Source organism: Nocardiopsis yanglingensis, from assembly GCF_045809185.1.
Taxonomy (GTDB): Bacteria; Pseudomonadota; Gammaproteobacteria; order Xanthomonadales; family Xanthomonadaceae; genus Stenotrophomonas; species Stenotrophomonas yanglingensis.
In genome coordinates this window covers 1-57,671 of record NZ_JBJNRH010000020.1, presented here as the reverse complement: position 1 = coordinate 57,671, position 57,671 = coordinate 1, and the positions used below count along the sequence as shown (strand labels likewise).

At 67.2% G+C, this 57,671-nt stretch carries 43 protein-coding genes (1 of these 43 running past the window's edge); 29 read left to right on the top strand and 14 right to left on the bottom strand.

The genetic code is table 11. From position 1 onward, the window contains the following. From gspD to ACJ7C5_RS19415, 5 genes are all read left to right on the top strand, one after another. A protein-coding gene (gspD, locus tag ACJ7C5_RS19435) for a type II secretion system secretin GspD (protein ID WP_412704826.1) crosses the window boundary here: on the top strand, nucleotides 1-1,567 show its 3' portion. Its footprint begins 806 nt before the window's first position; 1,567 of the gene's 2,373 nt are visible here — the last part of the coding sequence; its start codon lies off the left edge, out of view; the stop codon is at nucleotides 1,565-1,567. Next, entirely contained in the window at nucleotides 1,564-2,991 is a 1,428-nt protein-coding gene (gene gspE, locus ACJ7C5_RS19430; protein ID WP_412704825.1) for a type II secretion system ATPase GspE, read from the top strand. The genes gspD and gspE overlap by 4 nt, the downstream gene beginning before the upstream one ends. A gap of 7 nt (nucleotides 2,992-2,998) precedes the next feature. Beyond that, nucleotides 2,999-4,198 carry a type II secretion system inner membrane protein GspF gene (gene gspF / locus ACJ7C5_RS19425; protein WP_412704824.1) on the top strand — a complete coding sequence of 400 codons (1,200 nt, stop codon included), beginning with the start codon at nucleotides 2,999-3,001 and terminating at the stop codon, nucleotides 4,196-4,198. A 254-nt stretch (nucleotides 4,199-4,452) separates the two neighbouring features. Then, the gene (locus ACJ7C5_RS19420) at nucleotides 4,453-5,622 is read left to right on the top strand and encodes a substrate-binding domain-containing protein (RefSeq protein WP_180847664.1); all 1,170 of its coding nucleotides are present in this window, start codon (nucleotides 4,453-4,455) and stop codon (nucleotides 5,620-5,622) included. 186 nt (nucleotides 5,623-5,808) lie between these two features. Next, nucleotides 5,809-18,183, top strand: coding sequence for a filamentous haemagglutinin family protein (locus ACJ7C5_RS19415; RefSeq protein ID WP_412704823.1), 12,375 nt, complete (start codon nucleotides 5,809-5,811; stop codon nucleotides 18,181-18,183). 503 nt (nucleotides 18,184-18,686) lie between these two features. Here the strand turns inward: ACJ7C5_RS19415 and ACJ7C5_RS19410 are convergent. Genes ACJ7C5_RS19410 through gspH form a run of 3 tightly spaced genes read right to left on the bottom strand, consistent with a single transcriptional unit; the run spans nucleotide 18,687 to nucleotide 20,103 of the window. After that, nucleotides 18,687-19,301 carry a prepilin-type N-terminal cleavage/methylation domain-containing protein gene (locus tag ACJ7C5_RS19410; RefSeq protein WP_412704822.1) on the bottom strand — a complete coding sequence of 205 codons (615 nt, stop codon included), beginning with the start codon at nucleotides 19,299-19,301 and terminating at the stop codon, nucleotides 18,687-18,689. Then, complete coding sequence (gspI, locus tag ACJ7C5_RS19405; RefSeq protein ID WP_097047718.1) at nucleotides 19,298-19,660, bottom strand: type II secretion system minor pseudopilin GspI; 363 nt, start codon at nucleotides 19,658-19,660, stop codon at nucleotides 19,298-19,300. The genes ACJ7C5_RS19410 and gspI overlap by 4 nt, the downstream gene beginning before the upstream one ends. Then, nucleotides 19,657-20,103 carry a type II secretion system minor pseudopilin GspH gene (gspH, locus tag ACJ7C5_RS19400; RefSeq protein ID WP_412704821.1) on the bottom strand — a complete coding sequence of 149 codons (447 nt, stop codon included), beginning with the start codon at nucleotides 20,101-20,103 and terminating at the stop codon, nucleotides 19,657-19,659. The genes gspI and gspH overlap by 4 nt, the downstream gene beginning before the upstream one ends. A 115-nt stretch (nucleotides 20,104-20,218) precedes the next feature. On the opposite strand from gspH, the gene ACJ7C5_RS19395 reads away from it, so the two are divergent. After that, nucleotides 20,219-20,668 carry a general secretion pathway protein gene (locus ACJ7C5_RS19395; RefSeq protein ID WP_094000720.1) on the top strand — a complete coding sequence of 150 codons (450 nt, stop codon included), beginning with the start codon at nucleotides 20,219-20,221 and terminating at the stop codon, nucleotides 20,666-20,668. Nucleotides 20,669-20,768: 100 nt separating this feature from the next. Here ACJ7C5_RS19395 and ACJ7C5_RS19390 read toward each other — a convergent pair whose 3' ends face one another. Continuing rightward, complete coding sequence (locus ACJ7C5_RS19390; protein ID WP_412704820.1) at nucleotides 20,769-21,101, bottom strand: hypothetical protein; 333 nt, start codon at nucleotides 21,099-21,101, stop codon at nucleotides 20,769-20,771. A 201-nt stretch (nucleotides 21,102-21,302) separates the two neighbouring features. Between ACJ7C5_RS19390 and ACJ7C5_RS19385 the strand changes: the two genes are divergently transcribed. The 6 genes from ACJ7C5_RS19385 to ACJ7C5_RS19360 all read left to right on the top strand — a co-directional run bounded on the left by ACJ7C5_RS19385 (nucleotide 21,303) and on the right by ACJ7C5_RS19360 (nucleotide 28,089). Then, nucleotides 21,303-22,919 (top strand): ShlB/FhaC/HecB family hemolysin secretion/activation protein, encoded by a 1,617-nt coding sequence (locus tag ACJ7C5_RS19385; RefSeq protein ID WP_412704819.1) that lies wholly within the window; start codon nucleotides 21,303-21,305, stop codon nucleotides 22,917-22,919. A gap of 38 nt (nucleotides 22,920-22,957) precedes the next feature. Then, nucleotides 22,958-24,742, top strand: a complete 1,785-nt coding sequence (locus ACJ7C5_RS19380; protein ID WP_412704818.1) for a DUF2341 domain-containing protein — start codon at nucleotides 22,958-22,960, stop codon at nucleotides 24,740-24,742. Between the two features lie 10 nt (nucleotides 24,743-24,752). Further along, nucleotides 24,753-25,166 carry an ExbD/TolR family protein gene (locus ACJ7C5_RS19375; RefSeq protein WP_012511243.1) on the top strand — a complete coding sequence of 138 codons (414 nt, stop codon included), beginning with the start codon at nucleotides 24,753-24,755 and terminating at the stop codon, nucleotides 25,164-25,166. Nucleotides 25,167-25,205: 39 nt separating this feature from the next. Further along, a complete protein-coding gene (gene tolA, locus ACJ7C5_RS19370; protein ID WP_094000716.1) occupies nucleotides 25,206-25,871 on the top strand; it encodes a cell envelope integrity protein TolA in 666 nt (221 codons plus the stop codon). A gap of 42 nt (nucleotides 25,872-25,913) precedes the next feature. Further along, entirely contained in the window at nucleotides 25,914-27,662 is a 1,749-nt protein-coding gene (locus ACJ7C5_RS19365) for a putative porin (protein ID WP_412704817.1), read from the top strand. A 97-nt stretch (nucleotides 27,663-27,759) separates the two neighbouring features. Continuing rightward, nucleotides 27,760-28,089 (top strand): hypothetical protein, encoded by a 330-nt coding sequence (locus ACJ7C5_RS19360; RefSeq protein WP_094000714.1) that lies wholly within the window; start codon nucleotides 27,760-27,762, stop codon nucleotides 28,087-28,089. Between the two features lie 28 nt (nucleotides 28,090-28,117). On the opposite strand, the gene ACJ7C5_RS19355 is transcribed toward ACJ7C5_RS19360, so the two are convergent. From ACJ7C5_RS19355 to ACJ7C5_RS19340, 4 genes are all read right to left on the bottom strand, one after another. Beyond that, complete coding sequence (locus tag ACJ7C5_RS19355) at nucleotides 28,118-28,549, bottom strand: OsmC family protein (RefSeq protein ID WP_412704816.1); 432 nt, start codon at nucleotides 28,547-28,549, stop codon at nucleotides 28,118-28,120. 51 nt (nucleotides 28,550-28,600) lie between these two features. Next, a complete protein-coding gene (locus tag ACJ7C5_RS19350; protein WP_097047714.1) occupies nucleotides 28,601-29,242 on the bottom strand; it encodes a hydrolase in 642 nt (213 codons plus the stop codon). Between the two features lie 55 nt (nucleotides 29,243-29,297). After that, the gene (locus ACJ7C5_RS19345; RefSeq protein WP_412704815.1) at nucleotides 29,298-29,978 is read right to left on the bottom strand and encodes a hydrolase; all 681 of its coding nucleotides are present in this window, start codon (nucleotides 29,976-29,978) and stop codon (nucleotides 29,298-29,300) included. A 71-nt stretch (nucleotides 29,979-30,049) separates the two neighbouring features. After that, nucleotides 30,050-30,916, bottom strand: a complete 867-nt coding sequence (locus ACJ7C5_RS19340) for a pirin family protein (protein WP_412704814.1) — start codon at nucleotides 30,914-30,916, stop codon at nucleotides 30,050-30,052. 151 nt (nucleotides 30,917-31,067) lie between these two features. Here ACJ7C5_RS19340 and ACJ7C5_RS19335 point away from each other — a divergent pair, with 151 nt between their 5' ends. The 11 genes from ACJ7C5_RS19335 to ACJ7C5_RS19285 all read left to right on the top strand — a co-directional run bounded on the left by ACJ7C5_RS19335 (nucleotide 31,068) and on the right by ACJ7C5_RS19285 (nucleotide 43,360). Continuing rightward, nucleotides 31,068-31,994 (top strand): LysR family transcriptional regulator, encoded by a 927-nt coding sequence (locus ACJ7C5_RS19335; RefSeq protein WP_088026165.1) that lies wholly within the window; start codon nucleotides 31,068-31,070, stop codon nucleotides 31,992-31,994. A 182-nt stretch (nucleotides 31,995-32,176) separates the two neighbouring features. Beyond that, nucleotides 32,177-32,680 (top strand): RNA polymerase sigma factor, encoded by a 504-nt coding sequence (locus tag ACJ7C5_RS19330; RefSeq protein WP_197612610.1) that lies wholly within the window; start codon nucleotides 32,177-32,179, stop codon nucleotides 32,678-32,680. Between the two features lie 82 nt (nucleotides 32,681-32,762). Beyond that, a complete protein-coding gene (locus tag ACJ7C5_RS19325; protein ID WP_412704813.1) occupies nucleotides 32,763-33,716 on the top strand; it encodes a FecR family protein in 954 nt (317 codons plus the stop codon). 182 nt (nucleotides 33,717-33,898) lie between these two features. After that, nucleotides 33,899-37,018 (top strand): TonB-dependent receptor, encoded by a 3,120-nt coding sequence (locus tag ACJ7C5_RS19320; RefSeq protein WP_412704812.1) that lies wholly within the window; start codon nucleotides 33,899-33,901, stop codon nucleotides 37,016-37,018. Nucleotides 37,019-37,045: 27 nt separating this feature from the next. Beyond that, nucleotides 37,046-37,801, top strand: a complete 756-nt coding sequence (locus tag ACJ7C5_RS19315; protein ID WP_412704811.1) for a Slam-dependent surface lipoprotein — start codon at nucleotides 37,046-37,048, stop codon at nucleotides 37,799-37,801. A 59-nt stretch (nucleotides 37,802-37,860) separates the two neighbouring features. Beyond that, nucleotides 37,861-38,625, top strand: a complete 765-nt coding sequence (locus ACJ7C5_RS19310; protein ID WP_368850593.1) for a Slam-dependent surface lipoprotein — start codon at nucleotides 37,861-37,863, stop codon at nucleotides 38,623-38,625. Between the two features lie 90 nt (nucleotides 38,626-38,715). Beyond that, nucleotides 38,716-40,170 (top strand): porin family protein, encoded by a 1,455-nt coding sequence (locus ACJ7C5_RS19305; RefSeq protein WP_412704810.1) that lies wholly within the window; start codon nucleotides 38,716-38,718, stop codon nucleotides 40,168-40,170. A 115-nt stretch (nucleotides 40,171-40,285) separates the two neighbouring features. Continuing rightward, entirely contained in the window at nucleotides 40,286-40,711 is a 426-nt protein-coding gene (locus tag ACJ7C5_RS19300) for a response regulator (protein ID WP_412704809.1), read from the top strand. Nucleotides 40,712-40,720: 9 nt separating this feature from the next. Beyond that, complete coding sequence (locus ACJ7C5_RS19295) at nucleotides 40,721-42,316, top strand: sensor histidine kinase (RefSeq protein WP_412704808.1); 1,596 nt, start codon at nucleotides 40,721-40,723, stop codon at nucleotides 42,314-42,316. A gap of 69 nt (nucleotides 42,317-42,385) precedes the next feature. Continuing rightward, the gene (locus ACJ7C5_RS19290; protein ID WP_010485378.1) at nucleotides 42,386-42,727 is read left to right on the top strand and encodes a type II toxin-antitoxin system prevent-host-death family antitoxin; all 342 of its coding nucleotides are present in this window, start codon (nucleotides 42,386-42,388) and stop codon (nucleotides 42,725-42,727) included. A gap of 3 nt (nucleotides 42,728-42,730) precedes the next feature. Beyond that, the gene (locus ACJ7C5_RS19285) at nucleotides 42,731-43,360 is read left to right on the top strand and encodes an ATPase (RefSeq protein ID WP_412704807.1); all 630 of its coding nucleotides are present in this window, start codon (nucleotides 42,731-42,733) and stop codon (nucleotides 43,358-43,360) included. Between the two features lie 96 nt (nucleotides 43,361-43,456). Here ACJ7C5_RS19285 and proP read toward each other — a convergent pair whose 3' ends face one another. From proP to ACJ7C5_RS19270, 3 genes are all read right to left on the bottom strand, one after another. After that, nucleotides 43,457-44,944: a glycine betaine/L-proline transporter ProP gene (gene proP, locus ACJ7C5_RS19280; RefSeq protein ID WP_094000696.1), complete on the bottom strand. Its 1,488-nt coding sequence runs from the start codon at nucleotides 44,942-44,944 to the stop codon at nucleotides 43,457-43,459. A gap of 260 nt (nucleotides 44,945-45,204) precedes the next feature. Next, entirely contained in the window at nucleotides 45,205-45,333 is a 129-nt protein-coding gene (locus tag ACJ7C5_RS19275) for a hypothetical protein (RefSeq protein WP_254919678.1), read from the bottom strand. Nucleotides 45,334-45,418: 85 nt separating this feature from the next. Further along, nucleotides 45,419-45,646, bottom strand: coding sequence for a hypothetical protein (locus tag ACJ7C5_RS19270; protein ID WP_097047700.1), 228 nt, complete (start codon nucleotides 45,644-45,646; stop codon nucleotides 45,419-45,421). 162 nt (nucleotides 45,647-45,808) lie between these two features. Between ACJ7C5_RS19270 and ACJ7C5_RS19265 the strand changes: the two genes are divergently transcribed. The 3 genes from ACJ7C5_RS19265 to ACJ7C5_RS19255 all read left to right on the top strand — a co-directional run bounded on the left by ACJ7C5_RS19265 (nucleotide 45,809) and on the right by ACJ7C5_RS19255 (nucleotide 49,002). Next, on the top strand, nucleotides 45,809-46,225 hold the full coding sequence (locus tag ACJ7C5_RS19265; RefSeq protein ID WP_057501570.1) for a baeRF12 domain-containing protein: 417 nt from the start codon (nucleotides 45,809-45,811) through the stop codon (nucleotides 46,223-46,225). A gap of 14 nt (nucleotides 46,226-46,239) precedes the next feature. Beyond that, nucleotides 46,240-46,554 carry a thioredoxin family protein gene (locus ACJ7C5_RS19260; RefSeq protein ID WP_412704806.1) on the top strand — a complete coding sequence of 105 codons (315 nt, stop codon included), beginning with the start codon at nucleotides 46,240-46,242 and terminating at the stop codon, nucleotides 46,552-46,554. Between the two features lie 96 nt (nucleotides 46,555-46,650). After that, on the top strand, nucleotides 46,651-49,002 hold the full coding sequence (locus ACJ7C5_RS19255; RefSeq protein ID WP_412704805.1) for a GH92 family glycosyl hydrolase: 2,352 nt from the start codon (nucleotides 46,651-46,653) through the stop codon (nucleotides 49,000-49,002). A 165-nt stretch (nucleotides 49,003-49,167) separates the two neighbouring features. On the opposite strand, the gene ACJ7C5_RS19250 is transcribed toward ACJ7C5_RS19255, so the two are convergent. Both ACJ7C5_RS19250 and ACJ7C5_RS19245 read right to left on the bottom strand, forming a co-directional pair. Next, nucleotides 49,168-50,547 carry a sensor histidine kinase gene (locus tag ACJ7C5_RS19250; RefSeq protein ID WP_412704804.1) on the bottom strand — a complete coding sequence of 460 codons (1,380 nt, stop codon included), beginning with the start codon at nucleotides 50,545-50,547 and terminating at the stop codon, nucleotides 49,168-49,170. Next, a complete protein-coding gene (locus ACJ7C5_RS19245; protein WP_110712493.1) occupies nucleotides 50,540-51,214 on the bottom strand; it encodes a response regulator in 675 nt (224 codons plus the stop codon). The genes ACJ7C5_RS19250 and ACJ7C5_RS19245 overlap by 8 nt, the downstream gene beginning before the upstream one ends. 62 nt (nucleotides 51,215-51,276) lie before the next feature. On the opposite strand from ACJ7C5_RS19245, the gene ACJ7C5_RS19240 reads away from it, so the two are divergent. The 3 genes from ACJ7C5_RS19240 to ACJ7C5_RS19230 are packed head-to-tail and all read left to right on the top strand — an operon-like array spanning nucleotide 51,277 to nucleotide 56,767. Next, a complete protein-coding gene (locus tag ACJ7C5_RS19240; RefSeq protein WP_412704803.1) occupies nucleotides 51,277-52,524 on the top strand; it encodes a TolC family protein in 1,248 nt (415 codons plus the stop codon). Continuing rightward, the gene (locus ACJ7C5_RS19235; RefSeq protein ID WP_412704802.1) at nucleotides 52,521-53,693 is read left to right on the top strand and encodes an efflux RND transporter periplasmic adaptor subunit; all 1,173 of its coding nucleotides are present in this window, start codon (nucleotides 52,521-52,523) and stop codon (nucleotides 53,691-53,693) included. Before ACJ7C5_RS19240 ends, ACJ7C5_RS19235 begins: the two co-directional genes overlap by 4 nt. Next, the gene (locus ACJ7C5_RS19230; RefSeq protein ID WP_412704801.1) at nucleotides 53,690-56,767 is read left to right on the top strand and encodes an efflux RND transporter permease subunit; all 3,078 of its coding nucleotides are present in this window, start codon (nucleotides 53,690-53,692) and stop codon (nucleotides 56,765-56,767) included. The genes ACJ7C5_RS19235 and ACJ7C5_RS19230 overlap by 4 nt, the downstream gene beginning before the upstream one ends. A gap of 22 nt (nucleotides 56,768-56,789) precedes the next feature. Here ACJ7C5_RS19230 and ACJ7C5_RS19225 read toward each other — a convergent pair. Continuing rightward, nucleotides 56,790-57,671 (bottom strand): IS110 family transposase (locus ACJ7C5_RS19225; RefSeq protein WP_412704800.1); only part of this gene is annotated, 882 nt, incomplete at its 5' end.

The following is a 57,671-nucleotide window of genomic DNA, read 5'->3' as shown; positions in this document are numbered from 1 at the left end:
GCGCAATGCCCAGGCCAATCAGCTCGCGGGTGTGCTGCGCGGCGTGGTGGCCGGGCAGAGCGATGCACCGGCAATGGGCAGCAACGAAGGCATCACACCACTGCCCGGCGACGCCAACCGTTCCACGCCCACGCAGCCGTCGCAACCGCAGCAGGCCAAGACCGGAGGCAATGCGCTGGAATCGCAGCGGCTTGATCCGAGCCGCCGCGATCCGATCGATGCGGGAAGCACCGGTTTCAGCCAGAACGGCATCTCGGTGCAGGCGGACGTGGCCACCAACACGCTGTTGATCTCAGCGCCGGAGCCGGTGTACCGCAACCTGCGACGGGTGATCGACCAGCTCGACCAGCGCCGTGCACAGGTGCTGGTGGAAAGCCTGATCGTGGAGGTCAACCAGACCGACGCGGCCGAACTGGGCGTGCAGTGGATGCTGGGCAATGGCCGCACCTTCGGCGGCACCCACTTCGGCGGCACCACCGGTGGCAGCGGGCTGAACACCGCCGCACGCACCACCCTGGACGTGCTGCCCAAGGACGGTCTGAAGATCGGCGTCATCGACGGCACCATCAACCTGCCCGGCGTCGGTCAGATCCTCAACATGAAGGCGCTGGCCAACGCGCTGCAGAGCAAGGGCGGTGCCAACATCCTGTCCACGCCGAACCTGATGACGCTGGACAACGAAGCGGCCAGCATCATGGTCGGCCAGACCGTACCGTTTGTCAGCGGCCGCTACGTGACCGACGGCGGTGGCGGCAGCAACAACCCGTTCCAGACCATCGTGCGCGAGGACGTGGGCCTGAAGCTGAGGGTGCGCCCGCAGATCTCCGAGGGTGGCACGGTGAAGCTGGACATCTACCAGGAAGTCAGCAGCATCGACGCGCAGAGCGCGAACAGCACGGCCGGCATCATCACCAACAAGCGCGCCCTGGATACCAGCGTGCTGCTGGACGACGGGCAGATCATGGTGCTGGGTGGCCTGCTGGAAGACAGTGTCAGCCATGGCCGTGATGCAGTGCCGGGATTGGGAAAGATCCCGGTGCTGGGCGCCTTGTTCCGCAGCGACACGCGCAAGCGCGCCAAGACCAACCTGATGGTGTTCCTGCGCCCGCACGTGGTGCGTGACCCGGCCGCCGGCCAGCGCCTGACCCGCGACCGCTACGACTACATGCGCAACGCGCAAGCCGGCGCGCAGCCGGTACAGAGCTGGGCCTTGCCGGCGCTGTCGGCACCGCAGCTGCCGCCGCAGGACCTGTCTGTACTCGGCCAGGGCAATGCACGCGATGGCCAGGGTCAGCCGCTGCAGAGCAGCAGCCTGGCGGCGCTGTATCCGTCCGGCGACGGCGATGCGCAGCTGGTGCAGTTCGCGCAGGGGCTGGACCCGGCGCGTGCCAGCCAGGGCGTTGCGCAGGTGCGTGCACTGGGCCTGCAGGCCTATGCCGAAGCGACGCCCGGCGAGAGCGGGCAACGCCTGCGCGTGCGATTGCCGCGCGATCCGGCGAGGCTGGACCCGGCACTGCAGCAGCTGCGCGGGCTGGGCTACACGCCGGAACTGGTGATCGGGCCGTGAGCGCCGCCGCGCCACTGCCGTACGCCTGGGTGCGCAGCCATGGCGTGATGCTGTCCGAGGCGGGCGGCGAGCCTGTGCTGCTGGGCACCGCCGACACCGCGGCGTGGGCCGTGGCCGAACTGCGCCGACGGCATGGCCCGCTGCCGTTCCAGGCGCTGGATGAGGCGACCTGGCAGCAGCGCTTGGGTGAGCAGTACCGTGACGGCGGCGATGCCGCCGCCGTGGTCGGAGCCGCCGAAAGCGAAGTGGATCTGGACCGGCTGATGCAGGACATGCCGGAGGTCACCGACCTGCTGGATGCGCAGGACGATGCGCCGGTGATCCGCATGATCAACGCGCTGCTGGCACAGGCCGCACGCGATGGCGCCAGCGATCTGCACATCGAGCCGTTCGAGACCCATTCGGTGGTGCGCTACCGGGTGGACGGCACGCTGCGCGACATGGTGCAGCCACGGCGCGCACTGCACGCGGCGCTGGTGTCGCGCATCAAGATCATGGCCCACCTGGACATCGCCGAGAAGCGCCTGCCGCAGGACGGGCGCATCGCGATCCGCGTGGGTGGGCGGCCACTGGACATCCGTGTTTCCACGGTGCCGACGGGGCATGGTGAGCGTGCTGTGCTGCGCCTGCTGGAGAAGGATGCCGGCCGGCTGCAGCTGCAGCGCCTCGGCATGGCCGATGACACCCTGGCCACGTTCACCGGATTGATCCGGCAGCCGCATGGCATCGTGCTGGTCACCGGCCCGACCGGCAGTGGCAAGACCACCTCGCTGTACGCCGCGCTGGGCCAGCTCGACAGCAGCACCAGCAACATCCTCACCGTGGAGGACCCGGTGGAGTATGACTTCGCCGGCATCGGCCAGATCCAGGTCAACGCGCGCATCGGCATGAGCTTCGGCACGGCGCTGCGTGCGATTCTGCGCCAGGATCCGGACACCATCATGATCGGTGAGATCCGCGACCTGGAGACCGCGCAGATTGCGGTGCAGTCGTCGCTGACTGGCCATGGCGTGCTGGCGTCCCTGCACACCAACGATGCGATCTCGGCGGTGACCCGCCTGGCCGATATGGGCGTGGAGCCGTTCCTGTTGGCCTCGTCGCTGCGCGGCGTGCTGGCGCAGCGGCTGGTGCGGCGGCTGTGCACGCAATGCCGGCGTGCCGAGGTGGATGGCGGTACCGTGTGGCGCGCGGTGGGCTGCGCGGCCTGCGCCAACAGCGGCTACCGGGGGCGTACCGGCATCCACGAGCTGTTCGTGGTGGACGATCGCGTGCGTGCGCTGATCCATGAAGGGCAGGGTGAACCTGCGCTGCGCGAGGCGGCACGGCGCGCCGGGATGCGGACCTTGCGCCAGGACGGCCAGCGTTGGGTCGACAGCGGGGTGACCACGCTGGAAGAGATCCTGCGCGTCACCGGCGACGACTGAGGCAGCGATGGCATTGTTCGACTACCAGGCCGCCAACGCGCAGGGCCGCATCGAGAAGGGCCAGCTGGACGCCGACAGCCCGCGCGGCGCGCGCCAGGTACTGCGCGGTCGTGGGCTGACGCCCGTGCAGGTCAGCGCGGCGCGCAGTGCGGGCAGTGGCTGGGGCACGCGCCGGCTGTCCGCCAGCGAGCTGGCCTGGGCTACGCGCCAGCTGGCCAGCCTGCTGGCCGCGAGCCTGCCGCTGGAAGGTGCATTGAGTGCGGTGATCGAACAGGCCGAGCGCCCGCATGTGGCCCAGGCACTCACCGCCGTACGCGCCGACGTGCGTGCCGGCCAGCGCCTGACCGTGGCATTGGCTGCACGGCCACGTGATTTTCCGCCGATCTACCGGGCGCTGGTGGGCGCCGGTGAGGACTCCGGCGATCTGGCACGGGTGATGGAGCGCCTTGCCGACTACATCGAAGAACGCAATGCGCTGCAGGCCAAGGTGCTGACCGCCTTCATCTACCCGGCGGCGATCAGCCTGGTGTCAGTGGCGATCGTGATCTTCCTGCTCAGCTACGTGGTGCCGCAGGTGGTGACCGCGTTCGTGCAGGCGCGGCAGACGCTGCCGATGCTGACCCAGGTGATGCTGGCCGCCAGCGCGTTCGTGCGCAGCTGGGGCGCGTGGGTGGGGCTGGGCATCGCTGCGCTGGTGGTGGCATGGCGGATGGCCCTGCGCAAGCCCGAGCTGCGCCTGCGATGGGATGCGATGCTGCTGCGGCTGCCGATGGTCGGGCGTTTCGTGCTGGGTGTGAACAGTGCGCGCTTCGCCTCGACGCTGGCGATCCTGCTGGATGCCGGTGTGCCACTGCTGCGTGCGTTGGAGGCGGCGCGGCAGACGCTTGGCAATGCGCTGCTCGCGCGCTGTGCCGATGACGTGTCTGCGCGCGTGCGCGAAGGTGCGGCGCTGGGTGCTGCGCTGAAGGTGCAGAAGGTGTATCCGCCGATCCTGGTGCACCTGGTGGCCAGCGGCGAGAAGACCGGCTCGCTGGCGCCACTGCTGGACCGCGCCGCACAGACGATCTCGCGCGAGATCGAACGTCGCGCGATGGCACTGACTGCGCTGCTGGAGCCGACCATGATCCTGGTGATGGGCGGCGTGGTGCTGACGATCGTGCTGGCCGTGCTGATGCCGATCATGGAAATGAACCAGCTGGTGCAGTGATGCGCAACGGACATCACGGGTAGCGCCGGGCCAAGCCCGGCGAGCGCGCAGCGCGGCACGCTTTCGATTCTCCACACAATCCTCCACACCTTTTTTCGATCTTCCACAGGTTTCTTAAGCGGCCTGTCATCGGCGCGGACCAGCATAGCCACGTCGCCGCAGAGTGGGCTGGGAGGCCCTCGGCGGCAGCAGGCGTGTAGTGACCGTTCCTCCCTTGGTGTTTCCCTTCGCAGTAAACCCTTCAGGAGAAGATCATGAACAAGTACAAGACCCTGGCCGCGCTGGTTGCTACCGCGCTGCTCGCCACCGCCGGTGCCGCTTCGGCCCAGCAGTCGCTCATCAACGGTGGCGGCGCCTCGCTGCCGGCCGACCTGTACAAGGGCCAGGCCGACAGCATCCTGCCGGCCAACTTCAGCTACGCCGTGACCGGCTCGGGCACCGGCAAGAAGGCGTTCCTCGAGAACACCATCGGCCTGTTCATCACCAACGGCACCGGCAACGTCCATTTCGCTGGCAGCGACTCGGTCCTGAGCAGCACCGAGATCACCAACTACAACAACTCGGCGCTGGCCTCCACGCTCGGCCCGGTGCTGCAGCTGCCGTCGGTCGCAACCTCGGTCACCGTGCCGTACAACAAGGCCGGTGGTGATCTGAACCTGGACGTGGCCAAGATCTGCGGCGTGTTCTCGGGCAAGATCAACGACTGGTCGCAGCTGGACAGCGCCCGCAGCGGCGCCATCAAGGTCATCTACCGCGGCGAAAGCAGCGGCACCAGCGAGCTGCTGACCCGCTTCCTGACCGCCGCCTGCGCCACCGAAGACCTGAGCGCCACCCGTCTGGTCGGCGGCAAGTTCCAGGTCAAGTCGACCTTCGCTGATCTGTTCACCCGCGATGCGCAGAACAACCTGCCGGCCTTCCTGGAAGCGGCCCCGGCCACCGGCGGCACCTCGCTGTACAACCGTGTCTACCAGGTTGCCGGCGCCATCGGCTATGTCGGCCCGGACGTGATCCCGAACCTGCAGGACGCGACCAAGATTGCCAAGGTGAAGGGCTTCTCGCCGGATGAAGTGAGCGTTGCCGCTACCCTGAACACCGTCGCCCCGCCGACCGGTGCCGACATTGCCAACCCGGCCAAGTGGGTGCCGGTGTTCACCAACCCGACCGCCGGCTACCCGATCGCCGGTTACACCAACCTGGTGTTCGCACAGTGCTACCGCACCCTGCCGCAGCGCCAGGCTGTCCGCAACTTCCTGGAAAAGCACTACAACCTGGGCGTGGATGGCAACAACGATGCTGCCGTGCGTGCGCACGGTTTCATCCCGCTGACCCAGACCTGGCGTGAAGCCGTTGCCAACAACCTGATCTCGGCCACCCCGGCCACCGGTCTGGGCAACGCCAGCACCTGCGCCGGCATCGGCCGTTGATCCACCGTACCTGCTGAACAGGGCGCCGACCGCGAGGTCGGCGCCTTTTTTTGTGGTCGCGCCGAATGTGAAGAAGCTGTCGTTTTTCCGGCGCGGACAACGTCTATCTGATAGTGCCCGGCGATGCCTGCGGGCAGTCGAATCTCTCCTATGCCGCAGACCGTCCGTCGGTCGCTCGAGGTCCTGATGTCGCACCTGCACACGCCTGTTCCGCACACTGCGCCGCACCGCCATCCGATGGCCTGGGCCATCGCGCTTGCGCTGGGCGCCACGCCCATGCTGCCTGCGCAGGCGCAGCAGGCATTTTCGCCGGGCTGGTTCGCCGAGCGCGGTGCAGCGCAGGGCGCAGCCGCGCAGAGTGGGCGCATGCCCAACGGCGTGCCGATCCAGTTCCAGCTGCCGGCCCAGCAGCAGGATGCCGCCCGGCAGAAGCTGCAGCAGTCGATCGACAATCTGGGCACGGCTGCGCAGGCCATTGCGCTGCAGCAGCGCTTGCAGGAGCAGGCCCGTGCGCAGCAGCGTGCTGCCGGTTTCGTGATTGCTGACGGCCTCGGCAAGGACGGCCTGAAGGTGGATGAGAATCCGCTGACCCGTGGCTGGGTGAATGCACGTGAAGCGATCCAGTCGCAGGGCAGCGACGGCAAGCTTCAGGTCAGCATCGAGCAGACCGCAGACCGCGCGATCCTGAACTGGGAGACCTTCAACATCGGCGGCAACACCACGCTCGATTTCAAACAGAATGCGGACTGGGCAGTGCTGAACCGGGTCAACGATCCGAGCGCACGTCCCAGCCAGATCCTGGGCCAGCTGAAGGCCAACGGTACCGTGTTCGTGGTCAACCGCAACGGTGTTGTGTTCGGCAACAACAGCCAGGTCAACGTGGGTAATCTGGTCGCGGCAGCGACACGGATCAGCGATGGCCAGTTCCGTGACAACGGCCTGTACAGTGCCGACAACAACACCGCTGCGCTCACCGATGCCTTCGGCAAGGTCCTGGTTGAGCAGGGCGCACGCATCACCACGCAGGCGCCTGCCTCGGCCACCCGCGGCGGTGGCTATGTGCTGCTGGCCGGCCACACCGTGGAGAATGCCGGCCAGATTGAAACGCGCAAGGGCCAGACGCAGCTGGCTGCGGGCGACTCGTTCGTGATTCGCCGCGGCGTGGGTACCGCGCAGAACACCGCCTCGACCACGGCCGGCAACGAGATCGCGCCGCGCATCGCGGCCGGCAGCAGTGCCGGCAGCGTGCGTAACAGTGGCCTGATCCAGGCGCGCGAGGGCGACATCACGCTGGCCGGGCGCACGGTGGAACAGGCGGGCGTGGCCGTGGCCACCACCACGCTGGACCAGCGCGGCACGGTGCACCTGCTCAACGCCATCAGCGACCGCGCCGGCACGGTCACCCTGGCCAGCGGCGCGACCACGGCGGTGCTGATCGAAGACGATGGCAAGAACACGGCTCTGGACAGCCGCCGTGATGCGTTGGTCAAGGCTTCGGCCGAGCAGGACCTGCTGCGCGGCGCGAGCAGCACTGGCACATTCGACAATCTCTCGCGCATGCAGGACCGGCGTGACCAGTCACGCGTGGAGATCGTGTCCGGCGGCGACGTGAACTTCCAGGACGGTTCGCTGACCCTGGCCACCGGCGGTCAGGTGGTAGCGGAAGCCGCACGCCGGACCTACGCCGGCAATGCCGCGCGCATTGATGTGTCCGGTGCGGTGGGCGTGCGGGTTGCGATGGAAAGCAACAACGTCCAAGTGAAGGTGCAGGGCAACGAACTGCGTGATTCTCCCGACAACCGCGACAGCGGCAAGCTGATCAGCAGCGAGGTCTGGATCGATCGCCGCCAGCTGCAGCACGTGGCCACAGGCACCGGTGGCAACACCGCCGAGCGCTGGTATGCCGGTGGTGGCCTGCTGGAAGTCGGGGGGTATCTCGACAACCAGGGCCATTCGATCGGCGAATGGGCCGCGCAGGGCGGTACCGTGCAATTGTCCGGCAGCGAAGTGGTCACCCATGCCGGCTCCAGGATCAACCTGGCTGGCGGCAGCCTGGATGTGCAGAGCGGTGCCATCAAGCAGAGCTGGTTGCGTGGCACCGACGGTCAGCTGTACCGGCTGGATGATGCGCCGGCCGAGATGCGGTACGACGGCTTGTATCGGGGCTTTGAAGTAAAGCAGGAGCGCTGGGGAGCCACCGATGTGTTCCGCAATCCGCTGATCGGTGCCGAACAGCGGGTGGAGAACGGCTATACCGTGGGCCGCGACGCGGGCCGTCTGCTGGTGTCCGCGCCCAGTGCGGTACTGCAGGGTCAGGTGGCGACCGATGCTTTCCAGGGGGCGCAGCAATCGAAGACACCCGATGCTGCGCGCGATGGCTACGCGCAGGCGCAGACCGCCGTAGCGCGCAATGCCCAGCTGTGGCTTGGGCGCTACGACGGCAACGGCAGAAACGCGGTGTTCGATACACAGGTGCGGATCGTCGATGGCGGGCTGCCTGCCGCCAACGTGTCCCTGCAGGCGCCGCTGCAACAGGAACAGCGCAATACGCTGTGGCTGGATGCCAACCAGCTCAGCGCGCAGCAGTGGGGACGCATCGATCTGGCCAGCGGTGGCAGCATCGCGGTGGAGGGTGCGCTGCGCCTGCAGGACGGTGGCCAGCTGGTGCTCACGGCCGCCGATGTACTGCTGGGGGGTGACATCCAGATCGCGGGTGGACAGGTGCAGGCGGGCAATGAACTGACCCGCGTGGGCGCTCCCGCCGCCTGGCTGCTGCAGGGTGGCCGTTCGCACGTGGCCCTGGCGGAGGGCACGCGCATCGATCTCAGTGGCCGCTGGGTGAATGCGTTGCTGGAACCGGCGTCCAGCCCGGGCATGGCGTGGACTGACGGCGGCAAGCTGCGGCTGCAGAACAGCCATGATGTTGTGGTGCCGGGCAGCGACGTGCGCGTCGATGGCGGCGGTCGGGTTGATGCAAAGGGCAAGGTCACGATCGGCAAGGGCGGCGACGTCAGCCTGCAGGCAGCGAGCGTGGCCGACAGCAGTGGACGGGTCGGTCGCCTGCAGCTGTCGGCCGATGCACGCTTGAGCGCGCTCGGCGCCGGCAGCGGCACGCTGTCGCTGGGCGATGGTGGACGTATCGTGATCGGCGGTCAGCCGGCCGACGGCGCACTCACCCTGCAGGAGACCCTGTTCAACAAGGGTTTCGCCAGCTATGACATCAATGGCCAGCAAGGTGTGGAAGTGGCGGACGGAGCCATCGTCGCCGTGCGCATGCCGGGCCTGCGCCTGGCCGAAGCAGCGATGCAGGCACGCGACCGGCGCGACGCATTGCAGGTCTGGTCGGCACCCCTGTACAGCGCGGATCCGATCACCGGCAGGTTCAGTCAGCGCAACGGTGCGAGCCTGACGCTGCGTTCACAGCAGGGCGAGGCCGGTGGTGATCTGCGCATCGGTCGCGGCGCCCTGGTCAGCGTGGATGCCGGTCAATCGATCACCCTGCGCGGCGCGGGCAGCATCACGGTTGATGGCAGCCTGAAAGCGGCGGGTGGCCGCATCCGCCTGGATGACATTCGCGAACCGACCAGCCTGTTCGATTCGCAGCGCAACGAGCGCACCTACCGCATCGGTGCGCAGGGTGTACTCGACGTCAGCGGTGACGCCTTCACTGCGCGTGATGCCAGTGGCCGCCTGCGCGGGCAGGTGCGCAAGGGGGGCAGCATCGAGATTGGAGGCGCGCTCGACTGGGATGGCCAGGACAACGTGCCTGACCGGCCAGTGGATGCGTTCGTGGTTGTTGAGCGCGGTGCGGAACTGCTGGCCAACGGCAGTTCAGCGCAGCTGGACATCGATGGCGCCGGCCGCCAGGACGTGGCCAGCGATGGCGGCACCATCGTGGTGCGATCGGCCAACGCGCTGTACCTGCAGGGTGGCCTGCAGGCCGCAGCCGGCGGCGCCGGTGCGCAGGGTGGCACCCTGGGCATCGCCTTCGGAGGCAGCATCCATGCGGGCGGTGCCAGCGAAGATGTGTTGGCGCCGCGCGCCATCGTGCTCACCCAGGACGATCGCGAGCAGGCCGTGCCGGCGAAGCTGCAGTACGGGCACGCACGCCTGTCGGCGGCGCAGGTCGGTGCCGGTGGTTTCGACAATCTTTCGCTGTTCGGCAACGTGCGTGCCGAAGGTGATGTGGAACTGCGCCTCGGCCAGAGCCTGCGCTTCCAAGGTCTGCAACAGGATGGGCTGGGCATGCTGCAGGGCGGCAGCGCTGGCGGCCTGCTTGCGCTGAGCGCGCCCTACGTGCGCTTGGCGCAGAGCAGCTGGTTGAGGCTGCCTGGCGATACCCTGGTCGGTACCGCTGCCGTGGCGGTGGATACCGGTCGTCAGCATCGCTTCAGTGTGGATGCGGACCTGATCGACCTGCGCAATACCACCTGGCTGGCGGGGTTCGATGACGTGCAACTGCGCAGTCGCGGCGATCTGCGCTTCCTGGGCAGTGGCGCAGCGCTCGGCAGTACCGGCGCGCAGCTGATCGCGCCGCGCAGCCTGGACGTAACCGCAGCGCAGTTGTACCCGGTGGCCGATGCGGGCGGCGTGCTGGCGGCCGGTGTGTCGCAGCCGGGCAGTGCGATCAGCCGCTGGGATGATGCCGAAGGCATCGTGCGCATCCATGGTCTTGGTGGGGCGGCTCCAGCCCTGCCGTTGTCGGTGTCCGGCGGCCTGTCAGTGGTGGCAGCGACCATCGAGCAGGGCGGCATCCTCCGGGCGCCGTTGGGCGCCATAACCCTGGGTGGTACCGATGCCGACGGGCGCCTGGCCGGCTCGGTGACGCTGCTGCCCGGAAGCGTGACCTCCACCAGCGGCGTGGGGCTCAGTGTGCCGTTCGGTGGCACCGTCGATGGCGTGGACTGGCGCAGGGACGGCAGCGCCCAGGCCATACCGCCGGTAGGCGGTGCCGCGCCCGGCGCGGACCCCAAGGGCATCGCCATCATCAGCAGCCGTACCGAGGTGGCCGAAGGGGCGCTGCTGGATCTCTCCGGCGGCGGTGAGTTGACCGGTGCGGCCTTTGTCAGCGGGCGCGGTGGCTCGGTCGACATCCTGCGCCATGCATTGGCCGATGCCAATCCGCGCTATGGCTTCAGCGAATCGGCCAGTCCGGTGTATGCGATCCTGCCCGGCTACACCGGCAGTGCAGCGCCGCTGGGGTTGAGTGACGGCTCGCTGGACCCTGGCATTGGCCAGCAGATCACGATTCCCGCAGGCGTGCCTGGATTGCCGGCCGGCACCTACACCTTGTTGCCGGCCAGCTTCGCACTGCAGCAGGGCGCGTTCCGGGTGGAGCTGGGGCGCACCGGCGCGGTCGGCATCGGTGCACCGCTGGCCACCGGCACCGGCTCCTGGATGGTCGGCGGACACACGGGGTCGACGCTGGGTGGCCTGCGTTCGCCCTTGCTGACCGCGTTGCTGCTGACCCCGGCCGATACCGTTCGCCGGCATTCCAGCTACAACGAGACCAGCTACAACGCATTCGTGACCGCGTCGGCGCAACGGTTGGGCACGCCGCGCGGCTGGCAGACCGTCGATGCCGGCACGCTGCGCCTCGGGCTTGGCAATGGCGCCGGCAGGGACGGCACGCCGGCTTTCAGCTTCCAGGGCCAGACCCGGTTTGCGCCGGCAGCGGGCAGCGCGGGCATTGGCGGTTCGGTGGAAGTGAACCTGGTCAACCGGCTGGGCGAACTGGAAGTGGTGGCGGCCGGTCGCACGCCCAGCTCCACCGGCAATGGCGCTGCCATCGAGGCGGACGTGCTCAACGCGTTGCAGCCCTCACGCCTGGTGCTCAACGCACAGGTCCGCGCTACCAGCAACCAGCGCCTGCAGGTGGCCGGTGTCGGCCAGAACCTGGTGTTGCGGGACGGTGCGGTCCTGCGTGCGCCGGAGGTGATTCTGGGTGCGGTGGCCGGTGGCACGGGCGTGCGCGTGGAGGCAGGCGCAGGTATCGACACGCTCGGTCGCGGTGCCGCTTCGTTGCCCGCCGATGCCGGCTTCTACTACCAGGCCGAGGGCGGGGTGATGGTGGTGTCCAACGGGCGCACCGATCTGCTGGCCGCGCCCCTGCGCGAGGGAAGCGATCCGTCGCTGGTCAGCTTCGACATCGGCACCTGTGATCCGGGGCGTCAGTGTGCGGGCCAGGCACGACTGGTGTCGGAGGGGAGCATCAACGTCGCCACCAATGGCAGCCTGCAGCTGCGCGATGCGGCCAGCTACGGCACCCGCCAGCTCGGTGTCAGCGTGGCCGCGATCAATCTGGGCAGCGACGATGCCATAGCGCAGGCCGCTGCGGCCGCCGCGTTGCCGCCGGGCATGATGATGAACCAGCAGGTGCTGACCGCCTTGCTGCGCGGCAATACCGCCACCGGCGCACCGGCACTGGAGACGCTGAAGCTCTCGGCGGCCGAGTCGATCAATGTGTTCGGCAGTGTCGACCTCGATACGCGTGACAGCGCGACCGGCAAGTCGAGCCTTCGCAGCCTGGTGCTGGGCGCACCGGCCATCCATGGCTATGGCAACAGCGGCGATCGTGCGCGCATCTTCGCCGACAACCTCACCTGGGCCGGTGCACTTGCGGCGAGTGGGTTTGCGGATTCGAATGCCGCGCAGCCCGGCGGCGCGGCGATGGTCGACCGCCTTGGCAGTGGCCAGCTGGACATCATTGCCGATACGTTGCGGCTCGGCCCGGCGCCACAGTCGTGGCCCGCCTCGGAGGTCGTGGCCGGACGCCAGGTCCTCGGCTTCTCCGGGGTGAACCTGCGTGCCGCACAGCAGGTGGTCTTCGCCGGCAATGGTGCGTTGAATGTGCATCAATTCCAGGGCGCCTACGACGCAGCCAAGGGCTGGACCTACAGTGGTGGCAACCTCGATATCCAGGCACCGCTGGTCACTGCCGAAGCAGGCGCGAAGCTGGCGGTGACTGCTGGTGGCACGCTGCGCGTGCACGGTGCGGGCGCCTCGACGGCGGCCGATGCGCTGGGCGCCGAATTGACGCTGGACGCCAACGACATCCTCCTCGATACCCGCATCGCCCTGGCCTCGGGCCGCCTGGCGGCCACGGCGGCCCGCTCGGTGCAGCTTGGCAGCAGCGCCAACCTCGATCTGGCCGGGCGCAAGGTCAGCCTGTTCGATGTCGATACCTACAGCGTCGGCGGTGACGTCACGCTGACCGCAACGGAAGGTGACGTGCGCAGCGATGCTGCATCGCGGGTCGATCTGTCGGCGCAGAACAACCGCGCGGGTCGTCTCACCGTGACCGCGCTGGGTACTGCCGGCGGGCATGTCGACCTGGCAGGGCGGCTGCTTGGCCAGGCCAGCGGCACGCTGGACGCAGGTGGCAGCCTGGTGCCGTATGAGAACGGTGAGCTGGTGGTGCGCGCACGTGAACTGACAGACTTCAGTGGCCTCAACCAGCGCCTCACCCGCGACGGTGTCACCGGAGCGCGCAGCTTCCAGATCAAGCAGGGCGACCTGCTGATCGGCGACGAAGTGAAAGCACGCAAGGTGGATATCAGCGTTGACGGCGGCGCGCTGCGGGTGGTCGGGCGCATCGACGCCAGCGGCGACCAGGTCGGCAGCATCCGCCTGGCAGCGCGCGATGGCCTGCAGGTGGACGGAAGCCTGGACGCCCACGGCACGGCACTGCGTGTGGACAGCTATGGCAAGATCATCGACAGCCCGAACCGTGCCATCGTCGAGCTGGAAAGCCGCGATGGACGCGTGCAGCTGGGATCGGCGGCGCGGATCGATCTACGCAGCGGCACCGGCGTTGCCGTCGATACCGGAGCAGGGCAGAACGATGGACGCGCCCGCGGCACGTTCGTGCTGAACGTGCCGAGAGTGGGCAGCGACGATGCAGGCGTCGATAGCGCCAATGGCGTGCAGGTGCTCGGCGCGCGCGATATCTTCGTGACCGGCGTGCGCCGCTATGACGACGCACCCCTGGCTGACACGGCGGATGTGAACGGCCGACGCGGCCAGCTGGTTACCCAGTCGTGGCTGGATACGGTGGTGGATCCGGCCAACAGTGCATGGATGAACGCCGCGCTGGGCAATGCCGGGCTGTCGGCACGGCTGGCCACACTGGGGACCGTGCGCCTGCGTCCCGGCGTGGACGTCGTCGGCGCCATCTCGTCCAGCAACCCGCATGGTGACCTGACCGTCAGCGGCGATATCGATCTTTCCGGCTATCGCTACGGCCCGCAGGCCAATCGACAGGACCCCGCGCGACGCGGCTTCGGTGAAGCGGGTGCGTTGCGCCTGCGCGCAGCCGGCGACCTGTTCATCCATGGCAGCATCAACGACGGCTTTGCGCCGCCACCTGCCAGCCCGGATGATCGCGGTTGGCAGCTGGTGCCCGGACAGAGTTTCGGTGCCGGCATTACACCGTTCGGCAGTGACATCCTGGTGCCCAATGACAACGTCGTACTGGAGGCCGGCACGCGCTTCCCGGCGGGTGCCGTGCTGAACTACGCGATTGCGGTTCGCGATGCGGTCCTGCCTGCCGGCACCACGTTGCCGGTGGAGATGACGCTGGGGCAGGCACTTACGTTGCCGGCAGGCTACGTGCTGCCGGCCGCGGTTACGCTGGCCGATGGTCAGGTGCGTGCCGCAGGCAGCGTGCTGGCGCAGGCGCTGCAACTGCCCGCCGGCTCGCGCCTGGGCGCGGGCTTCCAGCTGCGCAGCGAGGCCAGCGTAAGGGCCACGACCTGGCCGGCCGGCGCGCGATTGCCGACGGAGCTGCGACTGGCGGCGCGCACACCGCTGGCACGAGGTTCGCTGATTCCGGCAATGACCACGCTGGAGCTGGCCGGCGGTCAACCGATCGACCTGCGCCCGGTGGGCAGCGATGGTCGACAGGGACGCAACTGGGCGTTGGCGCAGATGTTGCCCGAGGGCACCACCTCGTGGGATCTCACCGCCGTTGCGGGCGCCGATACCGAGGCAGCCGACCCGCGTGCGCGGCGCAATGGAAGCGGCGATCTGGTGCTGGCCGACACCCACTACGGCGTTGTGCGTGCGGCGACCATGGTCTCCACGTTCGTGCGCGAACAGCGGGTGACCGCCCTGGGTGCGCAGCGCGAAGGTGTGGATGCAAGCTGGGTCGGCAAACCGGTGAAGGCGCTGGCCGAGCATCTGGGCAAGCCTGAGTCTGCGATCTGCGCGGCTGGCAGCAGCTGCGAGGCGGCACCTTACTTGTTCACGGCGCAAGGTGCCGATGAAATGGGCGATCCGTCGCTGGTCGGCATGCCCGTGAAGGAAATTGCCGAGATGTTCGGGATGACCGAAGAGGAGCTGTGCGGTTCGGTCAGTTCGGGCATCTGCGTGATGCCCGGCGAGATGCGTGATGTGGCGACCGTGGGTCAACCGAAACATGGCACGCCGCTGTGGAGCGTGCTGCGCACCGGCAGTGGCGACCTGCAGTTGATGGCCGGCCGCGATCTGTCGATGCGCTCGGTGTACGGCGTCTATACTGCGGGAACGCCGACCGCGCTGGGTAATGGCCTCGATGCCCGTTTCCAGTCCGAGCGCGCGTCGCCGTCCGGACGCGAGGCACTGCTCGGGTTGCAGCAGTCCAGCGGTGACTATGACGCGGCACTTGCCGCCTATCGCGCGTGGTATCCGGATCACGGCGGCAACCTGAGCATTGCGGCTGGCCGCGACGTGACCGGGGCAACATGGGGTGCGCTGTCGTCGTCCGGCTCGGCGGCGGGTGACCTGGCCAACCACGCCAGCAGCGCGGTTGCCAACTGGCTGTGGCGCCAGGGTACAGGTGCGGTTGCGGGCGTCGAGCAGCAGCCTGTCGCCTGGTGGATCAACTTCGGCACTTACGCCAATGTGTCCACGTTCTCCAACCCCAGTCCACGCATGGTCGGCTTCACCGGCTTTGGTACGTTGGGTGGCGGCAATCTGGAGATTGATGCGGGCAGGCATGCCGGTGTGACCGAGGCCAAGGGTGACGCGCTGAAGAACACAAGCAGCACCCGTTTCTCCACCGCGATCAACGCAGCCGTGGGCTCGACCGGACGTGTTGATGATGGGCGGCTGGTGCTGACAGGTGGTGGCGATCTGAGCCTGCGCGCCAGCGGTGCACTCAACCCGAACCTGATGGCCACTACGATCAATCACGTCAGCAACGAGCAGGACCTGGAACTCAATGGCACATTCACGAACCTGCGCGGCAGCCTGAGTCTTGAGGCCTCCCGCATTGGTGGCAGTGCCGTCGGCATCTCCCAGTACACTGATCCCAGCGCTGGCCTGCGCCCCAGCGATCCGTTCCGCGCTTTCGGTGGCAAGGCGATGGGTGGTCCGGTGCTGGTGCTGGGCGACGCCGTGGCAAACCTGCACGCCCGCGGCGACGTCATCCTGGGCGGCGTAGCCGACGCCGGCCGTGTGGTGCAATTCAATGCGCCGCAGGTGGCGCTGGCGGGAGGTGGTCTTGCGGCGGGTACTACCGGCTTCTCGCTGTGGACCGCGGCCACGGCGGTAAATCTGGTTTCGTTCGGCGGCGACGCCACCCCGCTGACAGCGCATGCCAGCAGCCCGGGGCAGAATCTGCGATCGGAATCCACCGGCGACAATTTCGCCTACTGGATCTATCCCTCCAGGCTGCAGGTGCAGGCCACCAGCGGCGACATCAAGTTGGGCGAAGGCGGTGAGAACAACGTACTGCTTACTGCTCCTTCCCCTACGGGCAGCATGCAGTTGCTGGCGGGCGATTCGATCATCGCCGGCGATCGGTCTCCGTACATCAGCAGCTCCGGTGCGGACACGCGCCTGCCATCCCCGTTCGATCCGGTGTTCACCGCACGGGACGCGAAGGGCACCGAATTGCTCAGCAATATCTCGCCCGATGGCATCAATGCTCGGGTACCCACATGGGGCGATACCACACCGCTGTTCGCCTTTGGGCCGAACCGTCCCATGCTGGCGGTGGCACGCACTGCCGGGGGCACGCCGAACCGCTTCTACGCAGGCTCGGGCGACATCATCGGTCTACGCACGGGCGAACGATGGATGCTGAACGCCGCCAGTGGCAGCAGCCGCACCGTTCGCGAGTGGATTGACGTGGCTGCGCCGGTGCAGCTGCGTGCAGGCCAGGACATCCTGTCCAGCACCGTCCTTGCGTTGAACAACAGTGCCAGCGATGTCACGGTGCTGCAGGCCGGGCGTGACATCGTGCATGCCAACGTCACCGTATACGGCAGCGGCAACGTCGATATCAGCGCCGGCCGCCAGCTGCGCCAGGAAGACAAGGGAAGCATCGTCAGCCGCGGCGGCCTGGTGCAGGGCGACACGCGCCCGGGTGCCAGCATCGCGATGACCGCCGGCAACCAGCAGGTCGACTTCGGCGCCGTGCGTGCGCGCTACCTGGATGCGACCCGGCTGGCCGATCCCGCGCAGACACTGGCGTCGCAGCCGGGCAAGGTGGTCAAGGTCTATGACAAGGAACTGAAGCAGTGGCTGCTGGAGCGTTTCAACATCAGCGCTGACGGCGCGCAGGCACTGGCCCTGTTCGACACACTGCCGCAGGAGCAGCAGCGCATCTTCCTGCGCCAGGTCTACTACGCCGAACTGCGCGAGGGCGGCCGCGAGTACACCGATGCAGATGGCCCGCGCGTAGGCTCCTACCTGCGCGGCCGCGAGGCCATCGCCACCTTGATGCCGGACAAGGATGCAGCGGGCACGACGATCCAGCGCACCGGCGATATCGTGATGTATGGCGGCGCCGGCGTGCGTACCGAGGCCGGTGGCAATATCGAGTTGATGGCGCCGGGTGGGCAGATCGTGGTGGGCGTGGTTGGCGAGGCGCCACCGGCAAGCGCGGGCCTGGTGACCCAGGGCCAGGGCGACATCCGGCTGTTCAGCCAGGACAGCGTGCTGTTGGGCCTGTCGCGGGTGATGACCACCTTTGGCGGTGACATCCTGGCCTGGTCCGAACAGGGCGACATCAATGCGGGCCGTGGCTCGCGCACCACGCTGGTGTATACCCCGCCACGCCGCCTGTACGACCGCTGGGGCAACGTCAGCCTGTCGCCGCTCGCACCGGTCAGCGGTGCCGGTTTCGCCACGCTGGACCCGATTCCCGAAGTACCGCCGGGCGACGTCGACCTGATCGCGCCGCTGGGCACCATCGATGCAGGCGAAGCAGGTATCCGTGTCTCGGGCAACATCAACCTGGCCGCATTGCAGGTGCTCAACGCGGCCAACATCCAGGTGCAGGGTGAGAGCAAGGGCCTGCCGGTGCTGGCCACAGTGAACGTCAATGCGCTGGCTTCGGCCAGTGCGGCAGCGAACAGCGCCAGCCAGGCGGCACAGGACGTGATGCGCAAGAGCCAGGACGACGCGCGGCGCAACCAGCCCTCGGTGATCAGCGTGCAGATCCTCGGTTTCGGCAGCGGCACCAGCAGCATTGCGCCGCCGGCACGCGGCACTACTGCCGACAGTGGCTACGACGCCAACAGCGCGTTCCAGTTCCCGCAGGCAAGCCGTGACGAGGGAACGCAGCGCCGCTAGGCATCGCGCGATCCCGACAGGTGCCGATCTTGGTCGGCACTTGTCGGTGCCGATTGCGCTCGGCAGTAGATCCATGCCATGCGTGGATGCGACGGATCCGAAAGAACGAACAGCATCGGGCCAGCCGCCACGGAATGGTGACGGCCCCAGCCAGGACGGCACGGAGGGCAGGGAGAGGCCATCAGCGGTGAGGACCACCGACATAGCGCCGCCGGGTGCAGGAAGGCACCCGGCGGCAGGAGGGCGGTAGATCCATCCCATGCGTGGATGCCGTGGGCCAGCCGCCGTGCCGACCAACGGTCGGCACCCACCAGAGCAGGGTCAATGCGAATGAATCCCGGTAGATGCCGACCTTGGTCGGCGGTAGATCCACACCATGCGCGGATGGTTGGGTCAGCTCTATTGCCGACCAACGGTCGGCACCCACCAGAGCAGGCTCGCTAGCAGAGGCAGGCCCCGCAGTAGATCCACGCCATGCGTGGATACGGTGCCGTCAATGAATCCTAAAGCTCCAGCACCCGCCGGTAACTCAACGGCCCACGCCCATCGCGCAGGCCCAACCGCAGTTCAAGTCCGGTGGCCGGCAATACCTCGCCCTCGCTCGGCAACGCGACCCACCCCGTTCCAGGCTGCCACGCCCGCACCTCGAACCGCTGCACCTCGCGCGCCACCGCAATGCCCTTCGCCGGATCCGGTGCGGGCAGGGGATACCGGTCCGTAGCCGCGCCACTGGCCCGCCACAGCGTGCTGCCCTGCCGCCACCAGCGCACCCGCTGCCAGTGCAGCCCATCACTGCCGACACTGCGGGTGATCTCCAGCGCGAAGGTGCCATCCGGGTGCCGCTCGCTCACCAGCGACGGGGGCAGCAATCGCTGCGGACGATCTGCCGGGCGCACCGCGCCATTCATCAGCGCATCGTCTGCGCGCATTTCGATATCCCGCTGGAACTGCTGCAGCACGCGCAGCGCCGTCGTGGTCTCGGCATCGGCCTGGCGCAGGCGTTGGTCGCTGCTGGCCACGCTGTCCAGCGCACGCCAGCAGATCAGCGCCAGTACGCCCATGATGGTGATCGCGATCATCACCTCGATCAGGGTGAAGCCGCGCGCGACCCGCTTCATTGAGTGGCAGTCCACGGCAGCTGCATCCGGGTCAGCGACTGCCGCGGTGCATCTTCGGCCACCACGGTCAGTTCCAGTTGCGGCTGCCCGTCGCTGCCCGTGCCCAGATGCTGAAGCACCAGGAAGCTGCCGCGTCCCTGCACACAGCGCTGCCGGGCATCCTGCGGTGCCTGTCCGCTCAGGCGCAGTTCCTGCCAGCGATCCTGCGCACACAACAGTGCCAGGCGACGGTCGCGCAGCCGTGACTGATCGTCGGTTGCCACTGCCACCGAGCGCATCACCGCCGCCAGTGCAATCGATACGATCGCAAGCGCGATCAGCACCTCGATCAGGGTGAATCCGCGCGCCACCTGCTTCATTGCACGACCTGCAACTGTCCGCTGCCATCATCACGAAGACGCAGTTTGCGACCATCCAGCGACAACCCAACCTCCCAGGCGATACCGATCCACTCCGGGCTCAGCTCAATGGGGTTGGCGGGCTGCACCGCGATGCCCGTTGCCTGCCACTTCTGCGGACGCAGCAGATCATCGCGTTCAACGGTGACCCAGCGGCTGCCTTCGCGGCGACTGAAGCGATAGCCGTCGGCGTCGGCCTGCCAACGCAGGGTGCGGCCATCGATGCGGGCCTCATCGCGCGCCACCTGCAGGCGCTGCGCCAACCGTTCGGCTTCCTGCCGCAGCTGGCGCGCGGGGTCGAGCAGGCTGCCCAGGCCCAGGCCGATGCCTGCCGTGCAGATGCCGATGATCACCAGCACCACCATCAGCTCCAGCAGGGTGAAACCACGCGGCACGTGCTGCATCGACGTTGCCTCCTGTCCGGGTCGATACCTGCCAGCGTAGGCCGGCATGATGAAACAAAAGCGTCAGCCACAGCTGCTAGCGTAGGCGGACACGAACGTGGCGGTGGTGCGGAACATGGATGGCAGGCGCTGGGATCGCAATCGCATACTGACCCTGCTGGCGGCGACGCTGCTGCTGGCCGTGGTGACCTATTGGGGTGTCACCCTGTCTGCGGTGGCGCCAGCGGCCGCGGCCAGCGAGGCGAAAGCCGAGGCACCGGTACGGCCGATGTTCGATGCAGTGGCCAGCCTGCCGCTGGTGCGCCTGCTGTCGCCCGGTGCGGTGCAGACCGAGGTGGTGGTGCTGGGCGTGATGGCCGGTGACCATGCGCCATTGGCCCTGCTCTCGGTGGATGGACGCCCGGCGGAAGCGTATTCGCCCGGCCAACGACTCGGACCCTGCACGGTGCTGGCCAGCATCAGTGCCAGCGCGGTGGAACTGAACCAGGCTGGGCAATCGCGCAGCTTGCCGGTGCCTGAGCTGCCGCCGGTGCCGACCGATGGCATCGTGCCGGCCGCACTGTAGAGCCTGGCCGACGCTCGGCTGCGTCTGGAAGAACAGTCGAGCATGGTTTGACTCTACAAAATCCTGTCGAGCGCGGGCCTGGCTCTACAGCTGCGCAGGCTCAGCGCGCCGGACGCTGCGGTACCACCGAACGACCAAAGGCATCGCCCATGCGCTGTCGTGTGCCTTCCAGGTTGTACTGCATCAGCTGGTTGCCGGGCTGCCGCATCAGGCGTTCGGCCTCCGGTAGCGCCGGTGATTTCGACGTTTTCGATGCCGGCGCAAGTTTGCGCTGCAGGCAGTCCCAGGCCGGAATACGCTCGCCATTGACCTGCACTTCGATGCAGGGCGCAGCCTCCTCCTTCTTCGCCTCGACGGCGCGAACCGGGGCCAACACCAGCAGCAACGCAAGGGCGAGGGCGCCGCGCAGTTCCACCATCAATGATTCACGCATCTCGAATCTCCCGCAGCAATCGGCGCTCTGCAATGAAGACGTGTGGCGAAGCCAGGGTCCGCCTGCGTGCGTTGCGGCGCTGTCAAAAGATGACAGTGCTGTCACAAAACTGTTGGCGGTTTTGACGCGACGTACACGTCCTGTTGGTAGACCCACGCGCCGCTCCATGGCCATTACCTTCGATACGACGCGATGCCTTCGATGACTCCTGTTCCGTGCCGAGCCGTCCGCCATCCCCTGCGCCTGCATCCACTGGTGCTGGCCCTGGCCGCGATGCCGCTGCCATTGTTCGCGCAGGAGGCGGCGCCTGCGCCCAGCGTGAACATCAATGAATACATCGTGCGCGGCAACACCGTGCTCGATCCCCGGGACATTGAACGCGCGGTGGAACCCTTCCTCGGCCCAGGCAAGACCCTGGCCGATGTCGAGAAGGCACGCGATGCTGTCAATGCGCTGTACCAGCAGGCTGGCTACCAGTCGGTTTACGTCGAGCTTCCCGAGCAGCAGGTCAGTGGAGGCGTGGTACTGCTGAAGGTACAGCAGACACCGATCGGCCAGCTGCGGGTCGTGGGAACGAAACACGAATCGCCCGAGCGCATCCGCGAACGCGTGCCGGCGCTGGCGGAAGGCAAGGTGCCGGACTTCGACCAGGCCCAGAAAGAACTGACCGCGCTGAATGAGGGCGGGCGCCGCCAGGTGCTGCCGCTGGTGCGCGAAGGCCAGGTGCCGGGCACGATGGATGTGGACCTGCAGGTCGAAGAAAAGTCGCCGTGGCGTGCCAGCGCGTCACTCAACAACGACCACAGCGCCGACACCGAGAAGCTGCGCCTGAGTGCATCGCTGGCCTACGACAACCTGTGGAAGCGCGGGCACAGCGCCAACATCGGCGTGTACCTGGCGCCGGAAGATACAAAGCAGGCCAAGGTGTTCTCGGCCTCGTACATGATGCCGTTCGAAGGCACGCCGTGGAGCCTGGAAGCGTCCGGCTACAAGTCCGACAGCCGCGTGCTGAACGCGGGTGGGCAGGTCGGTACCGGCACTGGCACCAATGTGATCGGCAATGGCCATTCGATTGGCGTCAAGCTCAACTATCGACTGGCCGGCAGCAGCCAGTGGTGGCGCCAGCTGAGCCTCGGCGTGGATTTCAAGGACACCGAGGAAGACACGCAGATGGGCAAGGACAGCCTGAAGACGCCGCTGAAGTACGCGCCGATCACCCTGGCGTTTGTCGGTGTGCGCCAGGGCGAGCATGATCAGTTGAGCATCAACACCCAGCTGGTGGCCGGTACCCGTCGGCTGTTCGGCTATGGCAGCAATGCCATCGGGTTCGGGCAGAAGCGCTACTGGGCGGACCCCAGTTTCGTCGTTTTCAAGGCCGATGTGGCCAACACCCACACTTTCGGCAGCGACTGGCAGTGGTATGCACGCGGCTCCTTGCAGGTGACCGATGCGCCGCTGGTGTCGGCCGAGCAGTTCGCCGCCGGTGGCATGTACACCGTGCGTGGCTATCTCTCGGCCGAGGCGATCGGCGATTACGGCGGCCTGGCCAGCCTGGAATGGCGCACCCCGGCATGGTCGTTGTGGAGCGGTACCGACCTGCGCGTCTACAGCTTTGCCGACGCGGCCTACCTGCGCCTGCGCCAGCCGCTGCCCGATCAGCGTGACAAGTACAACCTGGCTTCGGTCGGCCTGGGTGCGCAGCTGCGCCTGGGCGAACACCTGCAACTGCGCCTGGACTATGCCTGGCCCTATGCCGATGGCCCGGTTACGCGCAAGGACGACCCGCGCCTGCATTTCAACATCAGCACCAGTTACTGACCCTTCCCTTGAACATGCGTTCTCCGGAGACCCTTCGCATGGACCGTTTGCTTTCCCGAGTGTTGTTGCTGCTGGCCGCGCTGGTTGCGCTGCCGGCCGCCGCGGCCGATGCCAATTGGTGGCAGGCCGAATGGAAGTACCGCAAGCCGATCACCGTCGACGCCGGCCCGCAGGGCGCGGGGCTGGCCGGTGACCCGGGTCGCACGCCGCTGCTGCTGCGCCTGCATACCGGCAACTTCGGTTTCGACGGCACCCAGGACGCGGGCAACGACCTGCGTTTCGTTTCGGGTGATGGCCGCACCGTGCTGGCCCACCAGATCGAACAGTTCGATCCCAAGCTTGGCCTGGCCCTGGTCTGGGTGGACGTACCGGCGGTCAGTGCTGCTGCGCCGCAGACGATCTGGATGTACTACGGCAACGAGAAGGCCCCGGCCAGCGGCAATGGCCAGCAGGTGTTCGACCCGGACTACACGCTGGTCTACCACTTTGCCGAGGCCAATGCGCCGGCGCGCGATACCACCGCGTATGGCAACAACGCCGGTGCCGTGGCGCCGCCGTCGGAAGGCTCGGTGATCGGCCGCGGTGTTCAGTTGGGCGCAGCCCCGCTGCCGCTGCCCGCCAGCGCGTCGCTGGCGCAGGAAGCGGGTGCGCCGCTCACCGTTTCGGCCTTTATCAAGCCGGGCAGCAACAACGTTGCACAGGCGATCTACGCCCGTCGTGAGGGTGCTTCCGAACTGGTGCTGGGCATCGAGAACCGGGTGCCGTTCGTGCAGCTCAATGGCCAGCGCAGCACGCCGGCACAGCCGATTCCGGAAGGACAGTGGGCACATGTGGCGCTGACCGCAGAGAAGGGCGCGCTGCAGCTGTACCTCAACGGCCGTGTGGTCGCCCAGCTGAGCGGCGAGCTGCCGGCGCTGGGCACTGCGCCGATGGTGGGCGCCGATGCGCCTGGCGCGGTGCAGCCGCTCGCCAACTTCGAGGGCGCACTGGATGAGCTGCGTATCTCGCGTGTGGCACGTCCGGCGGCGCTGCTGCTGGCCGATGCCACCGCACAGGGCGCCGATTCGCGCCTGATCAGCTACGGTGCCGACGAGCAGTCGGCTGGCCAGAGCCACTTCGCCTTCATCCTCAAGGCGATGCCGTTCGATGCCTGGGTGGTGGTCGCCATCCTTGGCCTGATGATGCTGCTGTCGTGGGCGATCATGATCGCCAAGAGCCGCCACTTCGGCCGTACCAGCAAGGCCAATGCGGTGTTCACCGAGAGCTTCGGAAAGCTGTCTGGCGTGCCGCTGCGCACCCTGTCGGACATGGACCGCCAGGGCAAGGCACCGACCGCCATGCACGATGGCTCGTTGTGGCGCATCTACCAGGTGGCCATCGATGAAATGCAGCAGCGCCACCAGCGCGACGGCAACAGTGGCTACCTGAGTGGCGCCACCATCGCCGCGATCCGCGCCTCGATGGATGCGGTGATGGTGCGCGAGCAGGAAGCGATGGCACGGCGCATGAACTGGCTGTCGACCACCATCGAAGGCGCGCCGTACGTGGGCCTGTTCGGTACCGTGATCGGCATCATGCTGGTGTTCGTGGTGGCGGCGATGGCCGGCGCGGTGGACATCAATTCGGTGGCACCGGGCATGGCCGCGGCGCTGCTGTGTACCGCCGCCGGCCTTGGCGTCGCGATCCCGGCACTGTTCGGCTACAACTACCTGGGTGCACGCGCCGAAGCGATCGGCGCGGACATGGCGGTGTTCATCGACGAGTTCGCCGCGCGCCTGGCCGAAGAGCAGGACGGGCGCGGCCCGGCCGCGGTCCAGGGCTGAGGGGCGCGCCATGGGCCAGAAGGCGAAGTTCGGCATCAAGAAGCGCGAGAAGGGCATCAACGTGACGCCCTTCGTGGACGTGCTGCTGGTGGTGCTGGTGATCTTCATCCTGACCAGCAACGCCTCCATTCCCGGCATCGAGGTCAACCTGCCGAAGGCCAGCAACAGCACGGCGTTGGAGAAGCCGAAGACCAAGGCGATCACCATCGACCCCAGCGGACAGGTGTTCCTGGATGCCTACCCGGTAACCATGGCCGAGCTGGAAGACCGCCTGCGTACCGAGCGCGCGACCACACCGGATTTTCCGGTGATCGTACGCGGTGATGCGCAGGTGCAGTACGCCCGCGTGGTCGAGGTACTGGACCTGCTGCGGCGGCTGGAGCTGGCCCAGGTCGGCCTGGTCACCGGCAAGGCGCAGGGCTGAGGCATGACGGCCCATCAACCCCCTCGGCCGGAGCCCGGCATGCGCGGTCGCCAGTTGCTGGTGACCGTCGCGCTGGTGCTGGCCGCCTTGCTGGTGCTCGGCATCGCGGTGTGGTGGCTATTGTTCAAGGACACTGCCAGCACCCGCCGACCGGTGGTGCAGCCGCCGATGCTGGCACTGCCACCGCCACCTCCGCCGCCACCCCCGCCGCCGGAAAAGCCGCCAGAGCCGGAAACGCCGCCGGAAGAGACGATGCCCGAGCCGGAGCCGCTGGATCAGCCGACGCCCGCTGAAGAGCCGACGCCGACCCCGGACAATGCGGACCCGGTGACGATGAATGCTGATGCGCAGGCAGGTGGCGACAACTTCGGCATCCAGTCCGGCAGTGGTGGCGGTTCGTCCGGCGTCGGCCGTGGCGGTGCAGGCAATGCCACCTATGGGCGCTACCTCGGCTACCTGATGCAGCAGGCAATCTCGCGCGACGACAAGGTCAAGCGCCTGGCGTTCCAGCTGCAGGTGAATGTGTGGTTGTCCAACGATGGCCGCCTGGAAAAGGTCGAGCTGGTGCGCGGCAGTGGCAACGAGGAGGCCGACGCGGCCGTGCTCGATGCGCTGCGTCGCATCGGCAAGGTTGACCAGGCACCGCCGCCGTCGCTCGATTTTCCCGCTCGCGTGCTGATCCAGGGCCGCCGGCCCGGGGCCTGACTCCCGACTTCCGTGATTTCCCTTCTTTCGATGAGAACCGTGATGAACGACCACGTCCGCGCACGAACCGACTCCCGCCGCCCGCGGCCGGCCCGACGGGCGCTGCTGTGCTGCGCCGTGCTGCTCAGCCTGGCCGCCCCGGCCGGTGCGATGGCCGCCGAAACCACCATGGTCAAGCTGATCAAGGGCCTGATCGCCAGTGGCGCGCTGAAGCCCGAAGACGGCCAGGCATTGCTGGTGCAGGCCGAGGCTGAGGCGGCGGCCGCATCGCGCACCGCGACCACTGCACCTTCGGCCGCCAGCGGTGGCGTGGCCCTGGAAGCCGGCGACGTGCGCGTGCCCTACGTGCCGCAGAGCGTGCGCGACGGCATCCGTGACGAGGTACGCCAGGATGTAATGGCGCAGGCCAAGTCGGAAGGCTGGGCGGCACCCAACGAAGTGGCTGAGTGGACCAAGCGCATCAAGGTCACCGGTGACATGCGCGTGCGCAGCGAGTCGCGCTTCTACTCCGAGCACAACAGCGACATCGTAAGCAACTGGGCGTCGATCAATTCCGGAAGCGGGTTTGATACCAACAACAATACCAATCCGATCCAGTTTCCGCCGCTGCTGAACACCCGACAGGATCGCCGCAACCTGTGGCGGATCCGTGCCCGCATCGGCATCGAGGCGACCATCGGGCAGCACACCACGGCCGGCGTGCGCCTGGCCAGCGGCAGCAGCAATGGCCCGGTGTCGACCACCGAGCAGCTGGGGGGCGGCCTGGGCAAGAAGGACGTGTGGCTGGACCAGGCCTGGCTGGCCTACAGCCCGGCCGACTGGGTGACGGTGCGCGGCGGCCGCTTCGGCAATCCGTTCTGGACCAGCGACACGCTGTTCTCCAACGACCTCAATTTTGATGGCCTGGCCGCCAACCTGAAGTACGACTTCAACGGGGGTGACCTCGACCTGTTCGGCACGCTGGCGGTGGTGCCGCTGGAGTACACCTCCGACAATTCACCTAACCGCAGCCAGACCAAGACACCAAACGAGAACAAGTGGCTGTCCGGCGCGCAGGTGGGTGTGAACTGGCGCTTCAATGACGAAAATTCGCTGCGCGCTGCATTGGGCTACTACGATTTCAAGAACATCAGCGGCCGTCTGTCCTCACCGTGTGCGTTGTTCTCGAATGTCGATGGCTGTGACACTGACTGGTCGCGCCCGGCCTTCATGCAGAAGGGCAACACCCTGATGCTGATCCGCGACATCGCGCGCAATCCGCTGGACCCGGCCAATACGCCTACCCCGCAGTATGTCGGCCTGGCCTCAGCCTTCCGACTGGCCACGCTGAACCTGCGCTGGGACACGCAGCTGGCCCAGGGCATCGGTCTGCGCCTGGATGGCGACTACATCCGCAACCTGGCCTACGACAAGCAGGCCATGTTCAGTCGCGCCAACAGCGGCATCGTCAACAACTACGGTGCCGGCGATACCGCCAGCATCGACACCTTCCGCAGCGGCGACACCGCCTGGATGGTGCAGGCCACCTTCGGAGCCACCGAACTGAGGGAGAAGGGGCAGTGGCAGGCGCTGCTGGGCTACAAGCACATCGAGGCCGATGCGCTGCCCGATGCCTACAACGACCCGAACTTCCACCTTGGCGGCACCAACGCGCGTGGCTACTACGTGGGCGGCGCCTACGCACTGGATGCGCGCAGCTGGATCAGCGGCAAGTGGATGGCGGCCAAGGAAGTGTCCGGTGCGCCGCTGTCGATCGACGTGTTCCAGCTGGAGTTCAACACCGGTTTCTGAGTGGCGGCGTGATGCGGATCACGTAGTGCGTGGCGGGGGCGCAGCGATGCGCCCGTCTAAGGAAAGGAGACCACGCGTTGTTCAAAAGGAGAAGTGGATGAGCCGTCGCAAGCTGTTCGAGAGTCCCGAACCGTCCAGCCAGATGCTGGGTGTTGGACCGGCCTATGTTTCAGTGGAGGGCCTGCGCCAGCACCTGGCCGAATTCCTGCTGTATGCGGGCCGGCCGGTGGTGATCATGCGCGGGCGCAGCGAAGTGGGCTATTTCCTGCCGGCGCGCTGCTGGCGCCAGCGTGACGATGATCCGCTGGCGGCCGCCGCCGCCGACCAGCTGCTGGACGCGGCCGGTTTCCAGGTCGAGGATATCCAGCAGGTGGAGCAGGAATTCAACGCGATGCGCCAGCGCACCGTGCTGCATTCACGGCGCTGAAGTAGATCCACGCCGTGCGTGGATGGGGTTACGCTGCGCCCCCGCGCTCACTGGTGATGCGTGCACCTTCGCGCATCACCAGGGTCACCGGGGTCTTTTCCACCACCTCCAGCAACCGCTGCCATTGCGCATCGCTCAGCTCGGCGCTGGCATGCAGCACCCGGTGCACGTGGAAGCGTCCATCCTCATCACGTTCCGAGCGCAGCTCGGCATGGAACTCGCCCAGTTCCCAGCCCTTGCGTTGCGCATACATGCGCAGGGTGATGGCGGTGCACGCCGCCAGCGAGGCCAGGTACAGATCGAACGGAGCGAAACCCTTGCCCTGGCCACCCAGGGAGGCGGGCTCGTCCGCATCCACATCAAAGCTGCCATTGCTGATGTGGTGCAGGTAGTTGTCGGCGGTTGAAACAATGCGTGCGTAGGCCATCACGTTCTCCATCTGTCTGTAGCGTCGAGCCATGCTCGACTGCTCCCAACGGCGGCGCCAGCCAGGGCCAGCGCCGCCACCCAATCACTCGGTACGATCGTACGAGAACTGGATGCCCGCCGTACCACCGGTTTCAATGAAGAGGTTCATGAAGGCCGGCACCGTTTCCGAGCGGGCCCAGTCGCGCTGCAGCTCGCAGAACAGCTGCGGTACGCTGATCAGCTGGCCCCCGGCCTGTTCGATGCGGCGCAGCGCGGCATCGTGCGCGGCCAGCGAAGTGCCGCCGACGGCGTCGACCACCACGTACACCTCATAGCCTTCCTTCAACGCATCCAAGGCCGGGAAAGTCAGGCACGCCTCGGTCCACAGCGCGGTCATGATCAGCTTGCGGCGGCCGGTGGCTTCCACCGCCTTGCGGAACTCGATGTCCTCCCAGGAATTGATGGTGGTGCGGTCGTAGGTGGGGTAGTCACCCAGCACCTTGCGCAGCTGCGGAATCGGCGGCTTGTTCAGGCCGGTCTTGACGTTCACCGTCGAATGCACGATCGGCAAGCCATAGGCCACGGCGGCTTTGGCGGTGCCGACGATGTTGTTCACCAGCAGCTGGCGGTCCATCGAGGCGATCGAGTTCACCTGCACCGGCTGGTAGTCGATGATGATGAAGGCGGAATTCTGGGGGGTCAGCAGATGATCGCTGGCCGGGTCGCGGATCGGTTCACTGGACATGATGGGTCTCCGGTTGGGAGGAGTGCCGGCAGCGGGCCGGCACCCCGGGGGCAGCTCAGCTGCGCTGCGAATCCAGCTGCTCCTGGTTCTTCTGCACATCCTGCGCCTTCAGGTAGCTTTCGATCAGCAGCCGGTAGTTCGGGAAGATCTTCGTGTAGACCTCGGCCCACTGCTGGGCATCGTCGCGGTTCCAGGTGCGCTGGATCTCCGAGGCCACCGCGGCGGTGTCCATCGGCACCACGCCGGCCTGCACCACGCGGGCCAGGGTGATTTCCTCGGCCATCTTCGAGTAGGTGCCGGACGCGTCGATGACCGCGAACACCTGGTACCCATCGGCGACGGCGGCGATCGACGGGAAGGCCATGCACACGCTGGTGATGGTGCCGGCAATGATCAGCTGCCTGCGGCCGGTGGCCTTCACCGCAGCAACGAATTCCGGATTGTCCCAGGCGTTGATCTCACCCTTGCGCGCCACGTACTGGGCATGCGGGGCCGCGTCGTGGATATCCGGAATCAGCGGGCCGTTCGGGCCTTGCGGGACAGAGGCGGTGGTGATCACCGGCATCTTTGCCAGCGTGGCCATCTTCGCCAGCGCAGTGGCGTGGGCGCGCACGCTGGTGAACGGCATGTCACCGATGGTCTGGAACAGGCCGCTCTGATGGTCGATCAGCAGCATCGCGGCGTTGTCCGGATCGATCACCGGGCGGGCACCGTTGAAGTTGGCGGGGTTACTCATGGTCAGTCTCCTGGAGAAGGTGGGCGATGGCCCGTTGGCGCGGCGGGTCATCGCCCGCCGCGCGGAAGCGCTCAGTGCGCGATCTGGCCGAAGCGGCCGCTGTTGAAATCGTTGACCGCCTGGCTGATCTCGGCCTGGCTGTTCATCACGAACGGGCCGTAGCCCACCACCGGCTCGTCGATCGGCTCACCGCTGAGCAGCAGCACGGTGGCGTCGCTGTCGGCGTCGACGAACACGTCCTCGCCACTGCGGTCGAAGGTGACCAGCTGGGCTTCGCCGACCGGCTGGCCGCCGTTGATCCTGACCGAACCCTTCAGCACCACCAGCGCCAGCGTGCGGCCCCCGGCCACCGGCAGTTCGGCGTGGTGGCCCTGCTGCAGGCGGATGTCCCAGACATCCATCGGCGTGTGGGTACGCGCCGGGCCGGCATGGCCGTCGAAGCTGCCAGCGATGACGCGGACGCGGCCGGCGCCATCGGGCAGCTCCACCGAAGGGATATGCGCATCGAGCAGCGTCTGGTAGCCCGGTGCGCCCATCTTGTCGCGCGCCGGCAGGTTCACCCACAGCTGGACCATGTCCAGGGTGCCGCCGCGCTTGCTGAATTCCGGTGTGTGGAACTCTTCGTGGAGGATGCCCGATGCGGCGGTCATCCACTGCACGTCACCCGGGCCGATGGTGCCGCCGGCCCCGGTCGAATCGCGGTGGGCGACCTCGCCCTCATAGACGATGGTGACGGTCTCGAAACCGCGGTGCGGATGCTGGCCGACGCCACGCGGCGTATCGCTGGGCGCGAAGGTGTACGGGCCGGCGTAGTCCAGCAGCAGGAACGGGCTCAGGTGCTGGCCGTGGGTGTTGTAGGAAAACATCGAACGGGCGGGGAATCCGTCGCCCACCCAGTGCGGGCGGGGGGCGCTGTAGGTACCGGTGACACGCTTCATGGCGATCTCCTGGCCGGGGCTGCCGGCCGCTGTTCTTCGTTGCGGGAGACGATATCGCCGCGACAATAGGGTCGGTAGACGCCAATATTTGCCGTCATAGTCCTATCTGGTGAACAATGTGTGCGCGCCTTGGGCCACAGGAGATCGCCCCGTGTTCATCGCTGATATCCGCCGTTGCGACCTCAACGACCTGTTCTATTTCGCCATGGTGGTCGAGCACGGTGGCTTCTCGCAGGCCGGCCGGGCGCTGGCCATGCCGAAGTCGAAACTGAGCCGGCGCATCGCGCTGCTGGAGGAACGCCTGGGCGTGCGCCTGATCCAGCGTTCGACCCGGCGCTTCTCGGTCACCGAGGTCGGCCAGGACTACTACCGCCATTGCAAGGCAATGCTGGTCGAGGCCGAAGCGGCCGAAGAAGCGATTGCGCTGTCACGCGCCGAGCCGCGCGGCACGATCCGCCTGGCGTGCCCGATCGCGATCCTGCATGCGCGCATCGGCACGATGCTGGCCGATTTCCTCGCCCTTCACCCGCAAGTGACGGTGCAGCTGGACGCCACCAACCGGCGCGTCGACGTGGTGGGCGAGGGTGTGGACGTGGCGATCCGCGTGCGACCGCCGCCGCTGGAGGACAGTGACCTGGTGGTACGCGTGCTGGCGCGCCGGGTCTGGTGCACCAGTGCCAGTCCGGCGCTGCTGCAGCGGCTGGGCACGCCGCAGGTGCCGGCCGATCTGGCAATGATGCCGACCGTCGATCTGGCATCGCCCAGCCAGCAGCATGTCTGGGAATACACCGGGCCGGACGATGTGCTGGCCAGCGTGCACCACCGCCCACGGCTGGTCAGCGATGACATGATCGCGTTGCGCACCGCTGCGGTGGCCGGGGTGGGCCTGCTGATGCTGCCGCGGATGATGATCAGCGACGAGCTGGCCAGTGGCGCGCTGGTGCCGGTGCTGCCGGAATGGGTGCCCAAGCACGGCATCGTGCACGCGGTGTTCCCGTCGCGACGCGGCCTGCTGCCTGCGGTGCGCGCGCTGATCGATTACCTCGCCGAGCGTTTCGAGGCATTGGACGAACCGTAGGCTCCGCATCCACGCATGGCGTGGATCTACTGGATCCGCCGCCTGATAGATCCACGCCATGGGTGGATGATCCTGGTGCCGCGCGACGGGCCTTCGCTTGATGCCTGCGGCCGTGCAGCCCACAATCCACGTCCGGACCGTCGCCATCACGCCCATCATTCCCCGGTCCGGCCTTGGCACCTATGTCTCCCAATGCCCTGGCGCTGGTCGAGCTGCTGATCCGCGAGCGCCGTGCGTTGTCTCGCTTCATCGCGCGCTACCTCGACCCGGCCAGTACCGAGGACACCCTGCAGAACCTGTACCTGAAGGCCAGCAGCGTGCCCGGTGATCCACCGATCCTGGAGCCGCGCGGCTATCTGTACCGGATGGCCTATCACCATGCGCTCAACCGCAGCCAGGCCGACGCCCGCGAGCGGCGCGCGATGGCCGAGTACGCCACCGACATGGCCGAGGCGGGCCACGACGGCGAGGCCCAGGCGCTGGACCAGGCACAACTGCGCGAGATCACCCAGACCATCCTCGCGCTGCCGGCCCAGGTACGCGAGTGCTTCGTGCTCAACCGCTACCTGGGCCTGAGCGAACGCGAGATTGCCGCGCGCCTGGGAATCTCCAAGAGCCTGGTCGGCAAGCATGTGCTGCGCGCGGCGCTGCTGATCCAGCAGCATCAACAGGGAACGCGCCGATGACCGGCGATTGCCGTGGGCAGATCGCGCCCGCCATTGTCACAACAGGAAAGCGCACCCGTTCGCGGTGCGGCAGGCCACAACCATGACCACGTCCGAACCCTCGCCGCGTCAGGCCAGGCAGGCGTTGCGCTGGGTGATCCGGTGCAGTGCAGGCCCGCTGCCGGAACGCCAGCAACGAACCCTGCAGCGCTGGCTGCAGGCCGATCCACGTCATGCGCTGGCCTGGCGCCAGCAGCAGGCCTTCTGGCAGGGGCTGGATGCCGCCGGGCCCGAGGTGCTGGCCGCGCTGCCCGGGTTGACGGCTGATCGCCAAGGGCTGCGTCCGATCGCACCGCGCCGCCTGCCGTGGCTGCTGGCCAGTGCCGCCGCCGTCGTACTGATGGTGACGGCGGCACCGCACGCACTGCTGCTGGCACGCAGTGACCTGCGAAGCAGCGATGCGCCACGCGTGGTGCAGTTGGAAGACGGCAGCACCGCCGTGCTCGATGCGGGCACCGCGCTGGCGCTCGAGTTCGACGGCCAGCAGCGTCGCCTGCGCCTGCTGCGCGGACAGGCCTGGTTCCAGGTGGCGCACGAGGCTCGTCCGTTCCAGGTCGAGGCCGCGGGCGGCCGGGTCCGTGATATCGGCACCGCCTTCAGCGTGTCGATGCAGGACACCACGGTCACCACCCAGGTCAGCGAGGGTGTGGTCGACGTGCGTCCGGGCGATGGCAGCGTACAGCGCCTGCATGCGGGGCAGTCGCGGACGTTCCGTGACGGCCGCTGGCTGCAGCCGGTGCGGCTGGAAGATGCCGAGGCCATGGCGCCGTGGCGGCGTGGCGAGGTCGCGATCGACAACCTGCCGGCCGCGCAGGCCATCGCCGATCTGGCGCGCTATCGGCGTGCACCGGTATGGGTACTGGGTGGGCAGGGCGCGAACGTGCGGGTCAGTGGCCTGTTCCACCTGCAGCAGCCGGACACCGCCATCGATGCGGTTGCCGCGCAGGCGGGACTGCGCGTGCAGCGCTTGCCCGGCGGCGCGCTGGTGGTGTGGTGAGGTGCCTGCGGCGCAGAGCACGGCTCGCCAAATGAAAAAAACATGAAAAAACCGTGGGCAGTCGCCACACGCGGCTGTCTATAGAGGTATAGCCAGAGCGAAACACCGTTTCTTCTCAAGCCAGACACACCACCGGCACCGGATGTGCCCGTGGTCCAGCCACGCTTGAGGAGTTCCTGTCCATGCCGTCCACGGCATCCGCCTGTCATCGCCGCGCCACCGTCCTGGCCCTGGCCATCTCCACCGCATTGCTGCCGCTGGCCTGGGTGTCGGCCGTGCAGGCGCAACCGGCGGTCGTCGCGCCGTTGCGCCAGTACACCATTCCGGAACAACCCCTGGCCGACGCTGTGCGCGCCTTTGGCCGCCAGGCCGATGTGCAGGTGGTGTTCCGCAGTGACCTGGTGGAGGGCCGCCGCTCCAGTGCAGTGAGTGGCGAATACAGCCAGATGCAGGCCCTGCAGCAGCTGCTGCGCGGCAGCGGCGTGCGCGCGCAGCGTGGCATGGATGGTACCTGGAGCTTGCGGGCCGCAGCGGATGCGGGTGAGGGGGAAGGGGTGCGGGTGACCGAGACGCTGGACGTGGCCGGTCGCCTTCAGTCGGAAGGGGGCGAGGCGCGCGATCGGCGCGGCTACGATGATGTGTTCGCGCTGGACCTGACCACCGCGTATTCGGGGCGCGACCGGGTGGAGCGCTACCGCGGCTCCAACCCGGCCGACGTGGTCAAGGATCTGGTCGGCGTGTTCAGTGGCGATGCGCGCAACAGCGGCGCGCTGGACATCAACATCCGTGGCATCCAGGGGCCGGGGCGGGTGCCGGTCAGCATCGACGGTGGTGAGCAGGCGCTCACGGTCTGGCGCGGCTACAACGGCGTCAGCAACCGCAACTACATCGATCCCAACCTGATTGGTGGCATCCAGGTCATCAAGGGGCCAGGGCTGGTGCGCGATGTGCACAGCGGGATCGGTGGCGCGCTGGTGATCAAGACCATCGACGTCGATGACATCGTGGAAGCGGGTGAGCGCTTCGGCGGGGAGCTGAAGATCGAAGGCAGCAGCAATGCGGTGGCGCCGCGCCTGCCTCGCCTGCATACCGGCGAGGACTACCGCACGGTGCCGGGGTTCCCGCAGGGCTCGCCGAACTCGCCCTATGACGACCGCACCCTGGTGGTGCCGGTGAAGTCGCGCAGTGGCAACAACCCCTTCGATGGCGAGGACCAGGCCTGGCGATTGGCGCTGGGTGTGCGTGGCGACAACGTCGACCTGATGGCCGCCTACGCCTGGCGCAAGCGCGGCAATTACTTCTCCGGGACCCAGGGCAGCGCCTACTACGACCAGGACCGGCGTGAGCAGTTCGAGTACCAGGGCATCGACTACATCACCACGCTGGCGCGCTACTTCAAGCCGGGCGATGAGGTGCCCAACACCTCCAGCGAACAGGAGTCGTGGCTGGTCAAGGGAACTTGGCAGATCAATGACGACCAGCAGCTGAAGGCCACCTGGCGGCGCACGCTGTCGCACTACGGCGAGATCATGCCGTCGCGCATCCTGTCCGCGCCGGACTACGGTCGCATCCAGTGGCCGCTCAGCCGGGTTGCGTCCGATGCCTGGAACCTGGAGTACCGCTTCCAGCCGGCCGGTAGCCGATGGCTGGACGTGTACGCCAATCTGTGGCGCACCGAAACGGACAGCGATACCTACACCGCAGGTGGCTTCCCGAACTTCGCCCCCGGCAACCCGGACTGGAATGCCGGTGCCAGCCCGATCCTGCGCAACACCGCGCTGGCGAATGCGAGCAACGACCGGACCGGCCTGACCCTGAGCAACCGCTTCGCCCTGCATTCCACACTGGACCTGACCGTGGGCGGCAACTGGCAGTACGAGAAGCTCGGTTCGCGTGACCCGTATTTCGGCCCGTCCGATGGTTGGCGCATGTACCCGCGCGCCGGCCGTCGCCAGGAGGGCGAGGGTTACCTCACTCTGGAATGGCGCCCGGTCGACTTCCTGACCCTCAATGCCGGCGTGCGCTACAGCCGTTACTGGGCGTTCGACGACTTCCTGCAGGCCCATCCGGAACTGCAGACGACCTCGATAGTGCCGCGCGAAGCGCAGTACCGGGTGAATGAACTGCCGCCGCGCCCGGACAGTCTGCAGGGCGAGATCGACGCGATCGAGAGCGAGCGGGAATTCTGGAACAGCATCGGCATGGGCTGGATCGTCGATCAGTCGCTGGCCGACCTGCTGCGCAAGTACGAGACACCCATGGAGGTCCAGCACGGCATTCCCTGGTTGCCCGATGCCAATGGCAACTACAGCCGCGCCACCAATCCCTGCCTCAACGGCCAGGTCGCCGCGATCCCCGGGCTGCTGCCGATGGTGCTCGGTACCGACATCCGCTGCAGGATCGGGGGCGGGGCGATGCAGTCGGTGGCCGGGCGCAACGAACGGCACCGCGATCACGCCTGGTTGCCGACGTTCTCGGCGACGGTGCGTTTCTCGCCGACCGCCCGTGCCTACCTGCGCTACAGCGAGGCGGTGCGCTTCCCCAGCATGTTCGAAAGCACCATTGCGTTCTCCAGCAGCCTCAATCCGCTGTATCCGCTCAAGCCGGAGCATGCCTACAACTACGAGCTGGGGTACGTGCACAACCTTTCCGGGCTGTTCGGCAACACCGCCGATGCCGACGTCAAGCTGGCCTACTACGTGCACAAGACCCGCAATGTCATCGAGCGTGATGCGTATTTCATGTTCGACAACATCGACAAGCAGACCATCCGCGGCCTCGAGCTGCAGGCGCGCTTCGACAACCGGCGCTTCTTCACCGACCTGGGCATCAGCCGCATCCTCGAAAACGAAGTCTGCGATGAAAGCTCGGCGGTACGGCTGGATGCGGACCAGGGGCGGGTGCCCAACTGCGTCCAGGATGGCTTCGTCAGCGGCTATCTGCTGACCCAGGCCACGCCGAAGCTGTCGGTGAACTGGTCACTGGGCACCCGCCTGTTCGATGAGCGCCTGGAACTGGGCAGCCGCATCGTGCACTACCAGCGGCACGACAATCCGGACCTGCAGGCCTACCGCGACCGCCTGGTCGCCGGTGGCAGCAGCCTGCTCTGGCAGAACGTGCCGTTCACCTGGGGAAACATCACCACGGTGGATGCCTACGCCCGCTGGCGCTTCAACGAGCACGCCAGCGTCGAGCTGGTCGGCAGCAATCTCGGCAACCGCTATTACGTCGACCCGGCAACACGCTCAACGCTGCCTGCACCGGGCCGCACGATCAAGCTTGGCGTCACCGCGCGCTTCTGAGTTCGCATTCGACAGGGAGAATCATCCATGAGACAGCACCGCACCCTTGTACTTTCGATCTGCCTGCTGGCGTCCATGCCGGTCATGGCCGCCGACATCGCTGGCGGGCAGAGCCCGGCCCAGGATGGCGTCCATTACATCAATGCTGGCGAATCGACACTCAACGCCGGTCCGCACCGTTCCGGTCGCGCCGGCATTTCGTTGGGGGCGTATGCCAACGCGGCACGAGTGGACGTGGCCAGCCTGGTGCCTTACGCCACGACGGTGGTGCGTGGCGCGACCACCGTCCGCACGCTGGGCCCGGACGCAGGCCTGCCGTTCCCCGCCGCTGGCGTGGGCCACTTCAGCTTCGTGCAGGTGGGCAATGCAGATGTCTGGTTCGGTGAATGGTCATCCAGCGGCGCGCAGGCGGGCTTCAATCACCGCCAGGTGTTCTTCGTCGGTGACCGTGCCGGTACCTCGCTGCCAGCCGGCGTCGTTACCTACACCCTGGCCGGCATCAACCGCTTCGATGGCAGCGGCGTGCTGGAAGGTGCGTTGCGGGCGAATTTCGATACCGGCACCGTCACCGCCGGCCTGGTCGGGACCGGATACAGGCTCGCCGCGAGCGCCACGCTGGATCGCACCACCGGTGCGTTCAGCGGTTCAGCCGTTGCCAACGGTTCGATCATCGGTACCAGCAGCGGCCAGTTCTTCGGCGCCGGTGCCAGTGCCGTGACCGGCATCGCCACCTTCGCCGGCAACAGCCAGTTCGATACGTCCTTCGGCGGTCAGCGCAACTGATCCGCCGCCGTTCCTTTTCGTGTTGTACCCGTAGTTCCCTCAACCCAAGGAGCAATACCATGAAAATGATCAACCGTTCCCTGCTGGCCGTCGCCGCTGCGCTGGCCCTGGCCGGTACCGCGCAGGCGGCCGACATCGTCGGCGCTGCCAGCCCGGCGACCGATGCGCAGCTGTACGTCAAGGTCGGTGCGTCGGAAGTCAACGGCGGCCCGCACTCGGCCGGCAAGGCCGGTATCGGCGTTGGCACCGTGTCCAATGCCAAGCCGGTCGATTTCCAGGGCCTGGCGGCCTACTCGGCCCCGACCACCGTCAATGGCGTCACCGTGCGCACCCTGGCCATGCCGATCACCGGCACCCCGGGCAGCCATTCCGGCATGGGCCACTTCAACTTCGTCAAGGTTGGCAGCGGCGATGTGTGGTTCGGCGAGTGGTCCAAGGATGGCGCCGCTGGTGGCTTCAACAACCGCCAGGTCTACTTCGTCGGTGACCGTGCCGGCACCACGCTGCCGGCCGGTGTGGCCACCTACAGCGTTGCGGGCCTGAACAAGTTCAACGGCAGCAACCTGCTGTCGGGCACCTTCCGTGCGGACTTCGGCAGCGGCAAGCTGCTCGGCGGCCTGACCGGTGGCGGCCTGGCGATCAACGTCAACGCCAACATCAACAGCGCCAATGCGTCGTTCGCCGGTTCGGCCACCGCCAACGGCAGCGTTGCCGGCACCACCCAGGGCCAGTTCTTCGGCGCCAACGCGGCCGCCCTGGCCGGTATCGCCACCTTCAGCGGCAACAGCCAGTACGACACCGCCTTCGGCGGCAGCAAGAACTGATTGCCACGCCCCTGACGGGGCAGGGCAGGGACAAGCCGCGATCCGCCAGTCCCTGCTTCGGCCCGCTGCATGCACCACCACGGATCGACCATGCGCCATTCCATCTTCCTTGTCGTCCTGCTGCTGGCGGCCGCCGATGTGCGCGCCCAGCAGGACGATCTTCGCCGCGTGCTCGAACAGGGCACCGACCTGCGCCACCAGCAGCAGGACCAGCAGCGCCTGCAGCAGGCCGAGTCGGAGCGGCCGACCATCACCATCGACGGCCAGACCCTGCGCGTGGAGCGCACCGTCGATGATCTCGGCCAGGCGCTCTACCTGTCGCTGCAGCACCAGCAATGGCAGGCCGCCGCTGCGTTCCTCGAGGAGTACATCGAACTGCCGGGGCATGATCCCCTGCTGCGCCACTATGCGCAGGGGGCGCTGGCGCGGGTGGCCGGCGACCATCGCCGCGCGGCGAAGGAGTACGAAGCGCTGCTGGCAGCGCAGCCGGATTTCCTGCCAGCCCGCCTCGAGCTGGCGCGTGTCTATGCGGAAGACCAGCGCGATCGCGATGCGGTTGCGCTGTTCACGGCCATTGCTGCAGGCATCAATGCCGATGATCCGGCCACGGCCGGCGTCCGCGCCCGCGTGGACGGTTACCTGAGTGCCCTGCAGGCGCGCCAGCGCTGGAAAGGCGCGCTGTCCGCCGGCCCGGCGTGGAGTGACAACATCAACCGCAGCTCGGCCAGCCGCACCTGCCTGTTCGGCGTAGGCGACGCCTGCATCATCGAACGGAAACTGCCCGACGCCCAGCGCGCGGCGGGCCTCGACTACGACGCCAGCCTGGAACGGCGCTGGGTGCTCGGCGGGCATCATGGGCTGTACGTGCGCGGTCTCGCCTTCGGTCAGACATGGCGCGGGCACAGTGCGTACAACGAGCTCAATGCCAACGTGCAGGCGGGTTACAGCTGGCGCAGTGCACGGCAGACCGTGATGCTTGCCCCCAGCTATGACTACCAGGGCCTGGGCAACCATGCGCTGCAGGGCGGCAGTGGCGTGCACGGGGAATGGCAGTACGCCCTGGATGCACGCAGCCTGCTCAAGCTGGAGGCCGACTGGAAGCGCCAGCGGTATCGCCAGCAGGGCTTGGCCAGCAACTACGACGGCGAGCTGGCATCGCTGTATGCCACCTGGTTCCGCGCGCTCAATCCGCGCTGGACGGTCTTCGCAGGGCTGGATGTCACCGACAGCAGCGCTGCCGACCCGGCCAACGGCTACCGCCAGCGCGGCCTGCGGCTGGGCGCGGCACGGCAGTGGAGCGGCACCACGGCCACCGTGTTCGTGTCGCTGCGCCATCGCGACTACGACGCCTGGAGTCCGTTGCTGGAGGCGCGTCGGCAGGATGACGAACAGAACCTGATCGCCATCGTGCGCAGCGAGCGCCTGGCCGTGGCCGGGCTGGTACCCAGCCTGAGCCTGCGCTACGCGCGCATCGACAGCAACGTCGGCTGGCTGTACAGCCACGACCGCAGCCTGCTCAGCCTGAAATGGGAGCGGGCCTTCTGAACGCGCCGTTGCAATGCCGCGGTGAACGCGCCGTGGCCTCGACCTTCATCCATCATCACGCGCTCTTGTAGCCCGGTTCGCGCATCCTGCGGGCGTTGCGGCGGAGGTGGGCCGCGTGTATCGAGGAGCGCCGGTCGTGCTGGAAGCGGGCAACAAACCAGAGGGCCTGAAAGGGCTGCGTGTACTGGTGGCGGAGGATGAATTCGCCATCGCGATGTTCCTGGTCGACTATCTGGAGCTGAAAGGCGCACAGGTGGTGGGGCCTGCCGGTGATCTGCAGGCGTTGGGGCAGCTGGTCGATACCCATCCCATCGATGTGGCGTTGCTGGACATCAACCTCGGCGGTGAGCAGGTCTATCCGCTGGCCGATCGGCTGGCCGAGGCGGGTACACCCTTCCTGCTGACCTCCGGTTACGACGACAACCTGCCCAGCCGCTTCGCCAGCGCGCCGCGCTGTACCAAGCCTTATCACATCGAAACCCTGGTGCAGCAGCTGGCCGGGCTGGTGGCGGCGCCGCAGGTCTCTGCGGGCATCGCCTGATTGCGCGGCATGTCGCGCCGTCCTGAAGGCATCCAGGCCGCCACGCTGCGTGGCGGGATGCCAGCTGCACCGCGCCTGCATGCGCGCCAGGATGGCATGGCCGCGCGCATCGCCCGCCATGACTGGTCATCCACGCCATTGGGTGCCTGCGAGCAGTGGCCACCCCATCTGCGCGCCACCGTCGACCTGATGCTGGCCCATGGCTTCCCGATGATCGTGCTGTGGGGCGAGCAGCTGGTGCAGCTCTACAACGATGGCTATGCCGAGGTCCTGGCCGACAAGCATCCCGGCGGGCTCGGCCAGCCGACCCGCGAGTGCTGGCCCGAGGTCTGGCACATCAATGGCCCGCTCTACACCCGTGTCTGGCAGGGTGAGACGCTCACCTTTGAAGACAAGCTGTACCCGCTGGTCCGGCGTGGCCGGCTGGAAGACATCTGGTTCACCATCACCTACAGCCCAATCCGCGGCGAGGAAGGGCGCATCAACGGCGTACTGGTGACCATGTTCGAGACCACCGCCGCGCATCTGGCGCTGGCCGCGCGCGAGCGCGAGGAACTGCGCCGCCGCGAGAGCGAGCGACGCCTGGAGCTGGCCTTCAGGATGCTGCCGGTGGGCCTGTGCATCGTCGACCTTGAAGGCCGCATGCTGCTGTCCAACGACCAGATGCGTGCCTACCTGCCCAGCGGCAAGGTGCCTTCCACCGACGAAACCAACCAGCATCGCTGGCGGGGCTGGCATGCCGACGGCAGCCTCATCGGGCCCGAAGACTTTGCCATCGCCCGCGCGATGCGCGGCGAGACGGTGGTGCCGGGGTTGGAGTTCCAGTACCTGCACGATGATGGGCTTGCGCGCTGGACCCGGGTCGCTGCGGCGCCGTTGCGCGATGCCGATGGCGAGGTCAGCGGCGTGTTCGCCATCGCTGTGGACATCGACGATCTCAAGCGCGCCACCGAGCGCCAGTCGGTGCTGCTGGCCGAGTTGCAGCACCGGGTGCGCAACATCATGTCGACCATCCATGCCATTGCCTGGCGGACCCGCGCGTCGGTCAGCAGCGTGGATGAATACGCTGAACGGTTGTGCGGGCGGCTGATGTCGTTGGCGCGCACGCAGAGCCTGCTGACCCGCGGCGCCAATGCGGGGGTCTGCCTGCGCGGCATGCTGGAGGAGGAGATCGCAGCGCAGATGCCGGCCACGGCCGCCTATCGCCTGCAGGGCGAGGATGTGCTGCTGCCACCGAAGGCGGCCGAAGTGCTGTCCTTGGCGATCCACGAATTGGCGACCAACGCCCTGAGGCATGGCGCGCTCACCCATGAAGACGGTCGCATAGAGGTGACCTGGGACCTGCAGGTTCAGGCCGGGCAGCCATGGCTGGGCCTGCACTGGTACGAGCGCCATGCCGAGGTGGAGGACTGGGAGCTGCCACGCCAGCGTGGCCTGGGCCGGGCGCTGATCGAGCAGCGCGTGCCGTACGAGCTGGCCGGCAGCGGCGAGCTGCGCTTTGGCCCGCAAGGCCTGGATGCCTGGATCCGCTTCCCGCTGCGCGAGCGTGACAGTCTGCTGCAGACCGATGCCCCGGGTGCGGCGGCGGACGGTTCCGGCCGGTAAGGTTCATTTATCCCCAATTGGGCCAAATTGGGCATAATGGCCACAACTATCCCCGTCTGGAGCCGTGCCATGACCCTGCCGCTGGATCTGCCTGGCCTCGAAAAGGCCCCCGCGTCGTCGGTGAAGACCCGTGGCTGGCCGAGCCTGATGCGCACCGTGCGTGAGAAGCAGGCGCTGGTCATCACCAACCACAACCACCCCGAAGCGGTGATCGTGGACATCCGCACCTACCAGGAGCTGCTGGCCAAGGCCGCCGGCAGCGATGCCGGTGAGCGCAGTGAAGAGCTGCTGCGCCTGCGCGGCGAATTCGACCAGACTCTGGCCGGCCTGCAGCGCGGTGAGGGGCTGGGCAAGGTGCTGGGCCAGCCGATCCGCCGCGGCCGCAAGGTCACCCTCGGCCGTCCGCTCTGACCGATGGGGCGGATCCTGGTGCTGGCCGGCGTCAATGGCGCCGGCAAAAGTTCGCTGCTGGGTACCTGGCTGGAAGCCGAAGGGCTGGGCTGGTTCAATCCCGATTCGTTCACCCGCCGCCTGGTGGAGGCCGGCTGGCCGCTGCCCGAAGCCAATGCCGAGGCCTGGCAGGAAGGCACCCGCCGCCTGCGCCAGGCCATGGCCGATGGCACGGACTTCGCCTTCGAGACCACGTTGGGTGGCAACACCATTCCACGCCTGCTGCGCGAGGCCTGCGAGCACCATCACGTCGCGATCTGGTTCTGTGGCCTGGCCACGGTCGAGCTGCATATCGCCCGCGTTGCGGCGCGGGTGGCCGCCGGCGGCCATGACATTCCGGTGGAAAAGATCCACGCCCGCTTTGATTCGGCGCGCGAGAACCTGCTGAAACTGCTGCCACACCTGGCCGAGCTGCATGTCTACGACAACAGCGCTCCTGCCGACGCCGACGGCTGCGTTGAGCCGCTGCCGGTACTGGCGATGGCACAGGGCCAGCTGCAGTACCCGGTTTCGGTGGCCGAGCTGCTGCATACGCCGGACTGGGCCAAGCCGATCGTGATGCGTGCGATGGAGTTGAACGCTGCGCGCGATTGAGGGCGCATGCGTTGTAGAGCCGAGCCCACGCTCGGCTGATCCCCCGAAAGGCAACCGGGCACGGGCGTGGCTCTACAACGCCGGCTTCGCCGAGCCTCAGGCCGGCTTTACCTGCTCGGGGTCCGCAACGTCCGGCAGCGGTGGCAGGGTCGGGTCCACCGTCACCGGTGCATCGCTCATCAACAGCGCAGCGGCTTCCTTCTTGCAGCCGACGGCCGGCGGTGAGCCGCGCAGCGGCAGGCCGGCGGTCTCCTTCACGAACAGCATGGTTACCAGGCCGATCACTGCTGCGCCCATCAGATAGTAGGCCGGCACCAGCGGGTCGCCGGTACGTTCCACCAGCCATGCCGTCACCAGTGGCGTGGTGCCACCGAACAGCGACACCGAGACGTTGAAGGCGATCGACAGCGCGCTGTAGCGCACCGGGGTATAGAACAGCGCTGGCAGCGTGGACGGCATCGAGCTGGTGAAGCACACCAGTGCCAGGCCCAGCAGCATCAGGCCCAGGAAGATCATCCAGTCGTTGCCGCTGCCGACCAGCAGCAGGCACGGAATGGCCAGCACCAGCAGCGCGATGCAGGCACCGATGATCATCGGGCGGCGGCCCAACCTGTCACTGAACAACCCACCGACGATGTTCAGCGGCATCATCACCAGCATCACGATGATGATCAGCAGCAGGCCCTTGCTCTCGGCGTAGCCCATGGTGACGCTGAGGTAGCTGGGCATGTAGGTCAGCAGCATGTAATCGGTGACGTTGAACACCAGTACCAGGCCCATGCACACCAGCAGCTGGCGGCCGTGTACCTGGAACAGTGCACCCAGCCCGGGGCGATCATGCTCGCGTTTCTCGGCTTCCTCGGCAAAGGCGCGGAACGCCGGGGTCTCTTCCAGCTTCATGCGCATGTACAGGCCGAGCAGGCCGAGTGGGCCGGCCACCAGGAACGGAATGCGCCAGCCCCAGTCCAGCATCTGCCCGTTGCTCAGCAGCATGTGCAGTGCGGTGACCGTGCCCGCGCCGGCGATGTAGCCGCCCAGCGTGCCGAACTCCAGCCAGCTGCCCATCAAACCGCGGTTGCGGTCGGTGGAATACTCGGCGATGAAGGTGGCCGCGCCGCCGTACTCGCCACCGGTGGAGAAACCCTGCACCACACGTGCCAGCAGCAACAACACCGGTGCCCAGATGCCGATGCGCTCGTAGGAGGGAATCAGGCCGATCGAGAACGTACCCAGTGCCATCAGGATCATGGTGAATGCCAGCACTTTCTGGCGCCCATAGCGGTCGCCGAGCGGGCCGAACACCAGGCCGCCCAGCGGCCGCACCAGGAATGCCACGGTGAAGGTGGCGAAGGCGGCGATTACCTGTGCCGTGGGGTTGCTGGAGGGGAAGAACACCTGGCCGATGGTGACGGCGAGATAGCCGTAGACACCGAAGTCGAACCACTCCATGGCATTGCCGAGTGCGGCGGCGCCCACGGCGCGCTTGAGCATGGGCTTGTCGACGACGGTGATCTCATCGACCTTCAGGTGGCGGCGGCGTTTGAACCAGCCGAAATGGGCATGTGCCTCGGGCGTGTCCTGCATGGGGGCTCCCTTGTAGGTATGGAATAGGGGAATGGGCGGCGTGGTGTGTCCCGGAAATCGGAAACGGCGATGCGGGCGCAAGTGGCGCAGGGCATCGATGGGTGGCGTGGGGGCCGGGGAATGTGTGCAGGCGCAACGCCACGCGCACGGCAAAACACCGCCGCAGAGGCGGAGACGCGACAACGGGATCACAGCGGCCGCGCAGTCAGCGGCCGGGTATCACATCAGCGTAGGGAGTGCAGGCAGAGGGCCTGCGGGCGTCATCCGCCGGGATCCAGCGCAAGGCGATGGAAATGCAGGGCGGGAGCATTCGTGGCAAGCGAAGCGCCGGTCGGCAGTGCTTCCCACGTAACAGGTGCGCCCGTCACGTAGTGGGTCTTGTCGATCATTGATTCATCATAACGGCATCGGCGTGAGCGTGCAGCGAAGCAGTCTGATCTGCACGCTGTGTTCCACACTGCCTGTTCAGATGGCTCAGGCCGATTTCGCCATCAACCCGAACACGGTGCAGGCCATGGCCAATGCGCCGGGAAGCGCCAGCCGACGTGTGACCAGTGCGGCGCCGATCATCGTCAGCACGGAGAACATGATGGCCAATGCGAACAGCGGTTGGCCCAACAGGAACTGATGGATGCAACCTGCGCAGCCGGCGATCGCCAGACTGGTGGCAAAGCAGACGTGGAACAGTGAGCCAGCGTACACAGAGGTTCCTCGCGATGATGGAGGCCATAGCGGCAGGCATCCGGGGAAATTTAGCGCTGATTGCAGATTGCGATGACCTGATCACATCCTGTGCGCGCTCTGGTGACATCGGCGTGCATAAGGTGGAGCGCACACCCACTTTTTGGATTGATGGAGGATGCAATGGCGCGGACGATTCCCGAAGGAACCCTGATCGTGGTAGCCGACGGTGGTTCGGCACGGGTGTTCACCAACGTGGGCAGCAACCACCAGTTGACCCTGAAGCAGGAAGGCGAACTGCGCCTGCAGGACATCAGCGAGCAGGGTGTGTCCGGGCAGGGGCCTGCGGGTGCAGTGCCGAAGGACATGTCGGTCTCGCAGCTCAATGAGGCCACCTTCGCCAAGCAGGTGGCGGAACAGCTCAATGAGGATGCGTTGAAGAACCGCTATGCACATCTGGTGTTGATCGCGGATCCGACCACGCTGGGGCGAATCCGTCCGCTGCTGCACAAGGAGACCCAGGCCCGCCTGTTGGGCGACATCGCCAAGGACCTGACCAACGCACCGTTGGCGGATATCCAGAAGGCGCTGGCGGCGTAGCGCGGATGCCTTTCATGCGCGATCACCTGTCGGCGGAGCCCGACCGCTCGGATGTGGGGGCGCAGGTCGGCTGGCAGCTCATCGAGTTCGGTGCACCCTGGTGTGGCCATTGCCAGGCCGCGCAGCCCGCATTGCAGGCCTTTGTCGAAGCGAACGATCTGCCGCACTGGAAGGTCGAGGATGGCAAGGGACGGCCATTGGGGCGAGCGTTCAAGGTGAAGCTGTGGCCGACAGTGGTGCTGCTGCACGATGGAGAAGAGGTTGCGCGGGTGGTAAGGCCGTTGGATCGTGCGGACCTGATGTCGTTGCAGAGCGCGCTTCCCGATTGAAGATTGAACCGGGCGTGGGAAGCCGGGCAGTCGCACTGCAGCATGCAGCGTGACAGGCGCGGTGCTAGCATCTGACCACCACCTGAATCGATCCAAATGCCGATGCCCACGCTGGACCGTCGTCTCCTGATCGTTGTCGCCGCCACGGCGATGCTCGCTTCCGGCCTGGCTTCGGCTGCGCCTGCCAGAACGGCCGCCGACAAGGCCTATGCCTCGGTCGACCCGTTCATCGGCACGGGTGGGGAAGGCCACACTTATCCGGGTGCAACGGTGCCGTTCGGCATGGTCCAGCTCAGCCCGGATACGCGCATCCAGCCGCGCGAGAAGGCCTACGGCTGGGCAGCCGGCTATCGCTACGACGACAGCAGCATCGTCGGCTTCTCGCACACCCATTTTTCCGGCACCGGCCATTCGGATCTGGGCGACATCCTGCTGATGCCGTTCACCGGCAATCCGGGCCTGGAGCGCGGTGATCCGGAAAAGCCACGCAGCGGCTACGCCTCGCGTTTCCGCCATGACGACGAGAAAGCCGAGCCAGGCTACTACGCCGTCACTCTGGATGACTACAAGGTACGCGCCGAGCTGACCACCAGTGCGCGCGTGGGCGTGCACCGCTATGCCTTCCCCAAGGGCGCCGAAGCCAAGGTGCTGCTGGACATGCGCACCAGCATGTACGACTACCCGGGCAAGGTACTGTGGTCGCGGGTGCGGGTGCGTGCCGATGGCACGGTGACCGGCTTCCGCGAAACCCGTGGATGGGCGCCCGGTCGCCAGCTGTACTTCGCGATGCGTTTCTCGCGACCGCTGTCGGGGCATGAGTTGCACAATACCGAACAGGACATCGTCTACAAGGGCTTCCCGCCGCCGGGCGAGAAGGATCCCGCGCAGCGCGCCCAGATCGAAGGCAAGCAGCTGGTTGGCACCTTCGCCTTCGGCAAGCTGGACGCGCCGCTGGTGGTGAAGGTAGCCATTTCTCCGGTCAGTGAGGCCGGCGCCATCGCCAACCTCGACGCGGAAGTGGCCGATTTCGATTTCGATGGCGTGCGTGCGCAGGCCAAGCAGGAGTGGACGCAGGCGCTGTCGGTGCTGGATATCGATGCGCCGGAACATGCGCGACGCAGTGCCTATACCGCGCTGTACCACACGATGCTGGGGCCGACGCTGTTCATGGATGCCGATGGCCAGTACCGCGGGCCGGACAATGCCGTGCACAAAGCCGACGGCTTCACGAACTATTCTACGTTCTCGCTGTGGGACACCTACCGCGCGCTGCATCCGCTGCTGACGCTGGTGCAGCCGGAGAAGCGCAACAGCGACTTCGTCAATTCGATGCTGGCCCACCATGAGCACAGCCCCTACGGCATGCTGCCGGTGTGGTCGTTCCACGGCCTGGAAGACTGGTGCATGATCGGCTACCACGCCGTGCCGGTGATCGCCGACGCCTACGTGAAGGGCATTCGTGGCTTCGACGCCGACAAGGCGCTGAAGGCAATGGTCGAGACCGCCAACTACGGCCCGTACGATGGCATCGCGCAGTACCGCGAGCTGGGCTACGTGCCGATCGACGAGGAAGGCGAAGCGGCCAGCAAGACGCTGGAGTACGCCTTCGATGACTGGACCATCGCGCGCATGGCGCAGGCGATGGGCAAGACCGACGTCGCGACCACCTTCGACAAGCGTGCGGGCAACTGGCGCAACGCGTTCGACAAGGACACCGGCTTCATGCGTGCGCGCAAGCGCGATGGCAGTTTCCGCACCCCGTTCGACCCCAGCGCCAGCGGCTACGGCACCGACTACACCGAGGGCAACGCCTGGCAGTACTCGTGGTACGTGCCGCAGGACGTCGCCGGGCTGGCGGCAGCGCATGGTGGCAGCGACAAGCTGCTCGCGCGCCTGGACGAGGTGTTCAACGCCAAGGTGGATCCGTCCATCTTCGAGCACATGGAAGACATCACCGGCCTGATCGGCTGGTATGCGCATGGCAACGAGCCCAGCCACCACGTCGCCTACCTGTATTCGCATGCGGGCCAGCCGTGGCGCACCCAGGCGCGCCTGAAGCAGATCATGGACACCCAGTACGCCGACCGCCCTGATGGCCTGGCTGGCAACGATGACGTCGGTCAGATGTCGGCGTGGTACGTGTTCACCGCGCTGGGCTTCTACCCGGTGGCACCGGGTTCGGGCGAGTACATCCTGGGTCGTCCGTTCCTGCCGAAGACCGCGATGCGACTGCCGAACGGCAAGACCTTCACCATCGTGGCCGATGGGCTGGATGACAAGCACACCTATGTGGGCAGCGTGAGCCTCAACGGCAAGCCGCTACAGCGCACCTTCCTGCGCCACGACGAGATCCTGGCCGGTGGCGAGCTGCGCTTCAGCATGCAGGCCGAGCCGAACAAGGCATGGCCGGGGCAGGGCGCGCAGGCGCCGTATTCGATGAGCCGGTGATGATGGGCGGCGCCGCATTGCCGCCGTCATTGCCTCGCACTTGGTAGGTGCCAACCTTGGTTGGCACGCGGAACATCAACGGCGCCAACCAAGGTTGGCATCTGCCGGAATCCGCAGGCCGTGGTGCTTTTGGGTAGGTGCCAACCTTGGTTGGCACGCCGGACGTCAGCGGGAACGAAACCACAACCCCACCCGCGCGCCACCAATCGGGGCGGTATCGATCACCAACGCCGCATCATGCCGCTGCGCGATCTCGGCCACGATCGCCAGCCCCAGCCCGCAGCCGTCGCCTTCTGTGCTGGCCCGGTAGAAACGTTCCGTGACGCGTGCGCGTTCGGCTTCGGCAATGCCGGTGCCGTCATCGTCCACCCACACCTGCACACCTTCGGCCTCGTGCCGAACGCCCAGGGTGATCACCCCGCATGACGCACCGTAGCGCAGCGCATTGTCCAGCAGGTTGCCCAGCGCCTCGCGCAGCAGCTGCGGGTCGCCCTGTACCTGCACGCCGTCGTCGGGCCCGTCGTAACCCAGGTCCACGCCCGCCGCCAACGCACGGTCGGCGTAACGCTCCACCACGCCACGTGCCAGCACGGCCAGATCCACCGGCTGCAGCGGCAGCGCGCTGCCCTGCGGGTCCTCGGAACGGCTGAGCATCAGCAGCTGGTTGACCAGGTGCTGCAGCCGCGCCAGCCCGGCCAGCGTGCCGGACAACGCCAGCTGCTGGGCCTGCGGATCGTGCTGGCGCAATGAACTCTCCAGCTCCACCTGCATGGCCGCCAACGGTGTGCGCAGTTGATGTGCGGCGTTGCTGACGAAGCGGCGTTGCGCCCCCTGCATCGCGTCCAGGCGCTGCAGCAAGGCGTTGTAGGCCTCCACCGCCGGCCATAGTTCGCGGGGAGCTTCCTGCGCCGGGTCCAGCGGTGCCAATGGATCCGGCCGCGGGCTGGCCAGCTTCCGTGCGACCAGGTTCGCGTGGCGTGCGGCGGCGCCGGTGCCGGACCAGGCCAGCCACGCCGCCAGTGCCAGGATCGCGGCCTGGAACGGAACGCTGGTCAGCAGCAGCTTGCGTTCCAGCCGGTGGCGCTTGCGCAGCGTCTCGGCCACGCGCAACCGGATGTCATGGCCCGGCCCGGCGCTGACCACCACTTCGACCATGCGCACCGGCTGCCCACGCAGGCGGGCATCGTAGTAGACCGCGTCGTCATCCGCGGCAGCGCTCGCCGGGCGCGGCAATGCTTCGGGCAGGTCGCCATACAGGCGCCCGCCTGCAGCGTCGACCACCTCGCCATGTACTTCGTCGGCGGTGTCCCAGGTGAACATGCGCGATACGGCCGGGGTGATCTCGATCGAGGCGCGGCCATCCTGCACGGTCACCAGCTCGGACAACGACATCGCCGAGTCCAGCAGCCAGCGGTCGTAGACCTGGCCGGCGTAGAAGCGCGCCAGCGCGAACGAACCTACTGCGCTGCACAGCAGCAGCACCAGCAGCGGCAGCCAAAGGCGTCGCAGCAGCAGGCCGCGCAGGCTGTGCACGCGCTCAGTCACCCACGGCCTCCAGCCGGTAGCCAAGGCCACGCAGCATGCGGATGCCGACGCCGGCGCGCGCCTGTTCCAGCTTGCGGCGCAGGCGGCTGACATGCACTTCGATCACCGACAGGTTGGCCTCGTGATCCCAGCTGTACAGCGCATCGAACAACCGCTGCTTGGTGACGGTGCGGCCCGGATGCTGCATCAACGCTTCGACCAGAGACAGCTCGCGTGCGGTCAGCTCGATGCGCTGGCCTTCCACCTGCACTTCATTGCGGATGCTGTCGAAGCACAGCCGGCCGAGTCGCTTCTGTGCCGGCGCATCGCTGCGGCGGCGTGACAGCGCACGCAGGCGGGCTTCCAGCTCACCCAGTGCGAATGGCTTGGCCAGGTAATCATCGCCACCGCGGTCGAGACCGAGGATGCGGTCCTCCACGCCATCGCGCGCAGTGAGGATCAGCACCGGCAGGGTAGCGCCGTCGTTGCGCAGTCGCGAGAGCAGGTCGAGGCCATCCACGTCCGGCAACGAAAGGTCGAGCACCATGACGTCATATGGGGTACTGGCCAGCGCGGCCGGCGCGTGCAGCCCGCGCGAGAGGTGGTCGCACAGGTGACCGGCACCCTGCAGGGCGCGGATCAGTCCATCGGCCAGGGCGGCGTCGTCTTCGATCAGCAGGATTCGCATTGCAAGCTTCGTGCAAGGTTGGGGCAAGTTTGGCGCAAGTGCGTCACCTTACCGTGACGTGCATGAATTTCTCCCCTCGTCTTGCGGTCGTGCTGGCCGCCCTTTTGTGCGCGCCTGCGGCTTCGGCGCTGTCCCTGGCAGAAGCGCAGCGTGCAATGGAAGCACACAACCCGGACCTGCGTGCGGCGGCACTGGAACTGCGCGGCGTGCAGGGCGACGCGCAGACGGCGGCGTTGCGCCCCGCCACCGAGCTTTCGATCGGCACCAGCAAGATCAGCCCCAAGCATGGCATCGGCCCTGGGCGCTGGCAGGACAAGCGGGTGGACAGCACGCTGGGCCTGGGCTGGACCTGGGAGCGCGGTGGCAAGCGCGCGTTGCGTATCCGCCAGGCCGATGCGCTGCTGGAAGTGGCCGGGTTGGAGATGCTTGATACGCGGCGCCGACAACAGGTGGCGCTGCACGAAACCTATTTCGGCCTGAAGGGTGCGCAGGAGCGGGCACAGATTGCCGACGCCAACCGCCAGAGTTCGGTCGAACAGATGGCGGCGGCCGACAAGCAGGTGGCCACCGGGGCGATGGCGCCGGTGGATCGTGCGCGGCTGGCGGTGGACGATCTGGCGGTGGCCGACGCGGCGCGCGAGGCGGCCCTGGATCTGCGCGACGCGCGGCATGCGCTGGGCCTGCTGCTCGGCAGCGATGACAGCCGCGGCCTCAGTGCCGATGACCCCTGGCCGGATGTCAGCAGCGTGGCCGATGTGCGCGCGTTCGATCCGCATCAGCGCGCCGACCTGCGTGCGGCGCGTTCGCGCCTGGCCGCCGCCGACGCGGGCGTGGCACTGGCGCGTAGCGAGCGGCATCGCGACATCCAGCTGGGCGTGGAGGCGGAGCGCGAGCCCACCGACATCAGCGGTGTTACCTGGGGCGTGTCGTTGACCATTCCACTGGGCGGCCCGTCGCGCGCACGCGGTGCGATCCAGCGTGCCGAGGCCGACCGCGACAGCGCCGCGCTGGAACTGCAGGTGCTGCAGCGCGAAGCACGCGCCGAGCTGGACCAGCTGCAGGCCACCGCGCAGTCCGCCGCACAGCGTCGCAACGACTACGAAGGGCTGCAGTCCGACGCCGCACGCAAGGCGGTGCAGGGCATCGAGCTGGCCTACCGGCGCGGCGCCGCCAGCCTGACCGATCTGCTGGATGCGCGCCGCAGTTGGCGCGATTTCGAGGCTGCGTTGATTGAAGCGCGTGCCGACCATGCCATTGCCCTGGCGCGCTGGGAAGCGGCCACATCCGTTGCTGAAGGAGAGTCCCGATGAAGTCCACTGTCGCTTATCGCCCGCAGGCGCGACACGCCGTGCTGCCGGCCTTGCTGGCGCTGGCCCTGCTGGGCGGCTGCGGCCGCGAACCGGCGTCGTATACCGAGGACGCGCCGAAGGTCAGTGCTGGCCAGATCCAGTTTCCTGCCGGTAGCCGCCAGTTGGACGTGCTACGCAGCGAGGCGGTAACCGCCGGCGCCAGCGCCAGCCTGCAGCTGCCGGGCCGGGTGGTCTGGGATGAGACGCGCTCCAGCGCACTGCACACGCCGTTGCCGGGTCAGGTGGCGCGCATCGAGGCGCAGCCAGGGCAGAAAGTGAAGGCTGGCCAGGTGATTGCCTGGATCACCTCGCCCGAATTCGGCCAGGCCCAGGCCGACGGCGTGCGTGGCCGTGCCGAGCTGCAGCAGGCGCGCAGGGAGCTGGAGCGCACCCGCGAACTGCATGCGGCGGGTGTGGCGTCGGGCCGCGAACTGGACGAGGCCGAGGCCAATTTCGCCGGCAGCCAGGCCGATCATGCGCGCGCCACCGCCTTCGCCAGGGCGTATGGCAATGGCCAGCGCGTTGATCAGCGCCTGCCGCTGCGCGCGCCCATCGATGGCGTGCTGGTGGAGCGGCGGATGAGCCCGGGCATGGCGGTCAGCCCCGACAGCGAACAGCCGTTGGCGGTGATTGGTGATCCAGACCGCTTGTGGCTGCTGCTGGATGTTCCCGAGAGCCTGGCCGGACGGCTCAAGGCGGGCATGCAGGTGAGTATGCCCGGTGCCGATGGACAGTCGTTGCAGGCGACCCTGCAGCACGTGGATGACTTCGTCGACAGCGAGCGCCGCGTGGTGCAGGCGCGCGCCGAGCTGGACAACCGCGCACGCGGCTTCAAGGCGGGGCAGTACGTGCGCGCCCAGGTGGCGTTGCCGGCCGAGGGCGGTGTCTCGCTGCCCGATGCGGCAGTACTACTGATCGACGGCAAGCAGGTGGTGTTCGTGGAGGAGGGCAAGGGCCGCTTCGTGCGTCACGCTGTGCATGCCGAGGAACTGGGCGATGGCCGGCTGTGGGTGCGTGAGGGCCTGGCCGCAGGCGCCAGAGTGGTGGTCGAGGGCGGCCTGCTGCTGCAGCAGCTGGCGGACAGTGCGCCCGCCGCCGCCAGCATCGGCACGGGGCACGCCGCCCCATGATCGATCGCCTGATTGCCTACTGCCTGCGCCAGCCACTGATGGTGATGCTGGCACTGCTGCTGTTCATCGGCGCTGGCATTGCCGCGTTCCGCGTGCTGCCGGTGGAAGCCTTCCCGGACGTGTCGGACACCCAGGTAACAGTGGTGTCGCTGCACCCGGGCCGTGCCGCCGAAGAGGTCGAGCGCGAGGTGACGATGCCACTGGAAGTGGCATTGTCCGGCATCCCGCATTCGGTGCGGGTGTTCTCGCATACGCAGTTCGGCCTGTCGATGATCATCCTGACCTTCGACGACAAGGCCGATGACTACTTCGCGCGGCAGCAGGTGCTGGAACGCCTGCAGGGCGTGGAGTTGCCGGAAGGGGTAACGCCGGAACTGGAGGCGATGAGCTCGGCGGTGGGCGAGATCTACCGTTACGTGCTCAAGGGCCCGCACATGACGCCGACCCAGCTGCGCACCGTGCAGGAATGGACGATGGAGCGCAGCCTGCGCACCGTGCCGGGCGTGGCCGATGTGATCAGCTTCGGCGGCTTCGCGCGCACGTTCCAGGTCAAGCCGGACCTGGACAAGCTGCGTGATCGCGGGATCAGCCTCGGTGAGTTCGCCGAGGCGCTGGAAAAGGGCAGCTCCAACGCCGGCGGTGGCTACGTGGAGCGCGGGCAGCAGCAGTTCCTGATCCGCGGCGTGGGCCTGATGCGTTCGCCGGCCGACATCGGCAGCGTGGTGGTGGCGCAGCGTGGGGGCACGCCGATCCTGGTGCGCGACCTCGCCGGCATCGCCGATACCGGCCTGCCACGGCAGGGCCTGGTCGGCCAGGACGACAATGACGATGCGGTGTTCGGCATGGTGCTGATGCGCAAGGGCGAGAATCCGTCCGACGTGCTCGACGCCCTGCATGCGCGCATCGCCGAGATCGAGGCGAACCAACTGCCGGCCGGGGTCAGCATCGAGCCGTTCTACGACCGCTCGTGGCTGGTCTCGACCACGCTGAAGACCGTCTTCCGCAACCTGCTGGAAGGCGCGGTGCTGGTGTTCCTGGTGCTGTGGCTGTTCCTGTACAACGCCCGCGCCGCGCTGATCGTCGCGGCGATGATGCCGCTGGCACTGCTGTCGACCTTCCTCGGCCTGCACCTGTGGGGCGTGCCGGCCAATCTGCTGTCACTGGGCGCGATGGACTTCGGCATCATCATCGATGGTGCGGTGATCGTCACCGAGCACATCGTCTCGCGACTGTCGAAGCTGCCACCTACGGCTGATCGGAAGACGCGGTTCTCGACCATTCTTTCAGCCGCATCGGAAGTGGGCCGGCCGACGTTCTTCTCGATGCTGATCATCATCGCCGCGCACATCCCGATCTTCACCCTGCAGCGCCAGGAAGGCCGCATGTTCGCGCCGATGGCGTACTCGGTGACCTCGGCGTTGATCGGTGCGTTGATCCTGGCGCTGACCGTGGTGCCGCTGTTCTGCTACTGGTGGCTGCGGCGCGACCGCATGCGCGACGGCAACCCGCTGATGGACCGCCTGACCGACTGGTATCGGCCGATCCTGGAGCGCGCACTGGCCCGGCCACGTGCGGTGGTGCTGACCGCAGTGGCGTTGCTGGTGGGTACGTTGGCACTGGGCACTCGCCTGGGCTCGGAGTTCCTGCCCGAGCTGGACGAGGGCTCGATCTGGCTGACCGCCACGCTTGACCCCAGCACCAGCCTGGCCGAAGCACAGCAGCAGTCGCGGCGCATCCGCGAGCTGGTTGGAACCTTCTCGCAGGTATCGACGGTGGTGGCCAAACTGGGGCGGCCGGAAGACGGCTCCGATGCCAAGGGCGCCAACCAGATCGAGGCACTGGTGGCGTTGAAGCCGGAGAAGGAATGGCCGAAGGGGGTGGACAAGCGGCAGCTGGTGAGCGACCTGCAGCGCACGCTGGAGCAGCGCATTCCGGGGCCGGAGTTCTCGATCTCGCAGCCGGTGCGCGACAACATCCTGGAGAGCATCTCGCAGATCAAGGGCCAAGTGGTGATCAAGGTCAGTGGCTCGGATCTGGACGTGCTGAACCAGCATGCGCAGGCGATCCTGGGCCAGGTGCGTGGCGTGGAGGGCGTGGAGAGTGCCTTCATCGACCGCGATGGCTCCTTGCCGCAGCTGCAGATCGAGATCGACCGCGATCGCGCCGCGCGCTATGGCCTGAACGTGCGCGACATCGACGAGGTGATCGAGACCGCGCTGGGCGGGCGCCAGGTCGGCGAGCTGTGGGAGGGCGACCGCAAGTTCCCGATCACGTTGCGCCTGGACGATGCCGACCGTGACCTGCAACGGCTGCGTACGGTGCCGGTGGGCATCGGCGATGGCCACGCGGTGACGTTGTCCGACGTGGCCGACTTCCGCATGGCCAGCGGCGCGATCAACATCTCGCGCGAGAACGCACAGCGGGTCAAGGCGGTCAGCATCTTCATCGCTGGTCGTGACATGGGCAGCGTGGTGGCCGACATGCGCAAGCGCGTGGACGCCAGCGTGCAGCTGCCGGAAGGCTACCGGTTGGAATGGTCCGGGGAGTTCGAGAACCAGCAGCGTGCGATGAAACGGCTGGGCTGGGTGATTCCGCTGTCGGTGCTGATCATCTTCGTGCTGCTGTTCGATGCCTTCAAGGACATCAGCAGCGCGGCGCTGATCCTGGCCAACGTACCGCTGGCGATGATCGGCGGCATCCTGGCCCTGTGGTTGACCGGCATTCCTCTATCGGTGTCGGCGGCGATCGGATTCATTGCGTTGTTCGGGCAAGCGGTGTTGAACGGGGTGGTGATGCTCAGTCGCTTCGCCCAGCTGCGTGAGCAGGGCATGGACCTGCTGCAGTCGGTGGTGCAGGGCTCGCTGCAGCGCCTGCGTACGGTGCTGATGACCGCGCTGCTGGCGATGTTCGGCCTGCTGCCGATGGCGACCTCGCATGCGATCGGTGCCGAGACCCAGAAGCCGCTGGCGGTGGTGGTGATCGGCGGCCTGCTGTCGGCAATGCTGCTGACTCTGCTGGTACTTCCCACGCTGTACTACTGGGTACACCGCCGCCGCGAGGCCCGGACGGTCTGACGATAATGTAGCAACTGTCTTGTCAGGCGGAGGCCATCTGGGCCTCCGCATCCCTTTTGCGGGCGTTGAGGATCACCAGCATCTTGCGCATCACCGCGACCAAAGCCACCTTGCCCGGCTTGCCCTGCTTGACGACGAGGGATTCAAAAAATTCCTTGAGCCGAGGCTCATAGCGTTTGGCGGTCAGCGCCGCCATGTAGAGCGCTTCGCGTACAACGGCGCGGCCACCGCTAATGCTCCGTCTCCCTTTCCAGGTGCCGCTTTCGCGGTTCATGGGGGCAACCCCTACCAAGGCCGAGATGGCTTTCCCGCTGAGCTTGCCCAGCTCTGGGAGCTCGCAGGCTAGGGTTGCCATCAACACCGGGCCGGCACCTTTGAGCTTGGCAAAGTCACGCCATCCTTCCTGTTCGGCCAGCAGCGCTGCGATGGTGGCGTCGAGCTGCTTGATGCTTTTCTGGATCTCGCGCAGGTGCTGATTCAGCATGGAAATCAGGCCGGGTTCGCTGAACGCGCGCATGCGCTGATGCTCGCTCACCCGCATCTGGACCAGGTGGCGACGTCGCTGGCACAGCTCACCCAGACGGCGCTGCCAAGCCGCTGGCGGTACGTAGCGGGTCAGCTTTAGGGCATCGGCCATGTGGGCCAGCACCATGGCATCAATACGATCGGTCTTGGCCTGCTTTCCCGTGGCTGAGGCAAAGCTGCGGCCACGGCCAGGATTGATTCGTACCATCGGCAGGCCTGCTTCATGCAGCGCATCCAGTGCCTTTTGCTCGTAGCCGCCACTGGCCTCGAGCACGACCTGCTTGGCTGGCCACTGCTGCAACCACCGGATCAGGCTATTCCAGCCACGTTTGCTGTTCTTGAACTGGCGAAAGGCCTGTTCATGGACGGCAACATCCAG

What these genes read in the sequence shown, in the direction of transcription:
- ACJ7C5_RS19295 (WP_412704808.1), top strand. Translation starts at nt 40,721, where the DNA reads ATGTCGCGCCGTCCTGAAGGCATCCAGGCCGCCACGCTGCGTGGCGGG.
- ACJ7C5_RS19310 (WP_368850593.1), top strand. Translation starts at nt 37,861, where the DNA reads ATGAAAATGATCAACCGTTCCCTGCTGGCCGTCGCCGCTGCGCTGGCC.
- ACJ7C5_RS19290 (WP_010485378.1), top strand. Translation starts at nt 42,386, where the DNA reads ATGACCCTGCCGCTGGATCTGCCTGGCCTCGAAAAGGCCCCCGCGTCG.
- ACJ7C5_RS19305 (WP_412704810.1), top strand. Translation starts at nt 38,716, where the DNA reads ATGCGCCATTCCATCTTCCTTGTCGTCCTGCTGCTGGCGGCCGCCGAT.
- ACJ7C5_RS19285 (WP_412704807.1), top strand. Translation starts at nt 42,731, where the DNA reads ATGGGGCGGATCCTGGTGCTGGCCGGCGTCAATGGCGCCGGCAAAAGT.
- ACJ7C5_RS19360 (WP_094000714.1), top strand. Translation starts at nt 27,760, where the DNA reads ATGAGCCGTCGCAAGCTGTTCGAGAGTCCCGAACCGTCCAGCCAGATG.
- gspI (WP_097047718.1), bottom strand. Translation starts at nt 19,660, where the DNA reads ATGAAGCAGGTGGCGCGCGGATTCACCCTGATCGAGGTGCTGATCGCG.
- ACJ7C5_RS19320 (WP_412704812.1), top strand. Translation starts at nt 33,899, where the DNA reads ATGCCGTCCACGGCATCCGCCTGTCATCGCCGCGCCACCGTCCTGGCC.
- ACJ7C5_RS19265 (WP_057501570.1), top strand. Translation starts at nt 45,809, where the DNA reads ATGGCGCGGACGATTCCCGAAGGAACCCTGATCGTGGTAGCCGACGGT.
- ACJ7C5_RS19255 (WP_412704805.1), top strand. Translation starts at nt 46,651, where the DNA reads ATGCCGATGCCCACGCTGGACCGTCGTCTCCTGATCGTTGTCGCCGCC.
- ACJ7C5_RS19275 (WP_254919678.1), bottom strand. Translation starts at nt 45,333, where the DNA reads ATGATCGACAAGACCCACTACGTGACGGGCGCACCTGTTACGTGGGAA.
- ACJ7C5_RS19395 (WP_094000720.1), top strand. Translation starts at nt 20,219, where the DNA reads ATGGATGGCAGGCGCTGGGATCGCAATCGCATACTGACCCTGCTGGCG.
- ACJ7C5_RS19315 (WP_412704811.1), top strand. Translation starts at nt 37,046, where the DNA reads ATGAGACAGCACCGCACCCTTGTACTTTCGATCTGCCTGCTGGCGTCC.
- ACJ7C5_RS19245 (WP_110712493.1), bottom strand. Translation starts at nt 51,214, where the DNA reads ATGCGAATCCTGCTGATCGAAGACGACGCCGCCCTGGCCGATGGACTG.
- ACJ7C5_RS19365 (WP_412704817.1), top strand. Translation starts at nt 25,914, where the DNA reads ATGAACGACCACGTCCGCGCACGAACCGACTCCCGCCGCCCGCGGCCG.
- ACJ7C5_RS19345 (WP_412704815.1), bottom strand. Translation starts at nt 29,978, where the DNA reads ATGAGTAACCCCGCCAACTTCAACGGTGCCCGCCCGGTGATCGATCCG.
- gspH (WP_412704821.1), bottom strand. Translation starts at nt 20,103, where the DNA reads ATGCAGCACGTGCCGCGTGGTTTCACCCTGCTGGAGCTGATGGTGGTG.
- proP (WP_094000696.1), bottom strand. Translation starts at nt 44,944, where the DNA reads ATGCAGGACACGCCCGAGGCACATGCCCATTTCGGCTGGTTCAAACGC.
- gspF (WP_412704824.1), top strand. Translation starts at nt 2,999, where the DNA reads ATGGCATTGTTCGACTACCAGGCCGCCAACGCGCAGGGCCGCATCGAG.
- ACJ7C5_RS19385 (WP_412704819.1), top strand. Translation starts at nt 21,303, where the DNA reads ATGACTCCTGTTCCGTGCCGAGCCGTCCGCCATCCCCTGCGCCTGCAT.
- ACJ7C5_RS19380 (WP_412704818.1), top strand. Translation starts at nt 22,958, where the DNA reads ATGGACCGTTTGCTTTCCCGAGTGTTGTTGCTGCTGGCCGCGCTGGTT.
- ACJ7C5_RS19325 (WP_412704813.1), top strand. Translation starts at nt 32,763, where the DNA reads ATGACCACGTCCGAACCCTCGCCGCGTCAGGCCAGGCAGGCGTTGCGC.
- ACJ7C5_RS19420 (WP_180847664.1), top strand. Translation starts at nt 4,453, where the DNA reads ATGAACAAGTACAAGACCCTGGCCGCGCTGGTTGCTACCGCGCTGCTC.
- ACJ7C5_RS19390 (WP_412704820.1), bottom strand. Translation starts at nt 21,101, where the DNA reads ATGCGTGAATCATTGATGGTGGAACTGCGCGGCGCCCTCGCCCTTGCG.
- ACJ7C5_RS19235 (WP_412704802.1), top strand. Translation starts at nt 52,521, where the DNA reads ATGAAGTCCACTGTCGCTTATCGCCCGCAGGCGCGACACGCCGTGCTG.
- ACJ7C5_RS19330 (WP_197612610.1), top strand. Translation starts at nt 32,177, where the DNA reads ATGTCTCCCAATGCCCTGGCGCTGGTCGAGCTGCTGATCCGCGAGCGC.
- ACJ7C5_RS19375 (WP_012511243.1), top strand. Translation starts at nt 24,753, where the DNA reads ATGGGCCAGAAGGCGAAGTTCGGCATCAAGAAGCGCGAGAAGGGCATC.
- ACJ7C5_RS19340 (WP_412704814.1), bottom strand. Translation starts at nt 30,916, where the DNA reads ATGAAGCGTGTCACCGGTACCTACAGCGCCCCCCGCCCGCACTGGGTG.
- ACJ7C5_RS19240 (WP_412704803.1), top strand. Translation starts at nt 51,277, where the DNA reads ATGAATTTCTCCCCTCGTCTTGCGGTCGTGCTGGCCGCCCTTTTGTGC.
- ACJ7C5_RS19410 (WP_412704822.1), bottom strand. Translation starts at nt 19,301, where the DNA reads ATGAAGCGGGTCGCGCGCGGCTTCACCCTGATCGAGGTGATGATCGCG.
- ACJ7C5_RS19350 (WP_097047714.1), bottom strand. Translation starts at nt 29,242, where the DNA reads ATGTCCAGTGAACCGATCCGCGACCCGGCCAGCGATCATCTGCTGACC.
- tolA (WP_094000716.1), top strand. Translation starts at nt 25,206, where the DNA reads ATGCGCGGTCGCCAGTTGCTGGTGACCGTCGCGCTGGTGCTGGCCGCC.
- ACJ7C5_RS19355 (WP_412704816.1), bottom strand. Translation starts at nt 28,549, where the DNA reads ATGGCTCGACGCTACAGACAGATGGAGAACGTGATGGCCTACGCACGC.
- ACJ7C5_RS19260 (WP_412704806.1), top strand. Translation starts at nt 46,240, where the DNA reads ATGCGCGATCACCTGTCGGCGGAGCCCGACCGCTCGGATGTGGGGGCG.
- ACJ7C5_RS19415 (WP_412704823.1), top strand. Translation starts at nt 5,809, where the DNA reads ATGTCGCACCTGCACACGCCTGTTCCGCACACTGCGCCGCACCGCCAT.
- ACJ7C5_RS19230 (WP_412704801.1), top strand. Translation starts at nt 53,690, where the DNA reads ATGATCGATCGCCTGATTGCCTACTGCCTGCGCCAGCCACTGATGGTG.